43 protein-coding genes (2 of these 43 cut by a window edge) are annotated in these 57,671 nt (G+C 39.9%); 23 read left to right on the top strand and 20 right to left on the bottom strand.

The features are described 5' to 3' along the window. From DPX34_RS12430 to DPX34_RS12405, 6 genes are all read left to right on the top strand, one after another. A protein-coding gene (locus tag DPX34_RS12430; RefSeq protein ID WP_111978748.1) for an efflux RND transporter permease subunit crosses the window boundary here: on the top strand, positions 1-2,206 show its 3' portion. It extends 920 nt beyond the left edge of the window; only the last 2,206 of its 3,126 coding nucleotides appear in the window; the start codon falls outside the window, past its left edge; the stop codon is at positions 2,204-2,206. A 73-nt stretch (positions 2,207-2,279) separates the two neighbouring features. Then, positions 2,280-2,579 carry a hypothetical protein gene (locus tag DPX34_RS12425; protein ID WP_232824725.1) on the top strand — a complete coding sequence of 100 codons (300 nt, stop codon included), beginning with the start codon at positions 2,280-2,282 and terminating at the stop codon, positions 2,577-2,579. 56 nt (positions 2,580-2,635) lie between these two features. Further along, complete coding sequence (locus DPX34_RS12420) at positions 2,636-3,169, top strand: c-type cytochrome (RefSeq protein ID WP_111978746.1); 534 nt, start codon at positions 2,636-2,638, stop codon at positions 3,167-3,169. 89 nt (positions 3,170-3,258) lie between these two features. Beyond that, positions 3,259-3,684 (top strand): MerR family transcriptional regulator, encoded by a 426-nt coding sequence (locus DPX34_RS12415; protein ID WP_111978745.1) that lies wholly within the window; start codon positions 3,259-3,261, stop codon positions 3,682-3,684. Further along, positions 3,677-5,941, top strand: coding sequence for a heavy metal translocating P-type ATPase (locus tag DPX34_RS12410; protein ID WP_111978744.1), 2,265 nt, complete (start codon positions 3,677-3,679; stop codon positions 5,939-5,941). The genes DPX34_RS12415 and DPX34_RS12410 overlap by 8 nt, the downstream gene beginning before the upstream one ends. Positions 5,942-5,951: 10 nt before the next feature. After that, positions 5,952-6,320 (top strand): cupredoxin domain-containing protein, encoded by a 369-nt coding sequence (locus DPX34_RS12405; RefSeq protein ID WP_111978743.1) that lies wholly within the window; start codon positions 5,952-5,954, stop codon positions 6,318-6,320. A 177-nt stretch (positions 6,321-6,497) separates the two neighbouring features. Here DPX34_RS12405 and DPX34_RS12400 read toward each other — a convergent pair whose 3' ends face one another. From DPX34_RS12400 to DPX34_RS12390, 3 genes are all read right to left on the bottom strand, one after another. Beyond that, positions 6,498-9,698: a CusA/CzcA family heavy metal efflux RND transporter gene (locus tag DPX34_RS12400; RefSeq protein WP_111978742.1), complete on the bottom strand. Its 3,201-nt coding sequence runs from the start codon at positions 9,696-9,698 to the stop codon at positions 6,498-6,500. A gap of 10 nt (positions 9,699-9,708) precedes the next feature. Further along, positions 9,709-10,965: an efflux RND transporter periplasmic adaptor subunit gene (locus DPX34_RS12395; protein WP_232824724.1), complete on the bottom strand. Its 1,257-nt coding sequence runs from the start codon at positions 10,963-10,965 to the stop codon at positions 9,709-9,711. A gap of 83 nt (positions 10,966-11,048) precedes the next feature. After that, the gene (locus DPX34_RS12390) at positions 11,049-11,396 is read right to left on the bottom strand and encodes a hypothetical protein (RefSeq protein WP_111978741.1); all 348 of its coding nucleotides are present in this window, start codon (positions 11,394-11,396) and stop codon (positions 11,049-11,051) included. Between the two features lie 167 nt (positions 11,397-11,563). Between DPX34_RS12390 and DPX34_RS12385 the strand changes: the two genes are divergently transcribed. The 4 genes from DPX34_RS12385 (at position 11,564) to DPX34_RS12365 (ending at position 18,314) form a co-directional block, all read left to right on the top strand. Then, positions 11,564-12,463, top strand: coding sequence for a cation efflux transmembrane domain-containing protein (locus DPX34_RS12385; protein WP_111978740.1), 900 nt, complete (start codon positions 11,564-11,566; stop codon positions 12,461-12,463). A 453-nt stretch (positions 12,464-12,916) separates the two neighbouring features. Next, the gene (locus tag DPX34_RS12375) at positions 12,917-14,209 is read left to right on the top strand and encodes a TolC family protein (protein ID WP_111978738.1); all 1,293 of its coding nucleotides are present in this window, start codon (positions 12,917-12,919) and stop codon (positions 14,207-14,209) included. A gap of 69 nt (positions 14,210-14,278) precedes the next feature. Further along, the gene (locus DPX34_RS12370) at positions 14,279-15,175 is read left to right on the top strand and encodes an efflux RND transporter periplasmic adaptor subunit (RefSeq protein ID WP_111978737.1); all 897 of its coding nucleotides are present in this window, start codon (positions 14,279-14,281) and stop codon (positions 15,173-15,175) included. 10 nt (positions 15,176-15,185) lie between these two features. Beyond that, positions 15,186-18,314 (top strand): CusA/CzcA family heavy metal efflux RND transporter, encoded by a 3,129-nt coding sequence (locus tag DPX34_RS12365; RefSeq protein WP_111978736.1) that lies wholly within the window; start codon positions 15,186-15,188, stop codon positions 18,312-18,314. A gap of 83 nt (positions 18,315-18,397) precedes the next feature. Here the strand turns inward: DPX34_RS12365 and DPX34_RS12360 are convergent, their stop codons facing one another. From DPX34_RS12360 to DPX34_RS12350, 3 genes are read right to left on the bottom strand one after another with little or no spacing between them, the layout of a single operon-like run. Then, positions 18,398-19,285: a cation diffusion facilitator family transporter gene (locus DPX34_RS12360; protein WP_111978735.1), complete on the bottom strand. Its 888-nt coding sequence runs from the start codon at positions 19,283-19,285 to the stop codon at positions 18,398-18,400. Then, on the bottom strand, positions 19,272-20,003 hold the full coding sequence (locus tag DPX34_RS12355; protein WP_111978734.1) for a transglutaminase-like domain-containing protein: 732 nt from the start codon (positions 20,001-20,003) through the stop codon (positions 19,272-19,274). Before DPX34_RS12355 ends, DPX34_RS12360 begins: the two co-directional genes overlap by 14 nt. Before the next feature lie 10 nt (positions 20,004-20,013). Continuing rightward, positions 20,014-20,673, bottom strand: coding sequence for a cation efflux transmembrane domain-containing protein (locus tag DPX34_RS12350; protein ID WP_111978733.1), 660 nt, complete (start codon positions 20,671-20,673; stop codon positions 20,014-20,016). A gap of 78 nt (positions 20,674-20,751) precedes the next feature. Between DPX34_RS12350 and cadR the strand changes: the two genes are divergently transcribed. After that, positions 20,752-21,141, top strand: a complete 390-nt coding sequence (gene cadR / locus DPX34_RS12345; RefSeq protein ID WP_111978732.1) for a Cd(II)/Pb(II)-responsive transcriptional regulator — start codon at positions 20,752-20,754, stop codon at positions 21,139-21,141. 84 nt (positions 21,142-21,225) lie between these two features. Here the strand turns inward: cadR and DPX34_RS12340 are convergent, their stop codons facing one another. Further along, positions 21,226-21,615, bottom strand: a complete 390-nt coding sequence (locus DPX34_RS12340) for an antitoxin Xre/MbcA/ParS toxin-binding domain-containing protein (protein ID WP_157964712.1) — start codon at positions 21,613-21,615, stop codon at positions 21,226-21,228. Between the two features lie 441 nt (positions 21,616-22,056). On the opposite strand from DPX34_RS12340, the gene DPX34_RS12335 reads away from it, so the two are divergent. After that, entirely contained in the window at positions 22,057-22,545 is a 489-nt protein-coding gene (locus DPX34_RS12335) for a hypothetical protein (RefSeq protein WP_232824723.1), read from the top strand. A gap of 363 nt (positions 22,546-22,908) precedes the next feature. Here the strand turns inward: DPX34_RS12335 and DPX34_RS12330 are convergent, their stop codons facing one another. From DPX34_RS12330 to DPX34_RS12310, 5 genes are all read right to left on the bottom strand, one after another. Continuing rightward, positions 22,909-23,667 carry a cytochrome b/b6 domain-containing protein gene (locus tag DPX34_RS12330; protein ID WP_198673700.1) on the bottom strand — a complete coding sequence of 253 codons (759 nt, stop codon included), beginning with the start codon at positions 23,665-23,667 and terminating at the stop codon, positions 22,909-22,911. After that, the gene (locus DPX34_RS12325) at positions 23,640-24,131 is read right to left on the bottom strand and encodes a c-type cytochrome (RefSeq protein ID WP_111978730.1); all 492 of its coding nucleotides are present in this window, start codon (positions 24,129-24,131) and stop codon (positions 23,640-23,642) included. The genes DPX34_RS12330 and DPX34_RS12325 overlap by 28 nt, the downstream gene beginning before the upstream one ends. 197 nt (positions 24,132-24,328) lie before the next feature. After that, positions 24,329-24,754, bottom strand: coding sequence for a hypothetical protein (locus DPX34_RS12320; protein WP_111978729.1), 426 nt, complete (start codon positions 24,752-24,754; stop codon positions 24,329-24,331). 19 nt (positions 24,755-24,773) lie between these two features. Next, positions 24,774-26,222, bottom strand: coding sequence for a DUF1501 domain-containing protein (locus DPX34_RS12315; protein ID WP_111978728.1), 1,449 nt, complete (start codon positions 26,220-26,222; stop codon positions 24,774-24,776). Between the two features lie 96 nt (positions 26,223-26,318). Continuing rightward, positions 26,319-28,658 (bottom strand): DUF1549 and DUF1553 domain-containing protein, encoded by a 2,340-nt coding sequence (locus tag DPX34_RS12310; protein ID WP_111978727.1) that lies wholly within the window; start codon positions 28,656-28,658, stop codon positions 26,319-26,321. 683 nt (positions 28,659-29,341) lie between these two features. Here DPX34_RS12310 and DPX34_RS12305 point away from each other — a divergent pair. The 7 genes from DPX34_RS12305 to DPX34_RS12275 all read left to right on the top strand — a co-directional run bounded on the left by DPX34_RS12305 (position 29,342) and on the right by DPX34_RS12275 (position 37,398). Further along, positions 29,342-30,385 (top strand): Ldh family oxidoreductase, encoded by a 1,044-nt coding sequence (locus DPX34_RS12305; RefSeq protein WP_111978726.1) that lies wholly within the window; start codon positions 29,342-29,344, stop codon positions 30,383-30,385. Between the two features lie 189 nt (positions 30,386-30,574). Beyond that, the gene (locus tag DPX34_RS12300) at positions 30,575-31,705 is read left to right on the top strand and encodes a glycoside hydrolase family 88/105 protein (protein WP_198673699.1); all 1,131 of its coding nucleotides are present in this window, start codon (positions 30,575-30,577) and stop codon (positions 31,703-31,705) included. 205 nt (positions 31,706-31,910) lie between these two features. Next, positions 31,911-34,175 (top strand): carbohydrate binding family 9 domain-containing protein, encoded by a 2,265-nt coding sequence (locus DPX34_RS12295; protein ID WP_111978725.1) that lies wholly within the window; start codon positions 31,911-31,913, stop codon positions 34,173-34,175. Between the two features lie 11 nt (positions 34,176-34,186). Then, positions 34,187-35,203 carry an extracellular solute-binding protein gene (locus DPX34_RS12290; protein ID WP_111978724.1) on the top strand — a complete coding sequence of 339 codons (1,017 nt, stop codon included), beginning with the start codon at positions 34,187-34,189 and terminating at the stop codon, positions 35,201-35,203. 301 nt (positions 35,204-35,504) lie between these two features. Further along, a complete protein-coding gene (locus DPX34_RS12285) occupies positions 35,505-35,894 on the top strand; it encodes a hypothetical protein (RefSeq protein WP_232824722.1) in 390 nt (129 codons plus the stop codon). Between the two features lie 14 nt (positions 35,895-35,908). Further along, a complete protein-coding gene (locus tag DPX34_RS12280) occupies positions 35,909-36,295 on the top strand; it encodes a hypothetical protein (RefSeq protein WP_111978723.1) in 387 nt (128 codons plus the stop codon). 359 nt (positions 36,296-36,654) lie between these two features. Then, on the top strand, positions 36,655-37,398 hold the full coding sequence (locus DPX34_RS12275; RefSeq protein ID WP_111978722.1) for a DUF6088 family protein: 744 nt from the start codon (positions 36,655-36,657) through the stop codon (positions 37,396-37,398). Positions 37,399-37,567: 169 nt separating this feature from the next. Here DPX34_RS12275 and DPX34_RS12270 read toward each other — a convergent pair whose 3' ends face one another. The 3 genes from DPX34_RS12270 to DPX34_RS12260 form a co-directional block, all read right to left on the bottom strand. After that, positions 37,568-39,049, bottom strand: a complete 1,482-nt coding sequence (locus DPX34_RS12270) for an aldehyde dehydrogenase family protein (protein ID WP_111978721.1) — start codon at positions 39,047-39,049, stop codon at positions 37,568-37,570. A gap of 224 nt (positions 39,050-39,273) precedes the next feature. Further along, positions 39,274-42,063: a TonB-dependent receptor gene (locus DPX34_RS12265; protein ID WP_111978720.1), complete on the bottom strand. Its 2,790-nt coding sequence runs from the start codon at positions 42,061-42,063 to the stop codon at positions 39,274-39,276. Between the two features lie 116 nt (positions 42,064-42,179). Further along, positions 42,180-45,704 (bottom strand): LamG-like jellyroll fold domain-containing protein, encoded by a 3,525-nt coding sequence (locus DPX34_RS12260; RefSeq protein WP_111978719.1) that lies wholly within the window; start codon positions 45,702-45,704, stop codon positions 42,180-42,182. Between the two features lie 545 nt (positions 45,705-46,249). Between DPX34_RS12260 and DPX34_RS12255 the strand changes: the two genes are divergently transcribed. The 4 genes from DPX34_RS12255 (at position 46,250) to DPX34_RS12240 (ending at position 52,687) form a co-directional block, all read left to right on the top strand. Then, positions 46,250-48,103, top strand: a complete 1,854-nt coding sequence (locus DPX34_RS12255) for an RICIN domain-containing protein (RefSeq protein WP_198673698.1) — start codon at positions 46,250-46,252, stop codon at positions 48,101-48,103. A gap of 313 nt (positions 48,104-48,416) precedes the next feature. Next, the gene (locus DPX34_RS12250) at positions 48,417-49,352 is read left to right on the top strand and encodes a transporter substrate-binding domain-containing protein (protein WP_111978718.1); all 936 of its coding nucleotides are present in this window, start codon (positions 48,417-48,419) and stop codon (positions 49,350-49,352) included. A gap of 5 nt (positions 49,353-49,357) precedes the next feature. Beyond that, a complete protein-coding gene (locus DPX34_RS12245; RefSeq protein WP_198673697.1) occupies positions 49,358-50,542 on the top strand; it encodes an aldose epimerase family protein in 1,185 nt (394 codons plus the stop codon). 219 nt (positions 50,543-50,761) lie between these two features. Then, positions 50,762-52,687, top strand: a complete 1,926-nt coding sequence (locus DPX34_RS12240; RefSeq protein WP_111978717.1) for a glycoside hydrolase family 97 protein — start codon at positions 50,762-50,764, stop codon at positions 52,685-52,687. Between the two features lie 430 nt (positions 52,688-53,117). On the opposite strand, the gene gnd is transcribed toward DPX34_RS12240, so the two are convergent. The 5 genes from gnd to larE form a co-directional block, all read right to left on the bottom strand. Then, positions 53,118-54,587 (bottom strand): decarboxylating NADP(+)-dependent phosphogluconate dehydrogenase, encoded by a 1,470-nt coding sequence (gnd, locus tag DPX34_RS12235; RefSeq protein ID WP_111978716.1) that lies wholly within the window; start codon positions 54,585-54,587, stop codon positions 53,118-53,120. 116 nt (positions 54,588-54,703) lie between these two features. Further along, complete coding sequence (locus DPX34_RS12230; protein WP_111978715.1) at positions 54,704-55,951, bottom strand: tagaturonate epimerase family protein; 1,248 nt, start codon at positions 55,949-55,951, stop codon at positions 54,704-54,706. 140 nt (positions 55,952-56,091) lie between these two features. Beyond that, the gene (locus DPX34_RS12225; protein ID WP_111978714.1) at positions 56,092-56,811 is read right to left on the bottom strand and encodes a hypothetical protein; all 720 of its coding nucleotides are present in this window, start codon (positions 56,809-56,811) and stop codon (positions 56,092-56,094) included. Continuing rightward, positions 56,808-57,491, bottom strand: coding sequence for a nickel pincer cofactor biosynthesis protein LarB (gene larB / locus DPX34_RS12220; protein ID WP_111978713.1), 684 nt, complete (start codon positions 57,489-57,491; stop codon positions 56,808-56,810). The genes DPX34_RS12225 and larB overlap by 4 nt, the downstream gene beginning before the upstream one ends. Further along, positions 57,478-57,671, bottom strand: the final stretch of a protein-coding gene (gene larE, locus DPX34_RS12215; RefSeq protein ID WP_111978712.1) for an ATP-dependent sacrificial sulfur transferase LarE. Its footprint extends 619 nt past the window's final position; only the last 194 of its 813 coding nucleotides appear in the window; its start codon lies off the right edge, out of view; its stop codon occupies positions 57,478-57,480. The genes larB and larE overlap by 14 nt, the downstream gene beginning before the upstream one ends.

Here is a 57,671-nt window from a genome sequence, read left to right as displayed (position 1 = left end):
GCTTGAAGAACTTAAAAAAGGCCTTCCAGATGGCGTGGAAATAGTACCAGTTTATGACCGCTCAGCATTAATTGAACGTGCAGTTGATAACTTAGCTTTCAAGTTGCTTGAGGAATTTGGTGTCGTTGCTTTAGTTTGTATCATTTTCTTGTTTCACGTTCGCTCCTCTTTAGTTGCCATTATTAGCTTGCCAGTTGGTATTTTAACGGCATTTATTGTGATGCACTTTCAAGGGCTGAATGCCAATATCATGTCTTTGGGGGGGATCGCTATAGCCATTGGTGCCATGATTGACGGTGCTATTGTGATGATAGAAAACATGCATAAGCATATGGAGAAAACGCCATTAACTAATGAGAACCGTTGGCAAATTGTCATGGAGTCCGCTAGTGAAGTTGGACCAGCGTTATTCTTTAGTTTACTCATAATAACGGTGAGTTTTGTTCCTGTGTTTACTTTAGAAGCACAAGAAGGACGTATGTTTGCACCGTTAGCCTTTACTAAAACGTATGCAATGGCGGCTTCTGCGGCATTAGCTATAACATTGGTTCCTGTGCTTATGGGTTACTTCATTCGCGGTAAGGTGCTACCAGAGCATAAAAACCCTGTTAATCGTTTCTTAACTTTTATTTATCTACCAGCCCTTAAAACCGTTTTACATTTCCCTAAAACAACTTTGTTAGCTGCACTACTCGTGTTGGGTGTTGGTCTTTATCCCTTAGATAAAATAGGCAGTGAATTTATCCCTCCGCTTGATGAGGGGGATTTGATGTATATGCCTACCACTTATCCAGGTATTTCTATTGGCCAAGCTCGTCAATTACTACAACAAACTGACAAGTTAATTAAGACAGTGCCTGAAGTTAAAACCGTCTTTGGTAAAGTGGGACGTGCTGAAACCGCAACAGATCCTGCCCCCTTAACTATGATTGAAACTTTTATCCAATTAAAGCCTCAAGACCAGTGGAGAGAAGGTGTAACAACCGAAAGCTTGAAAAAAGAACTCGATGCACTCGTTAAGTTACCTGGTGTTACTAATGCTTGGGTTATGCCAATTAAGACACGTATAGACATGTTAGCAACTGGGATTAAGACTCCTGTAGGTATCAAGATAGCAGGGCCTGATTTATCGGTGATTCAGGACATTGGCCAACAGCTTGAGGTGATTTTACAAGATGTCGAAGGAACAGCGTCAGTTTACTCTGAGAGAGTTGCCGGAGGTAGATATGTCAAAGTTGATATTCAACGCGCTAAAGCCGCTCGCTACGGATTAAATATTGCTGAAATTCAACAAGTCGTAGCTACAGCTATCGGTGGAATGAATGTAACTAAAACCGTAGAGGGTCTCGAGCGTTATCCTGTTAGTCTTCGATATCCACAAGATTATCGTGATTCGCCTGAGCAATTGTCATTACTGCCAATTGTGACACCAAATGGTCAACGTATTTCCTTAGGAGATGTGGCTAATGTCTTTATTGAAGATGGGCCTCCAGGCATTAAATCTGAAAATGCACGCTTAAATGGTTGGGCATTTGTCGACATTGAAGGTGTAGATGTTGGAACTTATGTCGTTGAAGCACAGCAAGTGGTAGATGCTAAATTGAAATTGCCTGCTGGTTATTCAGTAGCATGGGCTGGTCAATATGAGTATATGCAAAGAGCAAAAGCGAAATTGGCTTACGTTGTGCCCTTAACGCTATTTATTATTGTGATTTTGTTGTACTTGAATTTCCGTAATGTTATTGAAGTTGCAATGATCATGGGTACTTTACCGTTAGCTATGGTTGGCAGCATATGGCTCATGTATATAGAGGGTTACAACTTCTCTGTTGCTGTAGGTGTTGGTTTTATTGCCTTGGCAGGTGTAGCCGTTGAAATCGGCGTCATCATGCTCGTTTATTTAAACCAAGCTTACAAAGTAATGCTCCTTGAGCACAAAGAGAAGAACATTGTAACCTTAAAAGCTGACTTATTTGAAGCTGTGTTACATGGTGCCGGAATGAGAGTTCGTCCAGTGATGATGACGGCAGCTGCAATAATCGTAGGCTTATTACCGATATTGTACGGTACAGGCACAGGCTCTGAAGTGATGAGTCGTATTGCTGCTCCTATGGTTGGCGGAATGCTCAGCGCTGTTATCTTAACCTTACTTGTTTTACCAGCTCTATTTTATCTGTGGAGGTCATCAGCCCATAAAAATACTTAACACCTAGATTCACATACCCCTCAAGTATTGAGGGGTATGCACATATTACTTTATTTATATACAGGAGAAAAAAATGAAAATGTTAACCAAAATAGCTTTAGTTTTAATACCAACAATCACTTTATCTACAGCAGCTTTGTCTCATGATCCAGAAATGCACAAGATGGCAAATGAAAAAGCTGATTGCAAAAACATGGATCACAGCAAAATGGATATGAAAGATCCTGTTGCAATGGCAATGATGAAAAAATGTATGCAGCAAAGTGAGAAGACAGAAATAAAAGTTGATCATAGCAAAATGGACCACAGCAAAATGTCCGCTGAAAAAAGTAAAGTAAAAAAAGATGATAGTCACTCATCGCATAACCATTAATTAACTTACAGAGTCACTTTGAAGGAATGTTAAGTGACTCTTTTTAAGGGCTATATATGAAAATTATTAAATTGTTCATAGCGGTAATACTTTTAATTATTAGTGCTATAAGTGCAGTGATGTACTCGGGGATTGTAAATGTAGCCGCAGACGAACCTCATACTGATTTAGTTTATTGGCTTCTAGAAACAACAAGAGAAAAATCAATTGAAGTCGCAGCTCAAAACATCGATGTTCCTGACTTAAGTGATCCTGAGTTGTTATTAACAGGCGGTATGGACTATGAGTTTATGTGCTCAAGCTGTCATTTAAAACCGGGAAGAAATCAAAGTGATATGAGTTTAGGTTTATATCCTTCGCCGCCGAATTTAACTATCAAAGCTGAAGAACATGATGGTCATAAACATAGAGATTCTACACAAACTGATCGTAAGAACTTTTGGGTCATTAAGCACGGTATCAAAGCTTCAGGAATGCCTGCTTGGGGGAAAACTCATGATGAACAGCGCATATGGGCAATGGTTGCTTTTCTAAAGCGATTACCAACATTAACTCCTGAGCAGTATCAAATATTAACAGCACTAGATTGATAGATACTATTAATCAAATCGATGGGGTTGACTTGTGTTTTAGACACAGCTGTAAGATGAAAGAAATTAATCAATGAAAGGTTTATTTGATGAAAGTAAAGGAACTAGCCGAGGCTTTTGATACAACCGTAGACACTGTTAGATATTACAGCCGAATCGGGTTGATTACGCCTACTAAAAACCCCGTGAATGGATACAAAGTGTATGACCGTAAAGCACGAGAACGATTGAAGTTTATCTTAAGTGCACGGCAGCTGGACTTTTCAGTTGAAGATATAAAAAAAATTATATCTGTTTCTGACCATGGCAATATTCCTTGCCCTCTTGTTAAAGGCATTTTAGAGCAACGCTTAGAAGAGACTGAAAAGCGCTTTCAAGCCACACTCCAATTAAGAAAGAAATTAAGAGAAACCCTTATCGATTGGCAAAATAAGCCTGACATAGTACCTACAGGGAATATGGTGTGTCACTTAATTGAGGGTGAAGCGTATTCGGCGGGAGAAGATGATGAATAAATTAGCTAAAGAACCAACTGCCCCTCTTACGCAAGAGCTTATTATTGAAGGGGCAAATTGTGGAAGCTGTGTTAATAAAATTGAAAAGGCACTTCGTAATGTTCAAGGCGTTAAAGATGTAGAAATGAATTTTGCCATGAGAACTGTTGCTATTAGTGGAACAGCTAATATTTCCCCCTTAATAAAAGCAATAGAAGCGGTTGGATATAAAGCAAAACTAAATAAGCAAAATAGTGATAATGATTTATTTGATGCAAAAGAAATTGCCGACCAACAATACTCAGAGCAGTTAATTAGGCAAATGTGGATTGCGTTAGGCTTAGGCTTGCCATTGATGATTTATAGTGTTTTTGGTGGTGCTATGACCGTTGAAACAGTATTAGAGAGGAGTGTTTGGCTATCCATCGGTCTAGTATGCTTAGGAATTATGTATTTTTCAGGAAAGCATTTTTATATTAGCGCTTGGAGATCTTTTTTAAATCACAATGCCAATATGGATACCCTTATTGCCCTCGGTACCGGAACGGCTTGGATTTACTCTATGGTTGTTGTCACTTTTCCAACAGTATTACCAGAAATGGCAAGACATGTTTATTTTGAAGCCACAGCAATGATCATAGGTTTAATCAATTTAGGTCTAGCTTTGGAGTTGAAAGCTAGAGGGAGAACAAGCGAGGCCATCAAGCGCTTAGTGGGGTTGCAGCCTAAAACAGCAAGAGTTATTCGAGGTGAAAAAGAAATCGATATCCTAATTGAGCAAGTCATAGTTGATGACATTCTTAGGGTACGTCCAGGTGAAAAAATCCCTGTAGATGGATTGGTGACTCAAGGGTACACCTCTATTGATGAATCAATGTTAACTGGTGAGCCTATGCCAGTTGAAAAAAATGAAGAAGATGAAGTCGTTGCGGGCACTCTGAATAAATCGGGCTCTATTCAATTTAGAGCAACACGAATAGGTAAAGATACAGCCCTGGCGCAAATAATAGGCATGGTGAAGCGAGCTCAGAATTCGAAACCACCTATCGGGCGATTAGCCGATACAATTTCGGCTTATTTTGTGCCGGTCATTATGATTATTTCAATAGTAAGCGCACTACTTTGGCTTAATTTTGGACCAGATCCATCATTAGCTTTTGCTGTCGTTTCAGCAACAACGGTTTTAATCATCGCTTGTCCATGTGCTTTAGGTTTAGCTACCCCAATGTCTGTCATGGTAGGTGTGGGTAAAGCTGCTGAAGCAGGTGTACTTATTCGAAATGGTGAAGCGCTTCAAGCTTCATCAAAAATCACCGCTATGATCCTCGATAAAACAGGAACGATTACTGAAGGAGCACCTAAGGTAACGGATGTCATCGTTGTTGATAACCATTATACCGAAAATTATATTTTGAAAGTGGCAGCAAGCCTTGAAAGTGCTTCAGAGCATCCATTAGCACAAGCTATTGTAGAATCAGCTATAGAACAAGGGATTGATCCTGAAATGGTGACAAGTTTTCACTCCATTGCTGGCTACGGAGTTAAAGCAACCTTCAATAATCAAAAGTTATTATTTGGTAATCATAAGTTGATGCTGAAAAATTTAATTGCTTTAAATGGATATGTGGCTAAAGCACAAGAGCTTGCAGCAGAAGCAAAAACTCCTATGTACCTATGTATCAATAATAAGCTTGCGGCAATCATTGCTGTTGCAGATCCTATTAAAGCAGATTCAATCGGAGCCATTCAAAGATTAAAAAATAATAATATCAGAGTCGTTATGTTGACCGGAGATAATAGAGCAACGGCTAATGCCGTTGCTAAAAAAGTAGGAATAGATGAAGTGTACTCAGAAGTACCTCCAGAAGAAAAAGCGAAAAAAGTAGAGGAGCTACAACGCCAATCCGAAATCGTTGGCATGACAGGTGATGGAATTAATGACGCTCCTGCATTGGCACTAGCTAATGTTGGTTTTGCCATTGGCACAGGTACAGATGTTGCCATAGAGAGTGCAGACATCACTCTTATGCGAGGTTCTTTGCATGGACTTGTCGATGCAATATCTATAAGTAAAGCAACGTTACGGAATGTAAAACAGAATCTTTTTGGCGCATTTATTTATAACGCTGCTGGGGTGCCATTTGCAGCGGGCATATTTTACCCCTTTTTTGGGGTGTTACTAAACCCTGTAATTGCAGGAGTAGCTATGGCGCTTTCGTCATTAACAGTAGTGACAAATGCGAATAGGCTTCGTTTGTTCAAAGCGCAAAAGCGCTAAGGAAATCAAAATGATGATAGTTAACATTCTAGGCGTTGCGCTAATTGCGTTGATTGTGTGGTGGTTTTGGCTATATAAGCCAGTAAGAACTGTAGTTGATAAGAGTGAGATTATTATTGAAGTAAATGGTGGTGTTTATTCTCCTGCATCAATTCAAGTACCAGCGAATCAGCCTTTTTCTTTGAAGTTTTTACGGGAAGATCAATCCCCATGCTCAGAAACATTGCTTATACCTTCACTAGATGTAAGCGAACAACTGAAGTTGGGAGAAATAACACAAATTAATTTTACAAACCTTACGCCAGGTGAATATGTGTTTCATTGCCAAATGCAAATGTATCGCGGTGTTTTACTGGTGGTTGAGGAGAACAAAAGCTGAAACGATTGTTAAAACGAACATTGAATATTTCATATTTAGTTACCTATCTTAATATTTAATAAATTTATATATAAACCAAAACTATTTTTAGGTTGACTTGCTTCTTAGAAAAAACCTTACATTGATATGCCAATGTAAGGGAATTAAACCAACCCTTTATAGAGTTAATAAATATTGTTAACGGCTTAGTTCTTCTATCTTCTTTCTCGAAAAAAACTCATAAAGTGCTGGCAGAACAAATAAAGTAAGAAGCGTTGCTGTAACTAGTCCGCCAACAATAACGCTTGCTAATGGACGCTGTATTTCAGCACCGACTCCATTTGACATTAACATGGGGATTAAGCCTAAAGCTGAGGTGATTGCGGTCATCAAAACAGGTCTCAACCTCGACGTAGCGCCATCAAAAATGGCTTTAGATGTATCTAGTCCATCTCTAATGCGCTGGTTGATACTTTCTACCATTACCACGCCATTTAGCACCGCTACACCAAATAAGGTAATAAACCCGACTGAGCTAGGTACTGATAGGTATTGATTTGATATGTACAATGAAAAAACACCGCCAATTACCGCAAGAGGAACATTTACGAGTATCAACATGGCTTGGCCAACTGAGCCAAAAGCAAAATATAACAGTAATGCAATAAGCGCTAAAGAAAGTGGAACGACAATAGCAAGTCTGTTTTGAGCTCGTTGTTGGCTTTCAAACTGTCCACCTATTGCTACCGAGTAACCCGAAGGCAAATCAACTTTCTCATCAATTACCTTTCTAATATCGACAACAACACTCCCCATGTCTCGGTTTTGTACGTTGGCTTGGATGACGACACGCCTTTGTACATCATCACGTCTTACTTGCGGTGGGCCTGATTCAAATGATACAGAAGCCACATCACCTAGACGCACCCATGCGCCTGTCGGTGACTGAAGCCTGATATCAGCAATGGCTTCTTTGCTTTTTCGATATTCTTCTTCAATCCGCACATAAATATCATAACGCTCATTACCCTTAATGATTTGACCCGCCTCGACACCACCGATGCCGTCGCGCACAATTTCCATTACGTTACTTACTGAAAGTCCAAATCGAGAGAGTTCATGCCTGTTTGGTTTAATGACTAATTGCGCTTCACCTGCAATTTGCTCTAACGCAACATCTCTAGCACCCTCAATTTCTTTAATGGCAGATTCGATTTCTAGGCCTTTACTCGCCAATACCTCTAGCTCAGGCCCAAATAATTTTATCGCTAGTTGTGCTTTAACACCTGAAAGTAATTCATCAACACGAGTAGCGATTGGTTGAGAGAAATTGAGTAATAAGCCAGGAAATTCTTCTAAAGATCTTTCCATTTGAGCTTGAAGCTCATAACGGTTATTAGCACTTGTCCACTGAGAAACAGGCTTTAATCCAATATATATCTCAATATTGTTTACAGGCTCTGGATCACCACCAATATCAGGGCGACCAATTCGACTAAGTGCATAAGTTACTTCTGGAAACGCCATTAACTTTGTCTCTAAAATCGGCGCGACTGTTAACGCAGTGTCTAAACTTGAAGAAGGTGCCAAGGTAACCCTTAAGTTAATCGTACCTTCCTCTAACTCAGGAACAAACTCAGTACCAATAAATGGGATTAATGAAAATGCCAATACAACTAAAACTAATGCTGCTGAAACGATCAATTTTGTACGTTTAAGTGAGAATGCTAACCCTTTTCTATAAAGCTTATCTAATGGTTTTAGTACAAAACTTTCTCTTTCTTTGATGCCAGATTTAAACAGGTATGTTGCCAAAGCAGGAACAATGAATAAAGCGACGACAATAGCCGAAACTACCGCTAATATGATACTTATTGCCATCGGTTGAAAGAGCTTAGCTTCAACCCCTTCGAAGCTGAAAAGTGGTGTAAAGACAACCAAGATAATTGAGGCAGCAAAGAACACTGGGCGAGCTACTTCCTTACCTGCTTGTTTAAGACGCAGCCTAATGCCGTTTTTATCATGTTCAACGTCATGTGGATCTAAGTCAGATATAGGAAGTCTCGCCTGAACACTCTCTGAGTGAGTTGGATCTGGTTTATTTAAATGTTTGAACATGTTTTCAACCATCACCACTGAGCCATCAACAAGCATACCAATAGCCACAGCTATTCCGCCTAGTGACATTAAATTCGCAGAAATTCCCCACCAAGCCATAATCATTAACGCTATTCCTATTGAAATAGGGATAGAAATAAGCACTAACAATGTAGCCCTTAAGTTCATCAAAAATAAAGCAAGTACAATCGCGATGAAAACAAAAGCAAGCAATAAAGCATCTACAACGGTTGAGACCGCCTTTTCAATTAAATCAGCCTGATCGTAGAATGGTTCAAAACGAACACCTTGCGGAAGAGCTTGGTTAATTAATGGTATTCTTGCATTAATACCATCAATAGTAGCCTTGGTGTTTGATCCCATACGTTTCAGGACAATGCCTGAGACTACTTCACCCAATGCTTCAATTTCACCATTTGACGCTTTACGCGTCATGGTGACTGCGCCTTGTCGAATTTCACTGCCCAATTCTACTTTGGCAACATCAGATATAGTTACTACGGTCCCGTTAATGGTTTTGACAGGTACTTGCTTAATGTTTTCAATACCAGCCATACCACTTTCAAACCAGCCTGTGCCACGTATAACAAGTTGCTCTTGACCTCGGTTCATATACCAGCCACCAACATTGGCATTGTTACTATCTAACGCAGTGACTATATTTTCTTGAGTGAGCTGATATGCTAACAATTTAGAGGGATCGATATTGACTTGGTATTGCCTAACAATACCGCCAAATGACAGTACATCAGTAACACCATCAACGGGCATAACAAGTAGCTTCACTATCCAATCATTAAGACTTCTAAGTGCCATAGCATCAAAACCAGCGCCTTTATCTGAAATAAGCAAATATTGAAAAACTTGTCCTAAACCCGAAGTATTTGGTCCCATATTTGGCGTACCAACCCCATCAGGGATCAATTCTTTAGCAGCTTGAAGTCGTTCAAATACCAATTGCCTAGCAAAGTAAATGTCAGTGCCTTCCTTAAACACTACTGTAACACCAGAAAGACCCGTTTTAGATATTGAACGAACTTGCTCAACATCAGGTAAGGCATACATCACAGCTTCAATAGGATAAGTAATAAGCTGTTCAACTTCTTCAGCTGCCAACCCTGGTGCTTCAGTATTTACAGCAACCTGAACGTTGGTAACGTCTGGGAAAGCATCCAAGTTGAGCTTTGGAATAACCATAATTGCAGCAGCAATAGAAGCAAATAGTGCAATTAAAATAAGAAGCCTGTTGTTTACTGACCAATCTATTAATTTATTAAACATGAGTTAGCCCCTAGTGGTTATGCGGATCAAATCCGCCTTTGGCAATTTCAGATGCAACAAAAAACGCACCTTGGGTGACTATACGCGTACCACTCTCAAGACCGATGACTTCTCTGAAATCACCTAAAGCTCTCCCTAATTCAACTTCAATCGCTTTAAACTCCCCTGGGTGATCTTCTACAAATACAGTCCAATCACCATCAGCACTCCGAATTAAGGCTTCTTCCGGAACTGCCATAATTTTTTCTGAAGTCGTGAATTGAAAGTAAACCTTAACGAACATGCCCGAATGGAGCTGATCTTCAGCATTTTCTACCGATAACCTAATTACCCTTGTGCGTGTTTGTGGGTCGATTGTATGAGCTTCTTGAATGACTTTAGCTTCATAATTGTTATCTTCTAATTTTATTATCGCAGGGGAGTTCACTGACAGTTCTATCTTTTTATTAGGTGATACTTGCGCTTCAACCCAAAGATTTTTTTCATCAGCTAATAGCATAATGGTATCTCCAGCAGCCACTCGTTGCCCTTGGATGAAGTCATCTTGTAACACGACACCTTCACGTTGAGCTGTTAACGTGTATTGTCCAAATGCATTAATGTCTTTGTTAGAAATACCTTGAATGGCTTCTGCAGTTAACCCTAAAGCGATGAGTTTGCCGTAGTTTGCACTGTACGTGGTTTCTGCTTGTAAAAGACTACTTTCACTAACAGTTTTATTACCTAGCTTCTTTATTCGTTGCCACTCGGTTGAAGCAATTAAATAGTCAGCCTGTGCTTGGGCTACAGCTTCACTGAACAAAGTGACCAGTTTTTTCCCTTTATTTACATGATCCCCTAAAGCAGCATGCCGACGAATTACGACTGATTCAGTGCGAGGTGATACCACGTAACTTTTATAGCCATTTGCTTTTATTTCGCCAGGGGCATATACGGTACTAAATTGATATTCAGGTTTAATACTTTCGACTTTGATATTAGCAAGTGACATTTTCTTAGCACTCAGTGTTATACCTTCCTCGTGCTCATCCTCTTCAACTCCTTTACTTTCATCTTCATGATCGTGGTTGTCATGTCCCACGTCAACATGGCTATCTGGTTCCTTATTAGTTTCTTTTACATGTTCATCTCTATGCTCAGTGTGCTTATTTGGTTCGTGGCTAATATGCGATGAAACAGGACTATTTTTGCCATAAGAAGTAACAGAAAAGCTAACAGCTATGAGTAAACACAGGCCTACACCTGCATTTTTAATATATATATACATAAGGTTTCTTAATTATTTAATTTATAAAATACGAACTATTTATCCTTTTCGGGGGATATACAGTTCACTAAAAATCAATCTAATTAAGCAATGGGAGGACGAAGTATCGCTTCAAGAAAGCTATTCGTTTGTTCAACTTGATATGGCGTTTTATTAACAACTATTAATTTATCAAAGCTGTTTGAATCATTAACTAGGATTGTCGATAAGTGGCTTCCGCTACAGTGTCCGCAATGATGACAATCTTTTTCATTATGCTGTTCAGAGGCACTATCATTTGAATTGCTTCGATCATTGGCATGATCATGTTGAGTTTGCAGATGCTCTATATCTATTTGATGACTCTCAGATGTTGCGGATGCAACAGCAGTTAACGATTGTAAAACAATCGAAATAACTAAGAGCATTTTTAGTACAACATTAAGGTTCAAAGTTATCGCCAGTTAAATATAGTATTTAAAATACTAGCAGAAACTATTTACTTAAACTAGCTTTCCCTGTTTATTTCCATACTCTTTACATTAAATCATTTTTTTATTTGACTCTATAGCCACTATAGATTTTATACTTATTTTAATATTGTTACGGAATGTTAAATATGTCAGAAAAATGTAGTGGTCAGTGTCAATCATCTTCTACCAATGAAGACGTAAATACTGATGCACAATTAGATAACTATAGTGGCGCGTTTGTCAGTACATATAAAGTGCCTCAAATGGATTGTCCTTCAGAAGAGAGGTTGATCAGGTTAGCACTTGACTCTATTGAACCTTCCGTTGGATTGCAATTTGATATTCCTAGTCGATTAGTCAAAGTTTATCATGATGAAAATTTAGATGAGATAACAAGAAAGTTACAACAACTTAAACTCGGTGCAGAGTTAGCATCAACTAACGAAAGTTGCAGCACAGAAGCTGCAAAAGCAAAAGAGCTAGCCCAAAAAAATGAGATGAAAGAAGCATCAACACTAAAATGGTTGTTGGCTATTAACGGAGTTATGTTTTTTGTAGAGGTAATTGCAGGGGTTATTGCACAGTCTGCTGGCCTTATTGCCGACTCATTAGATATGTTTGCTGATGCTGCGGTGTATGGTTTAGCTATATATGCTGTCGGTAAAAGCATCAAAATGAAACTTAGAGCTGCACATATATCTGGTGTACTGCAAATTATTCTAGCGCTAGGTGCTTTGAGTGAAGTCGTAAGACGCTTTGTTTACGGTAGTGAACCGATCTCTTCTTTAATGATGATATTTGGTGGAGTAGCACTAATCGCTAACATTGCTTGTCTGTTTTTAATCTTTGGCAATAAAGAAGATGGTGCTCATATGAAAGCGAGTTGGATTTTTTCTGCAAATGACGTAATCGCAAACGTTGGCGTTATCCTAGCAGGCTTATTAGTTACAGTAACAAACAGCCGTTATCCAGATTTAGTGATTGGTTTGATAATTGCACTTGTCGTTTTAAACGGTGCTCGTCGTATCTTACAGCTAAAGTATTAAATAAAGAATAATGAACTTAACGCACCCATCGTATCTTAAACCATATATATCATACTTGATAATGATTTTAATCGCGGTGCAGTCTGTATTTTTTTCGCTAGAGGAGTTTGAAATAAACTTAAACGAAAGTTCTTTTAAAACATCACTAGCTGAGCCAATTACCCCATTAAAAGCTTCAGAGACCTCCAATGTATTTGAAGTAAATAATAACAACAGTTCAATTGATAATTGTAATTTTTGTTGCTGTTGCCACCTATTTTTAAATGCAGATTCTTCTTGTAATGTTTTACAAGTAATAAATCACTTTCCCACCAACGCCTTAGTTTCTTCTGAGCTAAAAGGCTATATGTCAGTGCCATTTCGTCCCCCTAAATACGTCTAATTTTTATATCAAATTTACAAAGGTCAACATAATTGGCTTAAATAACAATATAAATTTATAGGAAAGTATACATGGCACTTAATACCTATGTGCATCGAAAGATAGCAATTTTGAGGTGTGTAACACCTCGGCTTAAATATATCGCGTTTCTCGCTTTGTCACTTTTTACATTTAATGTTTATGCGTTTGAAAAGCAGTTAAACCTTCAAGAGGCAATTCAGTGGACGCTTAAACAAAACCCAGAACTCAAAATATTTGATTTCAAGCAAACGGCATTAACAGGACAAGAACAAACAGCAAGTTTAAATCCCGCATATGAACTAGAAATTGAAGCTGAGAACTTTGCAGGCTCAGGTGAATTTAATGCATTCGACAGTGCTGAATTAACCATTGCCCTATCTTCAGTTATCGAAATGGGAGATAAACGCTCAGCGCGAATTGGACTTGTTTCAAAATCCAGAGCACTACTCAATGCTGAAAAAGAGGTGGCAGCGCTTAACTTAATGGCTCAAGTCACTGAGAAGTACGTGGAAGTACTTGCAGCCCAACAAAGAGTAATATTGGCAGAAAATGCGCTGAGTTTAGCTAAAGAAACGTTAGAGATTGTATCTCAGCGTAACCGCGCAGGTGCTACTCCTGAGGCTGAAGTGAAACGTTCAAAAGCAGTTATTGCTCAGGCAAATTTAACCGTTCAATCGGAACAAAAGCGCTTGGAATATTTAAAGCTCTCATTAGCAGCCTATTGGGGGGAAAACTCTGTAACCTTCTCTGAAGTAAAAGGTGATCTTTTTCAGTTTGGTAGCGACAGTGACTTTAACAGCCTTTTTGCGAAGTTAGAGAAGAACCCTGCTCTTCAAATCTATGCAAGCGAACAGCGACTAAAAGAGGCTGAGATACAGTTAGCCAAAACAGAGTCAACTGCCAATATCAAGTGGTCTGTAGGTGTTAGGCGCTCTCAAGAAGCCAATGATACCGCACTGGTTGCTGGCTTTAGCTTACCTTTGTTTGCTGAAAAGAGAAATTCTGGCGCAATCGCTAGTGCCTTAGCAGAACGTGACCAAGTTGCCATAGAAAAAGAGGCGACTAAGTTAAGATTTAGAAATTACTTACTGCGAGCATACTCTAATAGAAAACAAGCCATATTAACGGCAAATTCATTAAAACAGTCAGTTATTCCAATGCTTGAAGATGCACTGGAAGATACTCAAGACGCCTATCAAAAAGGTAGATATGGCTACCTTGATTATGTATCGGCTAGACAAGAGCTGTTGAATGCTCGGCGAACCCTTATTGATGCGGCATCTGCTGCCCTGATTTACGGCGCAGAGATAGAAAAACTAACAAACGAAGCGCTGTCACTCTAAAAAGCATCACTTTAAGTTTAATAATAATTTATTGATTCAGTTATTAACTGAATCGTTTAGGAATTAAAAATGAAAAACTATTTACTCGCACTATTGATTTTTATCGGGCATCTATCACCCATTCAAAGTGCTTTCGCTAGTGAAGATGAACATGAAGGCGAAGAAGGCATTAGCAAAATTAACAATAACATGGCAAAAAGGGTTGGTGTTGAAACAGCCTATTTAGCTTCAAAAACGTTGAACCAAACTATCCCTGTATACGGCGCTACGACGATAGGCGCTGAACAATTATTTCAAGTTGGCGCTAGATATAATGGCGTTATAAAGACAATAAACTCCACTGTTGGTGATAACGTAAAAAAAGGCGATATATTAGCCGTTATTGAATCTAACGAAAGCTTAAATACTTATAAAATAACATCGCCTGTTTCTGGTGTCGTTTTACACCGAAATGGAAATATTGGTGGTATCACGCAAAACACCAGCTTGTTTGAAATCGTCAATTTTGACACGTTGTGGGCCGAATTTAAGGTTTTTACTAACCAGTACAATCATATCAAAGTCGGTCAGTCTGTTGACATTGAGCATGGTGACCAAGCATTCAACTCCGTCATCACCAATATTATTCCAGCTAAAGACCAACCTTATGTTTTAGCACGTGTACGTTTAAATAACACTGAGCTAAACCTAACTTCAGGCCAATTATTAATGGGCAGCATAAAGATAAACCGATTTGAGGTGGATTTAGCGGTGGAGAAAGTTGCTATACAAGAACTGGCTGGACAATTAGGTGTCTTTGTAAAAGAAGACGAAGAGTACGAGTTTGCACCACTTGTTCTAGGTCGTTCAGACAAAAACTATATCGAGGTCATTGATGGCCTCAGTAAAGACGCTGAATATGTAAGCAAAAACAGTTATCTGATCAAAGCAGATATATTGAAATCTGAAGTAGAAGACGACGATTAGGAGACGCAATATGATTGAATCAATTTTGCGTCTAGCCATAAATAGGCGCTATTTAGTATTAAGCTTGCTGATGGTAATCATCGGCGTTGGTATGTGGAGTTATCAAAAACTTCCCATTGATGCAGTTCCAGATATAACAAACGTACAAGTACAAATAAATACTTCTGCCCCCGGTTATTCACCTTTAGAAGCAGAGCAAAGGGTAACCTTTCCTGTAGAAACCGCCTTAGCTGGATTGCCAAAGCTGTCTCATACCCGCTCTCTTTCAAGATATGGTTTATCCCAAGTAACCGTTATTTTTGAAGAGGGAACCGATATTTATTTCGCTCGCAACTTAATCAATGCCAGACTAGCTGCGATAAAAGGCGTTATTCCCTCTGGCTTAGAGCCAGAAATGGGTCCTATTTCGACAGGGCTTGGCGAAATATTTATGTATACCGTACAAGCTTCTCCTGACGCTAAAATGCCTAATGGAGATCCTTATACCGCTATTGCCTTAAGAGAAATACAAGACTGGATCATTAAACCGCAATTGGCTCAAGTTAAAGGCGTCATTGAGGTCAACAGTATCGGCGGCTACAACAAGCAATATCACATAACACCGAAACCTGAAAAATTACTTTTTCATCGTGTGAGCTTTGAAGAAATATCTGATGCATTACGTAAAAATAATGATAACCGTGGAGCGGGTTATATCGAGCAAAACGGACAACAGGTGTTAGTGCGCTCCATTGGGCAACTTGCGACAATAGATGAGATCCTCAATGTCATCATCAAAAAGAACGATGGTATTCCTGTAAAAATAAGTGATGTTGCCAATGTTGCTATAGGAAAAGAACTTAGAACAGGGGCTGCTACTCGTAATGGCATTGAGACAGTGCTTGGTACAACCATGATGCTGATTGGTGAGAATTCTCGTACCGTTGCCTTAGCAGTGGAACAGAAGCTTAGCGAAATACAAAAATCTCTGCCAAAGGGCATTACCGCAGAGCCTGTTTACGACAGAACAACGTTAGTAGATAAAGCGATTGCAACCGTTACTAAAAACCTCGTTGAAGGTGCGCTATTAGTTATCGTCGTACTTTTCTTATTGCTTGGAAATTTACGCGCCGCATTAATAACCGCCGCTGTAATACCACTATCAATGTTAATGACAATCACAGGTATGGTACAAGCGGGAGTATCTGCCAATTTAATGAGTCTTGGCGCATTGGATTTTGGTTTGATAGTGGACGGGGCTGTGATCATCGTTGAAAACTCTGTTCGTCGGTTAGCAGAGGCGCAACACAACGGCCATAGGCAAGATTTAAGGGAACGACTAAATACTGTTTTTGAAGCCACTTCAGAAGTCATACGTCCAAGCCTGTTTGGTGTAGCCATTATCACAGTGGTATACATACCCATTTTCACCCTAACTGGTGTTGAAGGGAAAATGTTCCATCCTATGGCGGCAACTGTCGTAATGGCGTTAATATCAGCCATGATCCTTTCAGTTACACTGGTTCCTGCTGCTGTTGCGATATTTATGAAAGGTAAAATCAGCGAAAAAGAAAGTGTTGTTATTCGTTCAACCAAGTCTATTTATAAACCATTACTAATTATGGCAATGAAATTTCGTTGGATTATTGTTTCATTTTCAACGCTATTAATAGGGTATAGCCTTTGGTTAGCAACTACGCTTGGGACAGAGTTTGTTCCACAATTAAATGAAGGTGATATTGCGCTACAGGCGTTAAGAATTCCATCAACTGGCTTAGAGCAATCAGTAAAAATGCAAGAGGTACTTGAACAACGTATTAAAGCATTTCCTGAGGTTGATAAAGTATTTTCGCGCATCGGTACTCCAGAAGTAGCAACCGACCCAATGCCACCGAGTATTGCCGATATCTTTGTTATATTAAAACCACGCAAAGATTGGAATGAACCTTCAAAACCGAAGAGTGAATTAGTTGAAGAAATGGAAAAGGTACTGAAAAACATTCCTGGCAACAACTATGAATTCACTCAACCTATTCAAATGCGTTTCAATGAATTGATTTCTGGCGTTAGAGCAGACGTGGGTATCAAAGTCTTTGGCGATGATTTGGATCGGTTATTACTGACCGCAAAAGATATTCTAAATATTGTGAAAACCGTCGATGGTGCAGCAGATGCCCGAATGGAACAAGTCACAGGTGTTCCATCTTTATCGGTAATCCCTAAACGCGAAGCGCTTGGTAGGTATGGTTTGAGTGTTACCGAACTGCAAGACTGGGTTGCCACAGCAATAGGCGGTGAATCTGCGGGGATCATTTATGAAGGTGACAGACGGTTTGAGTTAGTTGTTCGTTTACCAGAGCAAATAAGAACGGATATCGATGGTTTGAAGTATCTGCCGCTTCCTCTTGAGAATGGTAATTATGTGCCACTTGAAGAAGTTGCCGAGCTTAAATCAGAGTCTTTACCTGCTCAAATTAGCCGTGAGAACGGAAAAAGAAGAGTTGTAGTTACCGTCAATGTTCGTGGTAGAGATTTAGGCAGTTTTGTCAAAGAAGTGAAAGCTAAGATTAATCAGGAGGGAGAAATCCCCGCAGGATACTGGCTTGATTATGGCGGAACGTTTGAACAACTAGAGTCAGCGAGTAAAAGATTAAGCTTAGTTGTACCGATCACATTAGTTGTTATCTTAGGTATTTTGGTTCTTGCATTTGGTTCATTAAAAGATGCATTGATCATTTTCAGTGGCGTGCCTTTAGCATTAACTGGGGGCGTATTTTCACTTTATTTAAGAGACATGCCCTTATCAATTTCGGCAGGTGTCGGCTTCATTGCATTATCAGGTGTCGCCGTATTAAATGGCTTGGTTATGTTGGCTTTTATTCGAGATCTTTGGCATGAAAAAGGCGACCTTTACGTAGCAATCATTGAAGGTGCCATCATTCGTTTAAGACCTATTTTAATGACGGCACTGGTCGCAAGTTTAGGTTTTATTCCAATGGCGTTAAACACTGGAATTGGTGCAGAAGTACAACGACCACTAGCAACAGTTGTTATCGGCGGTATTATATCTTCTACCATTTTAACTTTGTTTGTATTGCCTATTTTATATCAATGGGCGCATGGCGCTGAGAGTAGTAAACAGCAATCTGACGAAATTTAAAAACAAAAAAGCAGCTTAATTGCTTGGTTATGCCTGATTAAGCTGCTTTTTATATTTTATGCCTAACTTTTGGTTGATAAAGCTTACTGCGCTTCATCTCTACAATTTTCATTTAAAAACTCAAACTCTATCGTTGTATGCGATAAGTGATAGGAAGATAATTTAGCTGCAACTTCTTGTTTAAGTCTAATTAATTCTTTAACGTCAAAGTTGTCACTTAGCTCAAGATGCGCTGTTAAAACGTGACTTTCACCATCCAGTGACCAAAAATGCATATGGTGGATACCATTAACTTCAGGAAATTCCATTAGTGATAGTTCAATACGCTTTTGAGTCTCTTTATCGGGTGCAGCTTGAAGAAATAAAACGAGTGTTGATTTCAGGTTTTTGAAAACATTAAACAAGATGAACAGCGTGAACCCTATTGATAAAAGGGGATCTAATATCGGCAGTTCAGCGAACAACAGTACGATAGAGACTATAAGAACGGCAACCCATCCAAGTACATCTTCAAGAAGGTGCCATGTCAGCACTTTCTCATTTAATGTTTCACCCGCTTTTAATTTTAATACAGCATATCCGTTAACGGCAACGCCGAGTATCGCTAGCCCTAACATCCCCTCGACTACAGGCATTTCAGGATTGGACAGCCTTGGAATTGCTTCAAATAAAATCCAAATTGAGCCAATGATTAAAACAATACTGTTTATCAATGCGCCAAAGAGAGTAAGTCTACGATAACCATAACTAAACTTATCTGATGCTTCTTTATCTGAAAAACGACTTAAAATCCACGCAAAACCTATTGAAAGACTATCACCAAGATCGTGAACTGCATCTGCCATTATCGCCGTACTGTTAGTGAGCCAACCACCTATAAATTCGATAATAGTGAATGTCACATTAAGGAAAAATGCCCAACCAATACGGTCATCTTTACCATGTTGATGACTATGATTATGGTTGTGCATTTTGTACCTCCAGTTCTGTCGTTTTTCTTATGTTGGCGACATTGAAGTTGATCAGGTGACGGATCACTCGTTGATACATCCAACGTTTAACGCCTGACAAATTAGTGCCTTTTTCTTGGTAGAACTTATCAGGAGAGTCATAAAGTCCGAAATCATCATGAATACCTTCTTTTTGAATATAGGTATCAGTTCCGCGCCAATTTATATCTGGAGTAGAGAAGCATTTTGTCGCAACACCATAACCACAAAAGTTATCTTTTTCTTCGCTAAATTTCTGTTGTAACGAAGTGAGGTATTGCTCATCCAAGATAAAGCCTTCTAAGTTGATCCAACGTCCATCAAAGTAAACCTCTACCCAACTGTGGATAATGTATTTAGGCGCTAACCAAAAGACATACGTTGGAATAGCACCTTTTTGCAATTGCTGATCAATGGTGAATCCGTGAAATCGACATTGAATACCTAACCCTCGTAACAAGGCCATCAGTAAGTTACCTTTGGTATTACATTGTCCGTAACCATCGGCTAAAACACTGCTTGCTGAAATATCATCACTCTCATTGTAACCAAATATAATTTCATTTTTGACGAACTGATAAGCGGCACCGATTTTGTCGTAATCATCAAGACCTTGCCATTTACGATCTGCTATTAATGATTGAATGGCGGGGTGTTCAAAATCTACGACCTTGGTTTTTTCCAAATATTGGCTCTTCATCTATGTGTTCTCACTTTGAACAACACGAGGTTGATTGTTTATTTTGATTTGATGTTTCACATGATTTTTCTGCATTAGCTAACTCTTGCTTAGCATCAGTTAAAATGCGATACGCACCACGAAGAATGAGTATTGATATAATGCTTCCTATGACAATATCAGGCCAACGCTCTTCAAGCATCATTACAAGTATACCTGCGATAACGACACCAAGGTTTGCTATGACGTCATTCGCTGAAAACATCCAACTAGCCCTCATGTGCACTTCACCATTATTGTGTTTGCGAATAAGGATAAGACAAATCACATTTGCCACTAACGCAACCAAACCAACGTTAATCATAAACCATGAATGAGGCTCACTATCACCGTAAAGCCTTCTAGCAATATCTAGCAGTATTAAAATACCTAACCCTAGTTGGAAATACCCACTTATTAAAGCTGCATTGGCTTTATGTTGGATTGACTTACCAACAGCATATAAAGCTATGGCATAGACAATAGCATCCGCTAACATATCTAGTGAATCTGCAATTAGTGCCGTTGATTCTGATAACCAGCCGAAAACAATTTCAAAAACAAACATCGAAGCATTAATCGCTAACAGCCAATACAAGACCGTTTTTTGTTGATTATCTTTTAGCTCAACTTCACATCCGCAACCACTCATTTTATATCTCCAATTAACTTGTATGCTTCAACTATAAAATCTATAGTAACTATAGAGTCAAGCTTGTTTGGATATTTTATGAAAATAGGTGAGTTATCGAAAACATCGGGGTGTTCAGTACAAACTATCCGATATTATGAGAGAGAAGGCTTACTGTCGGATCCTGAACGTTCTGAAGGTAACTTTAGACTGTATTCTGATAAGTCATTAAAGGAGTTGGAATTCGTCAAACATTGTCGTAGTCTAGATATCCCACTGAATGATATTAAACGACTCATTGAGTTAAAAAACAAACCTGAAGAAAGCTGTTCTAGTGTTAATAAATTGATTAAGCAGCAACTAGATTTGGTCAATAAGCGCATGAAAGAATTAAAAGCCCTAAAAAATGAATTACAACAAATGGCTAGCACTTGTAATTCAGATAATACTATTGGGGCTTGCGGGATAATTAAGTCGTTAGACAGTTAAATAAAAACTTAAGAAATTTTCTGTTGAAAACTCAAAATCTAATCGGTTTAGGTGAAAGTCAGTGGAAACCGTTGTATAAAACTGCTAGTGATTTCCTATACTGTTCAGTCGTGATGCCACTTCACGCAAGACAACTAGTTCACCGGTTTCAATTAACGAAATTGGAGTTCGGCCATTAAAATAAGCGTTATTTTTTTTCAAGGACATAAAATTATCAATATTTTCGGGATTTGAAAACATTGCCTTTAATGAAAGGTGGATATTTAAAATATAGCTCAATCTTTCTAGTTGCTCGTTTGTCTGTATAGGTGGGGAATTATCGTTTTGATAAGTTTCAAGTTTTGTATCATTTATACCCAAAATAGCAACTTTTTGAGAGGTAGTGCATCCCCATTTATCAAGTATCTTATTACAGGCTCGAATACCTACACGTGGATCAATATTGGCGCTACTTCTAGCTGACACTTTTTTCATGAGGCCTCCAATCGATAACATTGTCAATTTTATACTATTCAATATATAAAATACTTAGCTTTTAAATTTTATTACATCCATCAATTACTCAGGATTTACTTTAAAAGTTGAATATAGCTAAAAGTGTACGTGAAATTTAAAAGTAATCTTAATGTAACTTTTTTGAGTGAGGCCATGGTGCCTTATACGCCAGTAAAAATGTTATCGAGTGAAACAACTAAAGCTAGATTTATTTCAGTTAACATATTTAGCTGATAACTTGGAATAATCTTTAATGTTAGGTTAAATTAAATACAGTGATTGTTTAATGTGATTTACTGATTTGCTACTTATTAGGCCTTTACCATTTCCTGATGAATCTCTAGAAAGCTACATCATGAGGCTTGCGGATTGTAATGGTTATATAATGTTAAGTTTCCTGATTATAGAGCAAAAGGAACATTGCGATTAAGGGCTGATTCACCTCAATTTCCAAAAGAGAATTTTCAACATAGTTTTGGCTATGCTCAAAATGCAGCAGATATTAATTATTCAACATTTTTGTGTTCTGAATTTATTTATAAAAACGACTTTAAAAAAGCAGAAATAAAATACCGTTCAAATGCAGAGAAACAGTTATTTGATGAATATTTTGAAGAAACAGGTGTACTGCTAAATTATTCTTTAAAAGGTCAGCATAACGAGTATTTAGAATCACAAACTGGGCATTTTTATGACGCAGAGCATTCGGCATATTTTGTTGGTATGCCGAAAGGTGGTTTCAAGTTTAGTCGAGGCCAATTCAACCATGTTAGATTTCTAGATGGGCCTGATTACTTAAAGAAAAAATGCGTTGAGCTTACAGCTACTTATTATGTTAGGAATAAATCCGCAACTGTTTTGCCGTTTCCTTTTAAAACACTAGCTGAATGTGTTTTAGATAGAAAATAAAGTAAGCGATCATTTTAGGCCATCTTTAAATGAGGTTCGTCTCGCGTAACATTACTCTCACCTTAACTAAGTGAGATGAAACTTTGGTACACCCGGTCAATAAATGGTTTCACGTAGCCATTACTTATAAAGATGAGTAATTTACCACCTATGTTAACGACAATAGAGAGTTACAAGGCATAATTACCTATAAACCTATTGCTAAATCTGCAAAAACCTCAATTGGCGCTAGACTTAATTCAGTATATTGGTTTAATGGGGCAATTGCTAAAATCCGATTTTCCCATAAAGCAATTGCGCCAACACAATTTATAAAGCATTAGGGCAATATTGCCCTAATGCTTTAACCCAGTGATTACTTTTTTACGCAAGCTGTATAAGGCTAATAAACCCGACTAAAATAACCAATAAAATGGCTAAGGCGAGTTTAAGTTTAGAAGATGGGATACTCGACTCATTATGCAAATAAGTCAATTTTTTCCCTGTTAGCATGGCTTTGGCCAACTGCTCGCCTTTTAACACTCTATGTAAAAATATTGCCAATATGTGTATCACTACCGCGGCAAATATCCAATAAAATAACAGCCGGTGCAGGGAGGTCAATTGTAAACTTAACTCTTCATCAATATACAGGTAGAGTGGGCCAACATTAAATACTTCGTCATTAGCAAACAATCCCGTGATTGATTGGACTAAAAGCCCAGCCAATAGAGCAACAACCATTAATGCGCCTAAAGGATTATGTCCCATATAAGTCTTACTTTCTTTGTGGGATATCTTTCGTAGATAGTGATAAGTACTTTTTGGACCTTTAATAAAGTTAATGAACCTAGCGTGATAGGTACCCACTATCCCCCAAACAATCCTAAAAGCTACTAATACACATACGCAATACCCAGACCAAACATGATATTCATAGTAATCGTAACCCAACAGATGGGTTGAATAGGCTATTATCATCATGACGACTAACAACCAATGAATAACCCTAACTGGAATATCCCAGACTAAAATATTGCGAGGTGTCGCACCCGTAATCTGGATGTGTAGCTTGATATCAGTATTCATTAATTCTGGATCCGCACAACTGTCGCTTATCTGGCTTTGTATTGTCTGTGGCATGCTTTACAGTCTTTCCCAACCTGTGCAGTTGCACGTCGAAACGACTTATGATCAAAATTATCCGATGAAGCAAGTAACGCTAAATTCTCAGTGTTGCGTTGAAAATCCGACATCATACTATTGAATTCTTGTGACTCACTCCACGCTCTTTCTGTCGTTTTTGTATGTGGGGCTCCCAAATTAGACACTTTGTGAAATGATTCATTTAATAGCTTACTAAAATAAGCTAAACGACTAGCATGTACTTCAATCTTCTCTGTTGTCGCATCAACTCTACCGCGTGCTACATCACCTAAAAACTTAAAGTTACTTTGGATGAGTACAAATGCGGCCTGCCGTTCTTTGATCATGTTTAAACCGGCTAACGACCTCTGCGACTTAGCTTGCGTAATACTAGCAAAAATAAGTGTGACCAGTGCCAAAGTCGCGCTGGCTGCTCGTAATGAGCGTTTTCTATTGTTCATATGTTTTTGGCTCCATCAATCTAAATCCCAGTATCGTTAAACAAAAGTGGTGGTGAACACTGCGTGTTCAATCGCGCTAAACAACGCCCATAGTTATAGAATTAAAAATGTTAACGAGACGATCAGACTCGATTGTTAAATCATGTGGTAATTGCACCCTACCTCTAGCAGCATACGGGGCATTGAGTTAATGTTTTTTACTTAAATTTTTCATGGCACGACTTGCAGGCATTCGATAGTTCAATGCCTAGCTTTGTTGCATTGTTATAGTTATCAGTCGTGATAGCGTCGTTTAACTGAGCAGTCAAAGTTGTACTTTTTTTCGCTAAACGAGCTCCCTCAGGGTAATCACCTATTTCGGCAAAATGCTCCTCTAGCATGACAAATAGCTCATTCAACAAAACAACATCTTCCAATGCGCCGTCCCTGTTCATTAACGATATATTGGACGTTAAACTATCATTCGTCTCTTCCATAAAATTCATTAAATCGATATCAATGCCCAAATCAGGCGTTTGGTCTTCAGCATAACTGCTAAACACTAACCCACAACAGAAACTAATTAAGATAGTCGTTGTTCGGATCACCTTATTCAGGCCGGTAAATTGATTTTTTATATTCATTTTTTAACCCTAAAATCAATTAAGCGAGAATATCTGTCACTATTTTGCCAAAGTTAACCGTAGGCCGTTCAGCCCGCCCATTGTGTACATAAGTAGTGCGTAAATGATCCAAACCAAGTAGGTGTAAAACCGTGGCGTGAATATCATAGGTATCAACCGCAAAGCTTGGATCTGCAACTTTCAGCCCCAATTCGTCAGTCTCGCCATAGCTGAAACCTTTTTTAAGACCGCCGCCAGCCATCCATTGTGTATATCCCCATGGGTTATGATCTCGCCCATTGCCAGACTCTCCCCATGGCGTACGACCAAATTCAGATGCCCAAACAACCAAGGTTGTATCCAATAAACCTCTAGCTTTTAGATCCGTCAATAAGCCTGCGATGGGTTTGTCGACCATCTTCGCCATAATTCCGTGATTTCTTGGTAAATTTGAGTGAGCATCCCAATCGACAACCTGAGTCTCACCCTCTGGGCTACCGCTTACAATGTGTATGAACTTAACACCGCGCTCCACCAAACGTCTGGCTCTTAACAATAAATTACCATAGCCTTTACTCGTCGAGTCATTTAAACCGTACATTTCTTTCGTTGCCTCAGATTCTTTTCCAAGGTCTACTGCTTCAGGTGCTGCATACTGCATTCTTTCGGCTAGCTCATAAGAGCGGATTCTGGCCTGAAGCTCTGTATCTGAATGCCTTTGTGCTAAACCTTTAATGTCTAGGTTTCTTAACAACTCTAACGAGTTTTTTTGCTGAGCAGCGGAGACTAAATCAGGCCTATTCAAGAAAAGTATCGGTGAAGAGCCCGATAAGAAAGTCGTGCCCTGATACGCTGCGGGTAAAAAACCTGAACTCCAGTTAACAGGGCCTCCTCGTGGTTGGCTGCGATTATACATAACTATGTAAGAGGGCAAGTCAGGATTACCCGACCCCAAGGCATAAGATACCCAAGCACCTAGCGATGGCCTACCTGGTGTCAGCTCCCCAGTATTCAACTTTATAATCGATATATTGTGGGTTGCACCTATGGTTTTGCTTGATTTAATGAACGTCATATCATCTGCGTGCTTAGCTAGGTTAGGCAATAAATCTGAGAACCAGGCTCCGCTCTCACCATATTGCTTCCATGTTCGATTTTTATCGACCCATAAGTTCCCTAACCCACCTTTAGTGGCGACGGTTAAACCCTCGAGAAACGATGGCGGGATCGGTTTGCCAGCCATTTTTTCTAACATAGGTTTACGGTCAAACAAGTCCATTGAGCTAGGCGCGCCATTTTGATGCAACCAAATGACTGATTTTACTTTACCCGGATAATGTGGTTGTTTCGGCGCTAATGGTTCGGCTAACTCCGACGCAAAAGCAGTCGACACTCCCGGTAAACCGACACCCGGCATTAAACCGGATGTAGCGGCGGCCCCGAGACCAAGGCTGCCATTTTTAATAAAACTTCGGCGATTTTTATTCATAAACCATCTCTTATTGTTGTAATGTTTAACTCGAAGCTAACGTGAGATTTATTAGCTCTCTTAAAAAATATCCATAGCTTGATCTACAAACCAAGTCTAAAATCGATAAATAAACTCATTTGAGTTTGACATTGCATGCACTAAATCAACAAAAGCAGAAGCTTTGATTGGGTTGAGCTTAGTGACGGCGTCTACGCCTGTAGGAACCGCAATAGCAAATTGATCAGACCAACTTTTTTCAATCACGAGTGATTCTTGCTCAGTTAAGAATTTTTTCAGTTGTTTGATTTCAATGCGCGAGGGCAATCGTGAAAAAAGAATTTCATATAAACGTTTAAACTTGTCGTTGCCCTCCATACCGACTTCATTGATGATGCGACCGGCTAAAGACTGCGACCAGCTAAAGACTTCTTCACTGTTTAATACGGCCAGCGCTTGTAAAGGTGTTGTACTAACGTCTCTCTCTAAGTGAGGATTATTTGCTGCTGCAGAATCAAATACTGACGTGAATGCATAAGGTAAACCTCGGCGAACAAATGTATAAATACTACGGCGTTTACTATCGGATGCAGGGGCATCAGCCTCCCAGAATTTATTACCTTTAACCATATGATCCGGCATTTTAGGAAAAACCGCAGGCCCGCCATATGTTTCATCTAACTGACCCGACACATATAACAATGAGTCACGGACTTGTTCGGCATCCAACCTTTTACGTGGATAAACCGCCAATAATTGATTTTTCGGATCCAGGCTGTTTAATTCTGGCCTTTCAATAGATGCTTGTCTGTAGGTGCGAGATAACATGATCTCGCGAATAAGTGACTTCACGCTCCAACCATTTTCCATAAAATTATAAGCTAAATAATCAAGTAGCTTGGGATGAGTAGGTGGAGACCCTGCCCTACCGAAGTCACCCACATTTGCCGCAATGCCTGACTCAAAATAGTGCGACCATATGCGATTTACAAATACACGAGCTGTAAGGGGATTATTTTTATTTGCGATCCACTCAGCTAAAGACGAACGTCGTCCGGTCGAGTTTTCTGTTGGTTGGATATCTAACTTAGCTTTGCTGTCCCATAGTGACGGAATGGCAGGCTCAACCGCTACTGTTGGTCGTTCATGAATGCCACTGTACCTAATATAGGTCTTGCCAGGCTCAGCGCCCACATCAGAAATTGCCGTATAGGATGTTGAACCTCTTTTAGGCTTAAGATGCTTAAACTCATCGACCTGGGCTTGTAGCTTTTGATATTCTTTCCATAACCCAGCATAGATGGGTTTATATGCTGCATGTTCTTCTGTTTGAGTCGCTCGTAAATAACGCATAATTTGCGCATCGACCTCGACAAAGTCAGCTCTTTGATTCACCCAACGATCGAGCGGCGTCCATTCATCTCTCGGCTTATAGATTGATGCTCTGGCATTCGGGAAATAGCGCCCTCGACGCCAAGCAAACCCCTCTTCTCGAATTTGATCCAGTATAGATGTTTGCTGATGACGTATAGCTAAGGTTGCTTCATCGTATATGACTTGCTGCTTTTGGTATTCGATGTCCCACTGAGTTTCTGTTCCAGGCTGGAGCACAAGCTCTTCATGCGATGCCGAGTTTACAAAAAATGATTGCAGCTGAAAGTATTCTTTTTGGCTAATATCATCAAACTTATGGTCATGACATCTTGCACATCCAACACGAGAAGCAAGCAAGGTTTCACCAACCATGTTTGTCATGTCCGTTTCTAACACATACTTTCGCATTAAAAAATCACGGAACGTACCACTATCAGGCGCGCTAGCGAGAAAGCCAGTCGCTATCATCGCTTCCTGATTATCGGGCCAGAGCTCATCACCGGCTAATTGCTCAAGAATAAATTGATCAAATGGCTTATCTCGATTGAACGCATCGACCACATAGTCTCGATAGCGCCACATATTCGCTCTGGTATCATCACTTTCATAACCCGCACTATCAGCATAGCGTGCTAAATCAAGCCAACGTCTTGCTTGTCTGACACCAAAGCGTGGAGATGCTAAAAGCCTGTCGACTAACTTTTGGTAGGCTTGATCTGACGTATCTCTCTGAAAATCATTGACTTCTTCGGGTGTTGGTACCATCCCCCAAGCATCTAACGTGGCACGGCGGATAAATTGATTTTTAGCCGCATCTTCCGAGGGTGATATATTATTCTCTTCTAATTTATTCAGAATAAAGTAGTCAATACCTGAAGCCGTCCAGCTTTGATCGTCGACACTGGGTAACCTAACTTGTTTAACCTTTTTATAAGCCCAACCTCGATTTTTTCTGGCTTTGAATTTTGCCAATGCCAATTTCGCTTTAGCACTTTTTGTATGCTCAATGGCATTAGCCAAATATGGTGGCGAGCAAAAAACAAAGCCGATTATGAACGAAATCACAAAACGCCATTTATTCATTTTAATTAATCCTTATTGATTTTTTGTATTTTTAAAGAATTTCAATGCGTTAAAGATGTTTTTACTTTTTAAGTAACTAACAGCTGATGCATGTTAGCTATGTACAACATTATTGTTGTTCTGAGCGTGACAGATTCATACATGCATGCGTTTTTAAGTCACTATGTTAAATACCGATAGCCTAGACAATTGGCAATACAGTCTTTTGCAATCCAACCTTTGCCACCGGTGGCAATCTAAATAAGAGTAAACCCCTTTCTTTTTTAGATGCTATATCGAATAAAAACAAAACACAATACGCGATCTTAAATTAACGTTAATTGTAAGGTAATTAAATAACCAACCTCCAACTAAAAAATAAAAATATATATTTATCATATGGTTATTTATCATTTTAATCATGAGCGCTGTTCATCGCCATTTCAAGGGGTTAGAGATATGCAATAAGAACGAGAGTCACACAATTAAATTTCAAATTTATCTACTTTAAATTCTTAAAAGTTATCAAAATGTAAGGGGAGTAATTGCCACCGGTAGCATTTGTGTGTATATTGATAAAATGTTAAGCAGGGGTTAATAGAGTCAACGAACGTAACCCTTAATGAAACGACTACCTAGAAGCAGATTGGTTCATAAACTCAATTACTAGGTATGTAAAAAATTTAGTAATTTGAGACCGAGAAATGCCGAATGTAGAGACAAAAGAGATTCAATATTACTCATATGATTTTGTATTCTCTATGGTTAGCCACACCCTACAAAATTGGGGGGCGAGCTTAAATTTTGCCGAGCTAGAAACGCAAGTATTACTTGAGGCCGATCTGCAAGAAGTTCCCTCACACGGAATAAAAATGCTTAGCCAAATAGCGCAAGGTATTCAATCCGAGATCTTAGAGCCAACAGCACAACCTAAACTAATTAAAAACCAAGGCGCTTGTTCGATTATTGATTGCAATAATGGCTTAGGCCGCGCCTCATCTATGTACGCGATCGATTTAGCCGTAAACAATGCTAAAAAATACGGTATTGGGCTATGTGTAGCAAGGAATACCACTCATTGGGGAAGAGCTCATGCATATGCAGCCAGAGCGGCTAAGCAGGAGTGTATAGCATTATGTGCCACTAATGCCCTACCCTCAATGACACTTGGCAATGCTCACTCTGCGATCTTAGGCAATAATCCCATAGGTTTTGCTGTTCCCGATCAAAATAGCGAATGTCCGATCACATTAGATATGGCCATGTCTCAATCGTCTGTTGGTAAAGTAGTAACCGCAAAGCGAGATGGGCAAAAAGTGCCTGATAATTGGGGTATAGACGAGCAAGGAAATAGAACCACAGATCCAAATAAAATACTGGATGGCGCAGTGCTACCTATGGCCGGGTACAAGGGAGAAAGCCTGGCAGTGATGCTTGAATACTTAACAGCAATTCTTGCTGAGGGAAGAACAGGTATTGATCTAGGCGTAGATGGACAAAAAGGAGTTGACGCGAATTCAAGTAAAACATTTATTGCTATACATGTACCTACAATAACTTCGTTAAATAGCTTCACATCGGCAAGTACACAGTTTACTGCGCAATTAAATCATTACGCACCCGCTTTTCGTTTACCCGGCTCCAGAGGTTGGCAAGCCCAGCAACGTAATAATCTCAACGTTCCCATTCATACCGAAACTGTATTTGCACTGCAAAAAATAGGGATAAACCTAATGTGTGATAGCTAGCAAACCGTTTCGCTTATTTAGTTAACGATAAAACCAATTATATGAATATAAACCTCATCAACAATAAAGGTGATATAGATGAAAATAAAACCAATTATAAAAGTAATGCAGCGGACAATTATCGCAGCTAGTTTATGCCTGCCGCTGATTGCAGTAGAAAGCCACGCCCTGCCCAATAATGAGCCTCGCATGTCTCAAATACCTTCAGATAAAACCTGGGGAGAGCGCATGGCGCTAACCATAATGCAACAAAGCCCTGAAGCTTGGAAAATGATGCATTATAAACTTCTTTCATCACCGAAGTGGGACTACACTTATGGTTTAGTGTTGATGTCTTTCCAAAATCTCTACCAGAAAACAGGTGATGAGACTTACCTGAAATACGGCAAAGAATATGTCGACACACTCGTCGACACCGAGGGCAATATAAAAAATGTAAAAGGCGACAAATTTAGCTTAGATATGCTAAATGGCGGTAAACTTCTATTTACGTTGTATGAGAAATACCGTGACGAACGTTACCTAAAAGCATTAAAAAAGTTACGTACCCAAATTGAATGGCAACCAAGAACCAAATCTGGTGGTTTCTGGCATAAGAAGATCTACCCATATCAAATGTGGTTAGATGGGCTTTATATGGGCAGTACTTTCTGGGCTATATACGCTAAGTACTTTAGCGAGCCACAAGCGAGTTACGATGATATTGCGCACCAATTTAAACTAGCAGAAGAAAAAACCTATCTTCCAGAAACAGGTTTGTTAGCACATGCCTGGGATGAAAGTGGCATTCAAAAGTGGGCTGACGACTCTGGTAAATCACCACACGTTTGGTCAAGAGCACTTGGCTGGTATGCAATGGCACTAGTCGATACCTTAGAGGTATTCCCTGAAGATCATAAAGACAAAGCCGAATTAGTTGCCATTCTCGAACGCCTTTGTAAAGTGCTAGAGAAATACCAACACGAAAGTGGTTTATGGTACCAAGTAACAGACAAAGGTGAACGTTTTGGCAACTACCTAGAAACATCAGGAACAGCCATGTTCAGTTACGCCATGGCGAAAGGTGTAAGACTGGGGTATTTACCGAAGAAATATAACAAAGTCGCACATAAAGCCTATAACGGCATTATAAATGGGTATGTTCAAATAGATGAACTAAATCATGAGCTGCATCTTACCCATACCGTCGGTGGTACTGGTTTAGGTAACTCGCCTTATCGCTCAGGTTCTTTTGAATACTATGTTCAGGAAGCAGTAAGAACGAATGATCCTCACGGTGTAGGTGCATTCATACTTGCGAGTGTTGAACTAGAAAAATAAATCCCCTTACCAACAAGTGATAATAAAGTGCCTAGGGGTTTAATCACTTAGGCACTTTTCTACTGCAGGTTAAGCGGACAATAAACCCCAAAACAAACTCTACAGCTACAACAAACCAACTACAAAGCGTTTGAACAACACTAACACAAGAAAGTATCTCAGATCCGGGACCTGTCTAAGACTAATAATAATTAACAGGATATTTATGTTTGCCTTACCGAAAACGAAAGCGTTTATAACCCTAGCACTTTCTTTGACAATGTACACGACAACATCTTTTGCTAGCAGCCACAAGTACCACTTAACCTTTAATGAAGATGAAATTCATCTGGATGGCATTATGGATGAACCCGCTTGGCTAAATGCGACCAAACTAGAATTAAAGTACGAAAATAGCCCAACGGAGGGCAGCCCAGCTCCTGTTAACACCGAAGTTTACTTTTATGAAAATCAAACCCATTTAAATATCGCATTTAAAGCACTGGACCCAGCCCCCCAAAACATTAGAGCATCATTAAGAGACCGCGACGCACTCGGAAACGATGATTGGGTTGGCATTGTCGTTGATACGTTCAATGATAAACGCAGCGGGTATATGTTTTTAGCCAATCCATTGGGTGCTCAAGCCGACTACCGAGTAAAGGATGTTGACACTTGGGGTGAAGACGATAGCTGGGATGCAATATGGCAAAGTGCTGGAAACATTACTAGCTCAGGTTACGTGGTTGAAATGAGCGTACCATACAGTTCATTAAGGTTCCCCTCTGCAAATGGAAAATTAAACTGGAATATAGCAGGTATTCGAAACTACCCCAGAGATAGTAAGTTTGAACTAGCAACCTACCAAAAAAACAGAAATATAGACTGTACCTTATGCCAATATGATCAATTAAGTGGCTTTGAGAGTATAAAAGTCGATGACGCGCTTCAGATAACACCAACCTTAACTTTTTCTCGCGGTGATATAAGACCGGAACCAGGCACCGATTGGCAAGAGGGAGAGTTGAAGTCTGATGCTGGCTTGGATGTGCGTTGGGGAATAACTAAAGATATTGTCTTCAATGCAACACTCAATCCAGATTTTTCTCAAGTAGAAGCCGATGCCAGTCAACTGGATATCAACAACACATTTTCACTTTTTATAAAAGAAAAGCGGCCGTTTTTCCTCGATGGCGCTTCATACTTTTTTGCTGAACGTTTCAAGTTTGTCCATACCAAAAACATAGACTCTCCCGACTATGGGCTAAAGCTAACAGGTAAAACGGGCAAGCATAGTTTTGGTGTTATGCTAACCAATGATCACACCACCAACTTTGTTATCCCGGATACCCAGAGTTCCAATATCGTTAGCCTTAATAGTAAATCTGACAATTTAATTGCTCGCTATAAGCAAGATATTGGCAACAGAAGTACAATCGGGGTTTTAATGACCCATCGACAAGCAACAAATTATAGCAATACGATGCTGTCACTTGACGGTAGCCACTGGCTAACAAAAGTGGACAGCATTAGCTACCAAGCTGGCCACTCAGATACAGACAACCCCGAGGTGTTATATAACCCAAATATCCTTAATGGCGAAGCAGATTATAATCTGGCTAAGGCACAACAAGGCCATGCATTTAAAATGCAATACAACCGAAAGCTGCGAGACTACAGCTTACGCATGGGTTATGCAGATGTTGGCAACGAATTTAGAGCCGATATGGGGTTCCATCGTCAAGTGGGGTACCGAAAAGTATTTGCAGGCGGTAAAATGCGTTGGTTTGGTCACAAGCACGATTTGTTCAAAGTATGGGGGGTCGATACGGGAGTCAGTAAATCCTTTGATAGAAACGGAGAGCTTTTAACCCAGGATATAGAGCTAAAAGGTTGGATACACGGCAACAAACAATTTAAAGTTGAATCAACGCTGCTTGGTAAAGAAAGAGTCTATAAAAATACTAACTTTGAAGAGATTCAATTAAGTACAGAAGCCAAGTTTATCTCGGGTTCTGGTCTAGAGCTAAATCTGAACGCAAAATACGGTAGTCAGGTAGACTTTACCAATATCCAGCTAGGTAAAATAACTCAAGCAGAACCTGCTGTTTATTGGGATATAAACGAACACCTAAACCTTAAGTTATCTCACAATTTTAGCCAGCTCAATATTGATGCAGGCGAGCTGTATAGCGCAAACTTAACAGATATGCGGTTCACTTATAAGTTTAGTATAAGAAGCCTCGCAAAATTGGTAGTGCAATATACTGACATAAACCGCAACCCTGAAAATTACGTAGTAACGGGATCTACAATAGACTCCAACTATAAATCATTCTCATCACAGCTTGTATACACCTACAAAGTAAACCCCCAGACACTCTTTTACATTGGCTATTCAAACAACGCGTTTCAAGAAAAAGATATGTCGGGACTAGAACAAAATAAACGAAACCTTTTCGCTAAATTTAGCTACGCACTCCAAATGTAAAAGAGCAAAACATGAAATCTATATTTAACTCGATACTATTAATAACAACGCTGGCACTCAGTCAGCTATCTTGGGCAACAACAGAACAAAGCCTTAATATTTACTCATACAGGCAGCCTTTTTTAATTGAACCTATATTAGATAAATTTACTCAACAAACAGGTATAAAAACCAATATTGTTTTTGCAAAAAAAGGGCTAATAGAACGCTTAGAAAGAGAAGACAAGTACACCAAAGCCGACATTGTTCTAACCTCTAACTTTGCAACATTATTGCAGCTTAAAGATAGGGCTTTAACCAGACTAATAGACAGTGAAGCCGTGCGACAAAATATACCTCACATATATCGAGATCCCGACGAACACTGGATTGCTTTAACTAAACGCGTACGCAGTATCTATACCGCTAAAACGTTAATGAGTAATCACACGATCAGATATGAAGATTTAGCTGATGCAAAATATAAAGGTAAAGTCTGCACCATTAGCGGCAAGCACTCTTACAACTTAGGATTAATTGCCTCAATGATTGCTCATTCGGGATCTAAAAAAACCAAAGATTGGCTAAGTGGCGTCAAGCAAAATCTAGCCAGGCGACCACAAGGTAATGAGAGAGCACAAGTAAAAGCGATAAAAGAAGGTCTCTGCGATATTTCGTTAGGGAACAGCTACTACTATGGCATGATGATGAAAGACCAGCATCAAAAAGCGTGGGCTCAAGCCGTTAATATCAACTTTCCTAACCAAGCGGATCGCGGCGCTCATATCAATGTTAGCGGTATTGCAATTACTAGGTATGCGCCAAATAGCGAAAGTGCGCTTAAACTCGTCGAATACTTAACAACATCTGAAGCTCAGGAGTTGTATGCAACATGGAATATGGAATACCCTGTCAAAACAGGTGTTCCACTATCCCCTTTAGTCGCATCTTGGGGAGAATTCAAATCTGAGACCTTACCACTTACCACAATAGCTAAATATCAAAAACAAGCGTTAAAACTGGTCGATGAGATTAAGTTCGATCTTTAAGTTCAAAACACCATGAAAGCAGAATACCTTATTTCGTTTTCATGGTGACATTAAAGCCTCAACCCACTTTACAATTCGATATACACTTCACACCTAGTGTTTTTTGTCCATATGTGTCTAAACAGGACAACACAATGGCACCGGTAGCATTTAATTATAGTGCATAATCATTATTAGTAATCCTTAGTTAGTTAAACTTGGTGGCAAATGAAACAGCTCAATAGACAGAGTTTTGAAACTCAACAACACCCAACTAAAATCATGCAGTTTGGTGAGGGTAATTTTTACGCGCATTTATCGTTTGCAAATTAACCATCTTAATAAAACCACAGATTTAAACGCCGGTATTAGCGTGATCCGTCCAATCGATTACGACGCTATCCCCTTGTTAAATACCCCAAGTGACCTGTATACGACAATTGTTCGGGGGATTAATGAGCAAGGTGAAACGACGGAACAAGTAGATATTATTGAATGCATTAACGAAGAAATCCTCGTTTACAAGGAATTTGATAAGTACATGGCGTTGGCTGAATGTGAGACGCTTGAGGTAATCTTTTCGAACACCACCGAAGCTGGTATTGAATTTATCGAAACCGATAAACTTGATGACGCACCAGCGAAAGCATTCCCGGGTAAATTAACCCAATGGCTTTATAAGCGTCATCGATACCATACCGGACAGGCATAAATAAACGCGGAAAAATGAATGACAACACACCAGAAATATTAAAACGACTGAACATAACAGTCGATAACAGGCTTGAGTATTCAAACCATATTGAAGACCAATTTGGTTTTAGCCTAGGCGCAGAACAAAGAATGCGTACATATAGTCAACACGTAAACATAAAACGCATAGCCAAACTAAAATCGGTAAAACGCTACTACGCCCCCCCCCGCCGCACTCTCTTAGCTAATTTAAGATTTAGCAACCTAAAATGTAGAACATCTGCAATGATGAAAATAGCCACTCCTGAAAATGCATATTTTCATGCATCGCGATCTCCTAATAACATTGATGCCGATCAGCTAACTTCATCAATCAAACGTAATTTGCGCTTATTTAAAGCCATCAAAGTGAATAAATAACACGATCAACTCACTCATTTATCAAACACAATATAGCCAAGATCGCTTTGATACTTCTTTTTCTTAGAAAGGCTGTGCTCGATAGTTTTCGCTAATTGAAAAACTTAATGCTTTTGCTTCCAACACAGGCAAGCAATGGATTGCATTAACCAGTGCAATATACCCATAGATGGCTGTCGCGTTACTTCCCAATTTAATTAAATCTCTCAAACTATGAGCAATCAAGAAAAATGGATGTAAATTATTTCGATTTAACATAACAGAGTTATGAAAATACAAAGCTAAAAATGTCAGGAACTATTTAATAAAACTAGACAAAAACACTCCATGACAATTATAATTTGGATATGGAGAAGAATATGAATGTCACACAAACAGTAAGTCAACAGATAGAACGAATGAAACCAGGTAAGTTATTTTCTTATCAGGATATATCTAGCTATGCCGAACACAGTGATGCTGTTGTTAAAGCTATTAGTCGAAATTCGCAAAAACTGGGTTTAGTGAAAATCAAAAAAGGCTTGTTTTATAAATCTGAAGTTGGTCGTTTTGGTCCAATGGCCCCTAAAAGTAGTGATGTTATTCACTACTTTACTTCTAATAAGCAAAGAACTGTTGGTTATGTCACAGGGCCTGCATTGTATTATCAATGGGGGTTAACTACACAGATACCTGCGGAAGTGAATATTGCAAGGTCGATAGTTAAGCGTGAAAAGGCTGAACTGTCTGGATTAAGAATAATCACAACGCCTTCTAGATATAAGAAAGTATCAAAGAATAATATTCAAGTGCTGCAATTTCTAGATGTACTCAAAAATATAGATAGAATTCCAGATGCGGAAATTGAAGAGGTGGCTTCAAAGTTAGCTTTACGTCTGAAAAGCCTTTCGTCAGATAAAATAAAAGAAATGGAAAATATTGCCGTTGAGGCATATACAGAAAGAACAAAAGCATTACTTGGCTCTTTTCTGGAAACTTATTTAGACTATTTCAGTGAAAAGCTACATAAATCATTAAATCCAACATCCAAATACAGTTTTTCATATTTGGATAAATGGAAAAATGCTGGCAGTCACTGGCACCTAACGTGCAATAAAAAATAAAAGGAATACAGTGTGTTATTACACAAAGACAAAAAGCTCTAGAGGAAGCTATACGAGCAACAGCACAACATTTATCTTTACCAATAGAATATGTCAAAAAGACTACTGGTATGCCAATAAAATCATTGAAAACGGATGGTCTCGACAGTCTTAAAGAGCGAAAGATGGGTTAAAACTTAAACCACGTACTTTTAACATTAGCATATTGGTGCAAGGCCAATATTGATTTGTCTTTACCCATGCCCGATTGCTTAATACCGCCAAAAGGTGCAGTCGCATCATCTTCACCCCAAGAGTTAACATGTACACTACCTGCTTTTAATTGGTGTGCAACGCGATGAGCCGTTGAAAAATCATCACTCCATACACCAGCAGCTAACCCAAAAATCGTATCATTAGCCACGGCAATTGCCTCAGCTTCTGATTTAACGGTTATAACAGCAACAACCGGACCAAAAACCTCATCCGTGGCAACGGTCATATCATTAGTCACATTGGTTAATATAGTCGGTGCATAATAGGCGCCATTAGCAACCGTTTGTACAGCATGACCACCCACTAATAAATTAGCGCCTTGCTCAATCGCTGAATCGACATAATATTGCACGCGCTCAAGGTGTTTATGACAATGAGACGCGCCAACTTTACTCTTAATATTTAAAGGATCGCTAGGTTGATACAAAGCCGCTTGCTCAATCAATAACGGTAAAAACTCATCAACTAGATTTTCTTGTATAATTAATCGCGAAGCAGCTGAACAAATTTGACCTTGGTTAAAAAAGACATGCCGAGCGAGCGTTTGTGCGGCAAATGGTAACTGACGACAACTATCCAATACAACAAATGGGCTTTTACCACCACATTCAAGTGCAAGGCGTTTCATATTAGATTGTCCCGCATACTGCATTATTTTTTTACCGGTAGGCGTTGACCCAGTAAAAAACACACCATCTACATCCATATGTTGCGCCAACGCTTGCCCCGTTTCAGCATCGCCAGGCACAATATTTAACACACCAGCAGGAATGCCGGCCTCTAAAGCGAGTTCACCTAATTTAATTGCTGAATAACATGCTCTTTCAGCTGGTTTTAAAATCACTGAATTCCCCATTGCTAATGCCGGTCCAATTTTCCAAGCAGCCATAATCATGGGGTAATTAAAAGGCACTACACATGCAACAACCCCTAGCGGTTCATGAGTCACTGTGCCCATTGCGCCGTCTCTTGAAGGTGAGCAAAGGTCATATACTTTATCGAGCGCTTCAGCAAACCATCGAATACTATCGGCACATACAGGGATATCATCAAAAACCAAATTTTCAATTGATTTACCCATTTCAAGGCAATCCATTAAAGCGAGATCCGCCGTCGCTTGATCAATTAACTCAGCAAAGCGCAATAAAATATTCCGGCGTGCTTTAAAGCTCAATGCTGCCCAGCGTTTATCCGCAAAAGCCTGTCTAGCCGCAGTAACAGCAAGATCAACATCATTTTCATTGGCGATCCCAACTTTAGGTAGCGCTCTACCATCAACAGGACTTATTTTATCGATAAATTTATTTGAGGTCGTTAAATGCGGTTCGCCAGCAATAATAGCGTGGGTATTAGGTGAAAATGCGGCTGCAAGGTCATGCCAGTTTGTATCGTGCATATTAAGTCTCTAAGCAAGGTTAGTTGTATGTAATTAAAACGATATATCAATAGTACAGTTGGAAGTATAGCGGGGTTCATTAAAAACGTTATTAATCTAATTGTAAATAAAATGTAAAAAAAATAAAGCAAAAAAGCCGATCTATTAAAAGATCGGCTATTATTTATAAAAAACAATCAATTTGAGCTGTGCCGAAAAGACACATTTTAGCCTAAACTGACTTTTTAAAATGTATACCTAGCACCTAAACCAAATTCACGAGAATAAATGGCAGAAGAAAAGTTAAATAACTCAGGCGTATCTTCTCCGTAATGGTTTTGGTATTTATCATCTAAAAGATTACGCGCATCAAACGATATCGCTAAATTTTCAGTAACATCGTAGTTAAGCTGAAAATCTACGCTTTGCTCTGGCAAGCTCCAAAACTGCAACGGATTAGCGAAAAATTTAGCCTCATCATGAGTATAAAACTTTTCACGCCACACATAAGATATACGTATATCGAACAACTCTTTATCATAAATACCTACTACGCTATATGATGAATCCGATACCCCCGCCATTTTAGACTGAATAATATTTTTAACCGAGCCATCGTCATTATAATCTTTAGTTGATTGTGAAGAATCTAGCTGCGTATAACTTGCTTGCACACCTAAACCATCAAGCACTTTTGGTAAGTCGGTTGGAAAATAAACTAAACCGATTTCAACGCCTGATAACTCCCCTTCAGAATCATTAACCGGAGCATTAAGAATATAATCACGTTCAACGTCATCTTCACCGGTACGGCGTACAATTTTAGAACCGTTTAACACGATACCCGATAATTCACGTTTAAATACCGCACCGTAAACTGAACTACCCGCAGCAAAATACCATTCAAGCGATAAATCGTAGTTGGTTGATTCAACCGGTTTTAGATCCGGATTACCGCCATTACCCGTACCATACGAAACGCCTTCAGTTAAAGGGTCGTACCAAAACTGAGTTGAATTTAATGCTGTAAATTCTGGCATACGCAAGGTTTGTGTATAAGCAACACGCCCGACTAATTCAGACGTAATATCCCAATTTAAAGAAAAACTCGGTAATAGTTTAGAGGCTTCACCAATCGCACTCGACGTGCCAAAGTTCATATCTTGCTCGTAATTAACGTAACGAAGACCCAGTTCACCGGTAACAACCTCACCAAAACGATATTGCGAAGTTAAATAAGCCGCATAAGAGGTTTCTTGAATATCAAACGTTTGCTTTTCAGCTTCTCGCTCGTAACCAATCACAGAGCGCATCGCGTCACCATTGGCAACAAGATATAACCCGTCAGCCACTACGTAACTATCAAACACATCAGCACGACCAAACATGTAATCTTGCACCGTACGAAAATAACCTTCGCTGGCCGCACCTTGAGCAATTAAAGCAGTCGAAAATTGATCTGCGGTCATCGAAATAGGCGAACCACTTTGCTCACGAATATAATTTTGCGCACCGCGTTTTTCACCTTTAAGACCCCATTTAATGTTATCAATGAAATCAATGTCAGGTGTCCATTCCGCATCCATAGTCAAGGTGATCGAATCACCTTCACCAGTGCCACTATTATCATAAACCGTACCGGCTAACCAATTAGCGGTGTCAGCCATATTCGACTCATCAATATTAGCGGTGGCCGGATCATCCCAAAAAGCGATAGAGGGCGTGCCATCACCAGCATTAAAGTTAACATCTAAACCGTAAGCCTTGCGATCAAACCGTTGAGCTAAAAATTCTGAGTGAAATTTAGATTGCTGAATAAGTAATTCAGTATCTAACGTAAAGTTATCGGTTGGCATCCATTTGGCACCTAAAGCGTATAAATAACTATCGGTTTTACCCGTTGATGCATCACCACTTTGGAACCCATTTGGCGCATATACCTGACGTGAATTGATGACATTGGTGCCCTCAACAACGCTTGGTGTATCAATTTGTAAATTGCCATTATTACCGCTTTCTTCAAAGGTATTTGTGAACCACATCGATGTTTGCTGCTCGTTGCGATAACCGGTATAAAAACCTTCAGCTAATAATTCAAGTTCATCAGTTGGCGCCCATTGTAATGAAATATTAAACGCAGGACGTTCGCGTGTTGATTCCGCGACATTACCAAAAACAGCATCACGTGCTAATAAATATTCAACTTGTTCATCACCAACATTAAGCGTAGAGCCCGCAGCCGATGGTAAACCATTAGTTAAACCCGCTGACCAATAACCGCTAGCAGGACCAAAATTCATAATTTTATAAGGTTGATGTTCAGAAGGTGAATTAGCCGTAAAATAAGGAAATGCGGCCCCTGCAATCATGCCATCATCACGTGTGTTTGAACGCATAAATGAGAAGTTAACCAACGCACCAAACTCACCTAAATCTGTATCCCAACGGTTACTCAATAATGCACTCACGTTAGGATCAACCGATTTGGATTGGTCAGCATAATTGGCTCGTGTTGCAAGTACCACTTTTGAACCATCAAAATTAAACGGACGATGGGTTTTAATATCGATTAAGCCGGCAATACCGCGCTCAACCTGACTGGCAGAACGTGTTTTATAAACATCGACCGTCGATAACAAACTAGCCGGTATATCTTGAATCGCAACTGAGCGCCCCGTGCCCGTAAAAACATCACGACCATTAACCGTGGTGTGAACATCATTTAAACCCCGAATCGATACGGTACTGATCTCTCCGCCGCCACGACCTGTTACTTGCACACCCGTTACACGCTGCAAGGCTTCTACAACATTATTATCAGGAAATTTACCAATATCTTCAGCGACAATAGAATCAACAATTTGCATTGCAAAACGTTTATTATTTAAGGCTTTATTTAAACTTCCGCGAATACCTGAAACTTCAATAACTTCGATTTCTTCAGCTTCATTTTCGACATCTGCCGCAATCGCTTGTTGCGCAGATAAGGTCAGTGCCGCAGCAACTGCCGTTGTTATTAATGAACATTTAAACATAGTGTTCTCCACTCTATTCTGGTTACTCGAACCAAAATGATTATATTCGTGACTTGATTCAGTGTTTGAGGCAGAAGCCAAATGGCTTCTGCCTCTGCTTTGTGGTTATGATATTTTTATTGCGCTAGCTCGCTGTAAAGCTCAGTAACCTTGTCTGCTGGGATGGTTTCGTAGAAGAACTTAAGTTCATCAACGGCGCCGTTATAAGGCGTATCCCAGTAATTCACCCCAATACCCCATTCGGTAGTCAAACCAAGAGAGAACAAGTTAGGGAAATCAGTACTTGATAGCTTAGGCTCACCATTTAAATACACTTTAGCGTTGGTACCATCAACCGTGACAACTAAATGAGTCCAGCTATTAGCAGGGATCACTTTTTCACCAAAATTAAAGTCATTCCACCAAGCGCCATTACTCGCCCAAATGGTTGATGAATTAAGCGGGCCGGCAGAATCATTATTGATTTGAGGCACAAAGCTGATCCAACGACTAGAATCTGATGCGCCAAATAACGCAGTGGTGTAATCCGTAATGACGGTTGGTTTTAACCATACAGAGATAGAGTATTGTTCTGACGTAATTAAATTGTCAGGTAAGCGCACACCGCTAGTACCGTCTAAGTTTAACGCTTGACCAACCACACCATCAGTGAACGAAATATTGCCACCTGTATTACCGATGCGATCTCCGGTTACCTTACCCGCAGCCGCTACCGCGTCAAATGCGCTTAAGTCACCTTCAAAACTGTATTCTGCTGGTGCTAATGATTTGACGATGACATCAAAGGTTTTAGTCTCAACAAAACCTTTGTAGTTAATTGTTGCCGTTAGGGTAATTTGCTGATCACCTTCTGCCGGAGCTGGCTGCGTTACGATCGCTTGACCATTTTTAATCACAAAATAATCGTTAGCGTCAGCACTCCAGCTAATACCCGATACAAAAGGCCCCACTCGTGGTAATTCAAAGCTCGATTTAACGGCTGACAAATCGCCTAAATCAAGTGCATCTTTAATAAAACCGGTAAATTGTGTAGGGTCTGTTAAGTTATTAACCGCAGCACCGTTTATATCTAAGCTGCTTAGCTCGTAGTCATAAACGATCAACTCATCAACTAAACCTTTGTATGAAGGATCCCAACCGTAGCCAGTTCCGAGAGCAATATCGCCACCCGTTGCACTAAAGAAATCAGGGCGCGGCATTGAACCCGCTAACGTACCATTAATATAAAGCTTCAACACACCTTCACCATACGACAAGGTATAATGCGTCCAATCGTTATAAGCTGCATTGCTGCTGGTTACAATTTGATTCCATAAATCAGCGCCATCATCCGCTAAATAACGGCTCCAAAGCGTAGTGCTAGATGTAAACCAAACATTTTCTGGTGCGAGCGTCATCCAACGGTCAAAGTTATCAACCGGCGATAAGAAAATAGCCGGTGAATGCACTGCTAACTCTGTCGGATTGCTCCAAAATGCAATGGTATAAGCATCTGATTTAACTAAATCTGATGGAATTTTAACCCCTGTCGCACCATCTAAACTAAATGCGTTACCGGTTTGACCAGCCGTGTACGCTTCGGTCCCCCCCGCCACTTGCATGTTAGCCGTGGTCACAGTGGCATCAGCCACACCCGTTAAGCTACTGCTAACGTTGTTTTCAAATTTATAATGCGCAATCGCATTTTTAAATTCAGGTCGCGCTTTTAAAGTAACCGTAAAGCTCTTGTTAACCATTTGACCGTTTAACGAGATCGTCGCGTCTAACGTAATGGTTTTATCGCCGCGATCAGGCGTTGGTATAAAAACAGAGCCCGTATTACTGATGTAATATTCATCACTGCTTTGCCAGTTAATCGTCGCGCCGTCTTTAGCTTGAGTCGGTAAGGTAAAATCAACATCGGCTACCGTTAGTTCACTCGGAATAACTAATGCGGTTTGAATATCTGATAAGGTTGTGCCTGTGGCATCAATCGGATTAACCTGACTCCCCCAAACGGTAGAACCATCTTTAGCCAATAATGAAAAGGTCGGCACGAGTTGGTCACGACCATCATCCCATTGCCATTGCACTGTACCCACGTATCGACCAGAAGCGAGTTCTAGGCTAATATTTTGAGGGTCAAGCATAAACCAAACGCCCGGATCGCTCCCAGTAACTGAATGATCCTCATTTAATGCAATATGACCCGATTTATTAGCCACGGTATTAACTTCGACCCCGTGATTAATAAATTTGTAGTAACCCATGACATCATCAACCGCAACCACATTATCACCGGCTAATGGCACATAACGTTGTGGTGAAGCGACTAACCAACCATCTTTGTTGACAAACATTTCATGTGTGCGAACTTGATGAGCCTCTGGGTTTTCAGGAAATTTAGATGAGTTTAAAGGAAAGCGAGTATGCGTAACCAGTAAATGACGACCAGTTGCTTCATCAAAATAGGCTGAATTATGGCCTGGCGCTAAATAACCCCAAGCTGGAGCCGTTTCGCCAATCTCTTGCGTATATTCAAAACCACCCATTAATTTAGCACCAACAGCTAAACCTTCACCGCTTGCTATATCGTTGCCTGCCGGATCATAATAAGGGCCTTCAGGGTTTTTAGCCCGCGCCATTCGGATGTTATAACCTTCATTAGCCGCAAAACCAGCAACCGACCACATCAAGTAATAATATTCACTTTCAGGGCTATAAAAGGCAAATGCACCTTCCATTGCACGGAAGCTTCCACCCACTAGATGTTTACCATAGCCTTGACCGGCCTCGGGTTTACCTGTTGTTTCATCTAATGCAAGAACAAAAATACCACCAGAATAAGAACCGTAAACCATCCATAATTTACCCTCTTTATCGTAAAATGCGGTGGGGTCGATAGCGTTCGGATCAACATGACCTGCCCAAGTTACCTGACCATTATCAAGTGGGTATTGCGCAAATTCAGGGAATACGCTTGTCATCTCAACAACAGCATTACCCTCGCCATCAACCACTGCGTTACCCGCATCATCGAGTACCGGGATCGTATTACCGTTACTATCAAGAACGGCTTCTTGTGTACTGCGATAACCAGAGCGTAAAAAGACACCTTTATCAATATAAGGCCCTTCAATATTATCGGCTTCTGCTAAGCCTAAATAAGAGCGATTCCAACAAACTTCATCAACAACATCGGTTGTGTCTGGGTTATCTTGTGCACAATGATTGTAATAAAACCAATATTTACCATTTGGCGCTTTAATTACATTTGCCGCCCAGTTACCCGTAAAGCCATCAGTCCATTCGATGCCTTCGGCAATTTCAGATGTGTAAGTATCAAATAAAGGGCTCCCATCAACCGTTGCATTACCTTCAAGAACAGAAATGTATTCCCAGTTAATTAAATCGGTTGATTTAGCCGCGGCTAAATGCGACCCAAAAATATAATAATGCTCACCGTCTTTAATAACAGAAGGATCATGCACGGCAATATCATCTACGTTATTAAAATCAACATTTAGCGCTACGGTTGGTTTAGCAGCCTCTTTAACGATCACAGGTGCTTGTGTGGTAGCCCCTATGTCGCTTCCACCTGTGCCACAACCTGCTATACCAAGCAAACTCATTATGGCGAAAGCAATTTTTGATCTATTCATCTGTGTCCTCGCATCTTTTAATTCTAATTATGCATACCTAAGTTGTATCAAAATGCGCATTCTGCCGATTGAAACACTTAGCTATATCTATTCTAGCGTTAATTTTGAACTGCACTTTTTATTGTATAAAAACATGTACCCAAACGCATATGGTAATTTAATAATACTTTTTAATATTTGTCAAAGATAAATGACAAAAGTAAATGCAATGTTAACGATTTTATTGTTTTATTTTTAATCTATAAATTTAAGTTTACGCCATTTATAAAGAGTAAAAAAACAAACAAAACCCACCTTAAGCAACTGATATTTAACATGTTTAGCTATATAGATCAAACCAGTTAAAATATAAAAGGCACGCACAACGCTGCCTAGTAAAAATAATAATTAAAAATATAAAAATTTATACCTTTAATAATTAGTAATACTTAATTACTATATAAATGTTAATTAAACGTTAACATCAATATATAAAACAAGTGTCTCTACAGGCCTTTAATGGCGGGGATATAACAACAATAACTAACAATTCAAATGGAAAATTTATGCAAAAATATAATCTAAATCGTATAACAACGATGATCTTAGGGATAGGAATAAGCTATTTAAGCCCTGTTTCTGCGGTTACAAATGGAACTTACGTATTAAAAAATAACTTTAGCGGTAAAGTGATGGATGTCTCGGGTAGGTCCACCGCCGATGGTGCCAATATTATTCAATATCAACAAAATAATAATGACAATCAATTATGGGACATAACCAACACAGGTAATAATTTATATTCAATTGTTTCGGTACACAGTAATAAAGCCCTCGAAGTTTATAACTGGGATGCCACCGATGGCGCTAATATTGTGCAATGGAATTATTGGGGCGGTGCAACACAATTATGGCAATTAGATAACCTAAATAATGGATACTATGGTCTAATCAACAGCTTTTCGGGCAAAGGGATCGAAGTTTTTAATTTTGATACCCGCAACGGCGCCAATATCGGACAATGGCATTATTGGGCGGGCACTCCGCAGCAATGGGCATTAGAACCCGCAACCTATGTAAACCCAACCGCTAATAATGTGCAATTCAGTGATATATCCGTTCATGATCCATCGATTTATCAAACATCTGTTAATGGCCAAACCACCTATTATATTTTTGGTTCTTTTGCAGCAGCGGCTAAATCAACCGATTTAATGAACTGGACTTCGGTAGCGGATGGCGTAAACAACAATAACCCTTTATTTGGCTACAACATTAGCAATGAACTCGCAGAAGGGTTTGCTTGGACAGGCGAGCAATCACTGTGGGCAGCCGATGTTGTGCAACTAAATAATGGCCAATATGCTTATTATTATAATCAAAGCCTCATGGCAGCTCCACGAGGATACACAGGTATTGCCACCAGTCATTCAATTGAAGGGCCTTATTATAATCAAGGCTTGCTCTTAAAGTCGGGCATGTGGGGGGAAGAAAGTGAAAATGCCGGTGAAATATATGATCCCACTATTCACCCAAATGCAGTTGATCCACATACTTTTTACGATAAAGAGGGTAAATTATGGTTAGTTTACGGTTCGTATTCAGGCGGTATATTTATTCTCGAAGTTGACCCAGGTACGGGTAAACCTTATGCGGGTCAGGGTTATGGTCAACATTTACAAGGGGGCGATCACAGTCATATTGAGGGTGCATTTGTTATGCATCAACCTGATTCACCCTATTATTATATGTTTGTATCTTATGGGGGATTAGCGGCCGATGGCGGCTACAACGTCAGAGTATCGCGAGCAACTTCGCCTAAGGGTCCTTATTACGATGCTCAAGGCAATAATATGGCCAATGTAAGAGGAGATCGTAACGCGATCGCCCCCTATGGGGTTAAGTTGATGGGTGGCTTTGAATTAGCAGGCCAATATGGCTATTTATCGCCGGGGCACCAGTCTGCGGTTCATAATGCAGCAACGGGGCAAAGTTTTTTAGTTTTTCATACACGCTTTCCAAATAGCGGTGAATATCATTCAGTGCGGGTGCATGAAATGTTTTTAAATGATGATGGCTGGCCCGTTGTCGCACCTCAACGCTATGTTGAATTAAACGGGGAAAATAAAGTTGATAGTAATGACATGCTCGGACTTTATCAATTAGTTAATCATGGTAAAGACATCAATACTTCTGCTAAGCAATCTTCAACGATTGAACTCAATAGCGATGGCACGGTAAGTGGCACACATAGTGGAACATGGTGGTTGCAAAGCAATAACAAATTCCAAATAACCTTAAATGGCATGGGTACATTTGATGGTGTCGCCAGTTGGCAATGGAACAGCAGCATTAACCAGTTAGTCACCACATTCACTGCGCTTGATCAATCAGGTGTAGCGCTTTGGGCGACAAAATAGCGTATTTGTTTAAAATAATTTTATAACGTTACACAACCCAGAACATATGGCGCTTAACGATATTAATGTATGTATTTATGTACAGTTATCAAAACAAGAGTCGTATGTTCTTTACCCTTGTCTATTGTCCGATAGAACAACAATCATTCAAAAAAACACCGAATCATCACTCAATCGGTCGATAAAGCTCACACTAAATTAGTTTAAATAACAATCAGCTAAGAAATTCACACAATAAGTTGTTACTCATTTGTTGCAATAAAAAACATTAAAGCATATAGTAATACTATATTAATAATTTGGTGGTGTAATTATGTTATATAGATTAAAAAACGTCATTTTTATCGCTTCTGCCCTCATGGTATTGCTGTCATCTTACGCAAGCGCTGAAACAATAACGGTGCGCCATAACCGCATAACCGATATGGGTGCTAAAGAGCAATACCAATATGGTTTATTAAAGCTCGCGTTATCGTACGACAAGCAAAATAGTTACGAATTTGAAGAATCAACTCGCTATTTACCACAAATAAGAATGATTGAAGACATCATGTCAGACAATCTAGAAATAGCCTGGACGGGTACCTCAATTGATTTAGAAGAAAAATTACAACCTATACGCATACCTTTATATAAAGGCTTGCTCGGGCACCGTATTTTTATTATTAGAGCCGACAATCAGTACAAATTTGACCGAGTTAATTCTTTTGAAGATTTAAAACAACTCACCGCAGCACAAGAACGCACATGGGCTGATACCGCGATATTACGTAACGCAGGGATCCGCGTTTTTGGGACACGTACATACGACAATTTGTTTTATATGCTTGAAGGCGGTCGTTACGATTATTTTCCGCGCGGTGTGCACGAGCCTTGGTCTGAAGTCGCTAGCCACAGTGAATTACCTCTTACTATCGAAAAACGAATATTAATTAAATACCCTTTACCCGCTTACTTCTTTGTAAGCAAAAATAACACTCAGCTTGCTCGTGCGATAAAAACGGGCTTAATCAGTGCGATTGAAGATGGCAAATTTGACGAATACTTTTTTAACAATCCCATGATCCGTGATGTTATTCGTAAAGCAGACCTCGAAAACCGTAAAATATTTGAAATAGAAAACCCATTTATACCTAAAGAGACTCCGTTTGATGACAAGCGCTTATGGCTACATATTGATGATCTAAAAAATCACCACTCGGTTATCAATATGGCGTCAACTAATCAATTTTCAGTAACTCAAGGCTAATCACAATGAATTTACAACAATTAACGACTTTCTCTTCCAAACTACTGGTCTTGGGTTGTGTAGGCCTTTTAGTCGCTTGTAATCAATCGACTACACCCGCGCAATCTAACCAGACTTTATCAGCAGGGCTCAATTCAATGATTGAACAACAACCTTACGGCACATTACCTAACGGCGAAGTCGTAACGGAGTACACCATGACTAACAAACACGGCACATCAATGAGTGTGATCAGCTATGGTGGGATTATTACCGCATTAAAAACCCCCGATAAACACGGTGAATATGCCGATATCGTACTTGGCTACGATAAATTAGAAGATTACTTAACCGACAGTAATTACTTTGGTGCATTAATTGGCCGTTTTGGTAATCGCATAGGCGAAGGTAAATTCAGTTTAAATGGCAAAACCCACTCGTTGCCTCAAAACAATGGCGATAATCATTTACATGGAGGCCACCAAGGTTACGACAAAAAGAACTGGTTTATCACCGCTTACACCCAAGACCAACAACCCGGACTTAAACTGCAATTATTGAGTCCAGATGGCGATCAAGGTTATCCAGGTAATGCGTTAATTCAGGTCAATTATTTATTAACCAACAACAATGAACTGATTATCGATTACAAAGCGCATTCAGACCAAGATACGCCTATGAATTTAACTCAACATACCTACTTTAACCTTGCGGGTGAAGGCGACATTTTGTCACATGAATTAACAATCGCCGCGAGTAACATAACCCCCGTAGATTCAGGGCTGATCCCAACAGGTGAATTTCAGTTGGTAGAAGGGACCGCATTTGATTTCAGAACCAGCAAAAAAATCGGTCAAGACATCAACTTAAAAGACACTCAACTCGCTTATGGCTTAGGTTACGACCACAATTATGTGCTAGATAAACCAACAGCCGGCGAACTCACTTTAGCCGCAACCGTTGTTGAACCCCTTAGTGGCCGTGTACTTGAAATATTAACGCAAGAGCCAGGTATTCAATTCTATTCAGGTAATTTTTTAGATGGTCAATCTAAAGGTAAAGGCCTTGTTTATCAGCACCGAAACGGCTTTTGCTTAGAGCCTCAACACTATCCTGATTCACCTAATATTCCACATTTTCCAAGTACCATTTTAAAAGCGGGCGATACCTATTCAACAAAAATGATTTATCGCTTTAGCGTAAATAAATAACAACCTAGTGACTGAATTTCGATCCGGTAGCTTATATTGCGAGTCAAACAAAAAGTGGGGATACACTCACACGTTCTGACTCATCAGTAAGGCTCGTAAATAAGGTCACCATAATAAAAACACACACACTCACATCCCCCGATGTTTGCGAGCAAAGCTTAACGGCCTGCTCGCTTTTTTTTACATCGTAAATATAAAGTATAAAAATTAGGACTTTTCATGCACATAAAACAGTTAATTATCATAAGCTTAATCGGGCTTATGCTCGGCTGTAACGGAACAAACAGCCATACATTAAATAGCCCCAATAACGAAATAAAGTTAACGCTGACTAATGAAAATGGCGAATTACACTATCAAGTCAGTCATAAACAAACCGACGTGATCGAAACATCTGAATTAGGCCTAACCCTCAGTGGGTATGAATTTAGCCAACCGCTCTCTATTGTCAATAAAACCGATGTTAAGGTCGTCAACGATCACTACACCTTATTTTCAGCTAAACAACACGCTATAAACTATCAGGCTAATCAACAAACTTGGTTAATAGAAAACAAACAAAAACAACAACTTGAATTAACGTTTAGCTTATCAAACGATGGCGTCGCTTTTAAATACACCGTTAAAGGCAAGCCCGATGAAAAATTACAATTTATTGCTGAGCACACCAGCTTTAACTTTAAACAAGATGCGATAGCATGGTTACAGCCAATAGCCGAAGCGCAAACAGGATGGGAACATACCAACCCATCATATGAAGAACATTATGAGGTAGCGATCCCCGTTGGCACCCCCTCACCTTCACCAGCCGGTTGGGTTTTTCCCGCGTTGTTTAAATCAAATGATACATGGGTCGCCATTAGCGAAGCGAATATGCATGCGAATAGTCATGCCTCACGTTTAAAACCGGTATCAGTAAACGGCGAATACCATATTGGCTTGCCCATGGCCGCTGAAGTCTTTAAGCAAGATGGCTTATTAGGCAATGGTGTACAAAATTACGTAACACCTTGGCGTATTTTAGCGATAGGTGATCTAGCGACGGTTGCCGAATCAACATTAGGCACCGATTTAGCGGCACCTCAAATAACAATGAATACCGATTTTGTAAAACCCGGTATCTCATCATGGAGCTGGGGGTTACTTAAAGATGATTTCACCACCTTTGAAGTACAAAAAGCGTTTATTGATCATGCTGCCGAGATGGGCTGGCAATACACATTAGTCGACGCCGATTGGGATCGAAAAATAGGCTGGGATAAAATGGCGACCCTTGTGCAATACGCGGCCCAAAAAAACATCGATATAATCGTTTGGTTAAACTCTGCCGGTAACTGGAACACAACGCCTTACACCCCTAAAGATCACTTAACAACAGCAGAACGTCGTCAACAAACCTTTAGCCGTTTACATAAAATGGGCGTTAAAGGCGTAAAGATTGATTTTTTCGCGGGCGATGGTCAATCAATGATTGCTTATTACCATGCCATTTTACAAGCAGCCGCAGAGCATCAATTATTAGTAAACGTGCATGGTGCCACACTCCCTCGTGGTTTAAACCGAACATATCCACACCTGATGACAGCCGAAGCGGTTAGAGGTTTTGAGATGATCACATTCTTCCAAAATGCCGCAGACAAGTCTGCTAGTCATTCAACCATTTTGCCATTTACACGCAATTTGTTTGATCCAATGGATTTCACTCCCATGGCGTTCAATGATATTCCCAATGTAGAACGTAAAACGACGAATGCACTCGAACTTGCACAAAGCGTGTTGTTTGTATCGGGTATTCAGCATTTAGTCGAAACACCACAAGGCATAAAAAACATACCCTACTTTGTTAAAGATGCACTCAATAATTTACCGGCCAGTTGGGATGAATCTCGTTATATTGCTGGCACGCCTGGTAAATTAGCCGTGTTTGCACGTCGGCAAGGTGAACGTTGGTATATAGCCGGTATTAACGGCGAAACCCACGGTAAAACATTATCACTCGATTTAAGTTTTATTAACGGTAAATCATTACAAGCCATTACACGTGGCACAACAGATCGCAACTTCAAACGACAAATGATCAAGGCGACAGCCGATACCCAGATAACGCTAACGGGCAACGATGGCTTTTTATTAATCTCACAATAATTCATAGTTAATCCGAGTTTACGCGCTTATAAAAACGATTAACATTGCGTAATATAGTCTTCTCGCTCAGGTTTTATGGTTCATTGTCAGCGCTTACTCGCCCCAATCACATAATAGAGCATATGCTCATGGGGTCTCGAAGCTTGCCTGCATGGATGCAGGTAAGGGGCGAGAGCAGGACGCGGTAGCTTTGACGGCTTTGCTTACATGGATGTAAGTACTTCGGTTTCGTCTGGAACGAGAAACCTGCCCCTAAAAACCGATCGCTTTGACTATAGTAAAGCCTCAACGCTTAGTTAAATGGCAGGCAAGATAAAATAATGAGTCAGTATTAGCAAACTAAAAAGGCCTCACTACTTTTACGTAGGAGGCCTAAAAACAAGTATCAACTACACTCGTTTTCCACATTCACTTTCTGTATTAAAAGCGATTAGACATTGTAGGTAGTTGAAGCGGTATCGCCTCCTCGACCCGTCCAATTTGTGTGGAAAAATTCGCCTCGTGGCTTGTCTGTACGCTCGTAGGTATGTGCGCCAAAAAAATCGCGCTGGGCTTGTAGTAAGTTTGCCGGTAAACGCTCGGTACGGTATCCATCAAAATAAGTTAATGCGGCACTTAAACAAGGTACCGGTACGCCATTAGCAACGGCTGTTCCCACCACATTGCGCCAGCTTTGCTGAGCATCTAAAACGGTGTCTTTAAAGTATGGATTAAGCAAAAGGTTAGGTAACTCTGGGTTATCATCAAACGCTTCTTTAATTTTACCAAGAAATGCAGAACGAATAATACAGCCCCCCCGCCACATTAAGGCGATTGCACCGTAATTTAAGTTCCAATCAAACTCTTTAGCCGCTTGCTGAAACAGTACATAACCTTGAGCATACGATACAATTTTTGATGCTAACAACGCTTTGCGAATATCGTCTATAAACGCTTTTTTGTCACCCGTAAAATGGATAGCAGGGCCTTTTAATACTTTTGCAGCTTCGACTCGTTCGGCTTTTTGAGCGGATATGCAACGGGCAAATACCGCTTCGCCAATGAGTGTTAATGGCACACCTAAATCAAGCGCCGTTACACCGGTCCATTTACCCGTGCCTTTTTGGCCTGCGGTGTCTAAAATATTTTCGACCAACGCCGAGCCATCTTGGTCTTTATAAGCAAAAATATCGCGCGTGATCTCAATTAAATAACTGTCTAATTCAGTTTCATTCCATGTGGCAAAAACGTCATGTAATTCATCAGCCGATAAACCCAGTACTTCTTTCATGAGTTGGTAAGCTTCACAAATTAACTGCATGTCGCCATATTCAATGCCATTGTGAACCATTTTTACAAAATGTCCTGCGCCAGCATCGCCAACCCAATCACAACAAGGTACGGTGAGTTGCCCCTTATCGTCGGCTACTTTAGCTGAAATCCCCTGAAAAATAGCTTTTACGGCCGGCCAAGCTTCAACGGCTCCCCCTGGCATAATGGATGGACCTTTTAAGGCACCCTCTTCACCGCCTGATACACCCGCACCAATGTAATAAATACCCTTAGCGTGTAACTGTTCAGTGCGTCGATTTGAATCAGGGTAGTGTGTATTACCACCATCAATAATAATATCGCCAGCATCAAGGTGCGGAACCAATAGTTCGATAAAATCATCAACCGGTTGACCCGCTTTAACCATCAACATGATCTGACGAGGAGAAGCTAATGAATCGACAAGCGCTTCTATACTGTCGGCACCTCGAATACTTTGACCTTCAGCACGGCCTTTTAAAAAGCGTTCTACTTTGTCGTAACTGCGGTTGTATGCCGTTACAGTAAAACCTTTGCTCGCCATATTGAGGATCAGGTTTTCACCCATTACCGCTAAACCAACAAGGCCGATATCTGACTTATCTTTCATTAAAATTTACTCCAAAACAATTTATAACTTGTGTGCAGGGATACGCAGCGATATAACACCTAGTAATAGGGGAAACCTATGCTTCCCCTATTATTGATTAACGCTACTTTTGTGTATTAACCAAAAATGCGCGTTAAATGTCGGTCTAAAATATTTTCTGTTACGTTTTTATCTATAATGGCTTTATTGGCTTTTAATGCGATTAAATAACGCTCGCCCATTTGTGCTGCGACTTTATAGCCCACATGTAATAACTGACGTAAATTTAGGTTGTATTCAGGGTGGTCTAAATCATGACGTAAAGCATTAGCATATTGTTCGCCGGTCCAGCTATTTACGGTTTCAACACTGGGTAAACCGTTTTTATCAATGTCGATAACGGTGGCATAAGGCGCACATAGCTCGTCATATTTTTCAATTGATTTGGCATAAACCTCTTTCGCTATTTCAAGACCCTTTCCGCCTGATTCAGCTAAACCGATTAATTCTTCTAACCAAGTTGTGCCAGCCGTTTTAAGGTGTATACCGGCATCATGCTTTTTAAGATTACGACCAATTGAAGCATAAATAGAGAACTTATCAGAACCTGAATGCACACTTAATTTAAGTGTTTCGGGTAAACCAAATTCTTTAATTGCAAAGCTAATAACGGCTAAATCTTGATCAAAATCTTTATCAAATTGCTCAACATCACCAACGTAATCAACGCCTTTGTTAAAGCGCCCCGTAAATTTTGGCGCGATTGTTTGAGCAGGAATACCTTCTGCGGCGATCGCACTTAAAATAAAGAATAGCTGTAAGGGGGTTTGTGGATCTTCACATTCATCCATCGACACCTCTGTGACAAAAGGCGCTCCTTTTTCAGCATCAATTTTACGATAAATTTGTCCTGCCAGTTTTACGGCACCTAAAAACTCTTTAGCAACCGCTTCGATCGTTTCTTTTGTTACGGTAAAAGCGGCTTCAATACCTGGAATCGACAATTGACCGATGTATTTCTCTTGTGAGGCTATAAACGCATCAATGTCGGCTTGTGGTGCTGCTAAACCAATTTGTTCTGCTACATCTAACGTAAAAAAGTCGCTGCACGAAATAAAACGGTCTACGGTCCCTAATTGAATATGATCAGCATCGACATAATAAGGTAAGTCCCAAGCTTTTACTTTTACGGCTGCATCGGCTTCGTCGCGTAAACTTTGAGGCACGGTACCAATAATTTCATGTTCGCGGTTTGATTTATTCCAAACCGGGTAAACTTCTAAACCAAATTTTTCTTTTGCATCAATCATCGCCTGTAGTTGTGCTTCAGCTTGATGGCCAAAACGATCACCAACACCCATCGTAAACTTTTGAATTTTTTTCATAACACTCTCTCCAACTCAACATATTTAAATGCCATAAATACCCAGCACCTTAATGTGATGAGGCATGAACATGACAAACAATATGCCACCGGTAGCATAAATAACAATATACCGACGACATAAAAAATTATTTTAGGCGGCTAGTTAAATAACCAAAACACACCTAAACCAATCGACATAAATGCAATGCCGCAACGCAAAATACGATTAAAGTTATTTAATTTAGTCGCCATAAATTGTTGACTATTTTTTAAACCATAACCAAATAATGTCATACCGACAACACAAGCGGTCGAGAACAACACCATATAAGCCAAGCTTAATAACCCATTTTTTTGCATCATCGCGGGGATCAACGCAATCACCGGGGCACTCCCCGCTAACCCGTGTAGCATCCCCACCAAAATGGGTTTATGTTTTAACGACTCTCGGTGGGTATTTTGAGTACAATTATCACTCATAACCTCATGATTAATCAGCATATTGTGGTCTGTTTTATTTAACCAATGCACGTGCGTGATCGCCCCATGTTTATGGGCAACCAACGTGATTCGGTCACGATAAAATTGCCACATTAAAGCCAGTCCTAAAAAGATCAACAAAACGCCTACGGCCTGCTCGGCTAAAACGACTAACCACAGGGGTAAAGCAATATTAAATACAAACATTAACATGCCAGCCAGTAACAAAATGGCGCCATGCCCTAACCCCCAATTAACCGCATAAAATAAACTAGAGGCTTGTGAACTTCGTTTTTGAGCCATAGCCGACACAGCCATAATATGGTCGGCATCAAAAGCATGCACTAACCCAATAATAAACCCCATCCATAAAATAGAGATGAGTTCAGCATTAATCATGATTTGCTCACTTCTTGTTCATTTTCCTGCATATTCATCATTTTAATGGCCGCCACTGCTGCCCCAAAACCATTGCCAATATTCACGGTTACAATTCCGGGTGAACAAGACGCTAAAGCACTTTGTAGTGCGGCTTGTCCATCAGCAGAGACGCCATAACCAACCGCACTAGGTAAAGCGATAACGGGAGCGTGAATTAACCCCGCCAACACGCTAAATAATGCGCCTTCCATCCCCGCTACGGCTATCACTAATGCGTATTGTCTTATCTCTTCAAGGTTATCCATTAAGCGCCATAAACCAGCAACGCCAACATCACTTATAATCGGGGCAGAGAAGCCATTAAAATTTAATGTTCTGGCCGCTTCTTGTGCTAAAGCCATATCAGAAGTACCCGCGGCAACAATAAGCACACCTTGCTGCAAGGTATCATTTTTATCTTTATTAGGCTGATATATCGCGGTATTTGAAGCCGCATCGTAATCAATTATTTCGCATAAAGCAGAATCAATTTGTTGCCATGTTGCTTCGGTTAAGCGGGTTAACAACACCGCGGTTTTCTGTTTAAGATGAAAAACGAGTATGGCTTCAATTTGAGAAACCGTTTTGCCTGAACAATAAACCGCTTCTGCAATACCGGTGCGCATTTTACGTTCTGCATCCCATTTAAACGGCTGCATAATAAGGCTCCGGTTGTATAAAAGCCGACCCCTGGCGGTATGTTCTAATGCCGCTAAAAAGATACCCCTGCTGCTGACACAACATTTTTGTTGATTCTGTTATTACCGCTAACGGTTCACTTTTCGGTAAAGGTGAAATCTCGACAAATACGCCCTGATGCGTGATCCGGCAACGTATAT

This window comes from Algibacillus agarilyticus (assembly GCF_003286125.1).
In the GTDB taxonomy this organism is placed as follows: Bacteria; Pseudomonadota; Gammaproteobacteria; order Enterobacterales; family Alteromonadaceae; genus Algibacillus; species Algibacillus agarilyticus.
Note: the sequence above shows the minus strand (reverse complement) of the source record. Positions and strands in the feature narration are given on the sequence as shown.

Coding starts and splice junctions, on each gene's coding strand:
- gnd (WP_111978716.1), bottom strand. CDS start 54,587: ATGAAAGATAAGTCAGATATCGGCCTTGTTGGTTTAGCGGTAATGGGT.
- DPX34_RS12315 (WP_111978728.1), bottom strand. CDS start 26,222: ATGAATAAAAATCGCCGAAGTTTTATTAAAAATGGCAGCCTTGGTCTC.
- DPX34_RS12230 (WP_111978715.1), bottom strand. CDS start 55,951: ATGAAAAAAATTCAAAAGTTTACGATGGGTGTTGGTGATCGTTTTGGC.
- DPX34_RS12260 (WP_111978719.1), bottom strand. CDS start 45,704: ATGAATAGATCAAAAATTGCTTTCGCCATAATGAGTTTGCTTGGTATA.
- DPX34_RS12225 (WP_111978714.1), bottom strand. CDS start 56,811: ATGATTAATGCTGAACTCATCTCTATTTTATGGATGGGGTTTATTATT.
- DPX34_RS12370 (WP_111978737.1), top strand. CDS start 14,279: ATGAAAAACTATTTACTCGCACTATTGATTTTTATCGGGCATCTATCA.
- DPX34_RS12270 (WP_111978721.1), bottom strand. CDS start 39,049: ATGCACGATACAAACTGGCATGACCTTGCAGCCGCATTTTCACCTAAT.
- DPX34_RS12250 (WP_111978718.1), top strand. CDS start 48,417: ATGTTATATAGATTAAAAAACGTCATTTTTATCGCTTCTGCCCTCATG.
- DPX34_RS12280 (WP_111978723.1), top strand. CDS start 35,909: ATGAATGACAACACACCAGAAATATTAAAACGACTGAACATAACAGTC.
- DPX34_RS12400 (WP_111978742.1), bottom strand. CDS start 9,698: ATGTTTAATAAATTAATAGATTGGTCAGTAAACAACAGGCTTCTTATT.
- DPX34_RS12320 (WP_111978729.1), bottom strand. CDS start 24,754: ATGAATATAAAAAATCAATTTACCGGCCTGAATAAGGTGATCCGAACA.
- DPX34_RS12275 (WP_111978722.1), top strand. CDS start 36,655: ATGAATGTCACACAAACAGTAAGTCAACAGATAGAACGAATGAAACCA.
- DPX34_RS12360 (WP_111978735.1), bottom strand. CDS start 19,285: ATGCACAACCATAATCATAGTCATCAACATGGTAAAGATGACCGTATT.
- DPX34_RS12305 (WP_111978726.1), top strand. CDS start 29,342: ATGCCGAATGTAGAGACAAAAGAGATTCAATATTACTCATATGATTTT.
- larB (WP_111978713.1), bottom strand. CDS start 57,491: ATGCAGCCGTTTAAATGGGATGCAGAACGTAAAATGCGCACCGGTATT.
- DPX34_RS12425 (WP_232824725.1), top strand. CDS start 2,280: ATGAAAATGTTAACCAAAATAGCTTTAGTTTTAATACCAACAATCACT.
- DPX34_RS12240 (WP_111978717.1), top strand. CDS start 50,762: ATGCACATAAAACAGTTAATTATCATAAGCTTAATCGGGCTTATGCTC.
- DPX34_RS12310 (WP_111978727.1), bottom strand. CDS start 28,658: ATGAATAAATGGCGTTTTGTGATTTCGTTCATAATCGGCTTTGTTTTT.
- DPX34_RS12265 (WP_111978720.1), bottom strand. CDS start 42,063: ATGTTTAAATGTTCATTAATAACAACGGCAGTTGCTGCGGCACTGACC.
- DPX34_RS12290 (WP_111978724.1), top strand. CDS start 34,187: ATGAAATCTATATTTAACTCGATACTATTAATAACAACGCTGGCACTC.
- DPX34_RS12375 (WP_111978738.1), top strand. CDS start 12,917: ATGGCACTTAATACCTATGTGCATCGAAAGATAGCAATTTTGAGGTGT.
- DPX34_RS12245 (WP_198673697.1), top strand. CDS start 49,358: ATGAATTTACAACAATTAACGACTTTCTCTTCCAAACTACTGGTCTTG.
- DPX34_RS12415 (WP_111978745.1), top strand. CDS start 3,259: ATGAAAGTAAAGGAACTAGCCGAGGCTTTTGATACAACCGTAGACACT.
- DPX34_RS12365 (WP_111978736.1), top strand. CDS start 15,186: ATGATTGAATCAATTTTGCGTCTAGCCATAAATAGGCGCTATTTAGTA.
- DPX34_RS12295 (WP_111978725.1), top strand. CDS start 31,911: ATGTTTGCCTTACCGAAAACGAAAGCGTTTATAACCCTAGCACTTTCT.
- DPX34_RS12325 (WP_111978730.1), bottom strand. CDS start 24,131: ATGAACAATAGAAAACGCTCATTACGAGCAGCCAGCGCGACTTTGGCA.
- DPX34_RS12340 (WP_157964712.1), bottom strand. CDS start 21,615: ATGAAAAAAGTGTCAGCTAGAAGTAGCGCCAATATTGATCCACGTGTA.
- DPX34_RS12410 (WP_111978744.1), top strand. CDS start 3,677: ATGAATAAATTAGCTAAAGAACCAACTGCCCCTCTTACGCAAGAGCTT.
- DPX34_RS12420 (WP_111978746.1), top strand. CDS start 2,636: ATGAAAATTATTAAATTGTTCATAGCGGTAATACTTTTAATTATTAGT.
- DPX34_RS12350 (WP_111978733.1), bottom strand. CDS start 20,673: ATGAGTGGTTGCGGATGTGAAGTTGAGCTAAAAGATAATCAACAAAAA.
- DPX34_RS12405 (WP_111978743.1), top strand. CDS start 5,952: ATGATGATAGTTAACATTCTAGGCGTTGCGCTAATTGCGTTGATTGTG.
- DPX34_RS12255 (WP_198673698.1), top strand. CDS start 46,250: ATGCAAAAATATAATCTAAATCGTATAACAACGATGATCTTAGGGATA.
- DPX34_RS12385 (WP_111978740.1), top strand. CDS start 11,564: ATGTCAGAAAAATGTAGTGGTCAGTGTCAATCATCTTCTACCAATGAA.
- DPX34_RS12300 (WP_198673699.1), top strand. CDS start 30,575: ATGTCTCAAATACCTTCAGATAAAACCTGGGGAGAGCGCATGGCGCTA.
- cadR (WP_111978732.1), top strand. CDS start 20,752: ATGAAAATAGGTGAGTTATCGAAAACATCGGGGTGTTCAGTACAAACT.
- DPX34_RS12355 (WP_111978734.1), bottom strand. CDS start 20,003: ATGAAGAGCCAATATTTGGAAAAAACCAAGGTCGTAGATTTTGAACAC.
- DPX34_RS12395 (WP_232824724.1), bottom strand. CDS start 10,965: ATGTATATATATATTAAAAATGCAGGTGTAGGCCTGTGTTTACTCATA.
- DPX34_RS12330 (WP_198673700.1), bottom strand. CDS start 23,667: ATGCCACAGACAATACAAAGCCAGATAAGCGACAGTTGTGCGGATCCA.